Origin of the sequence: Halorubrum sp. SP3, from assembly GCF_005435195.1 — an archaeon.
GTDB classification, from domain to species: Archaea; Halobacteriota; Halobacteria; order Halobacteriales; family Haloferacaceae; genus Halorubrum; species Halorubrum sodomense.
Map to the genome: position 1 here is coordinate 23,201 of NZ_SGTU01000012.1, position 55,148 is coordinate 78,348.

The window sequence follows — 55,148 nt, forward strand, 5'->3', positions numbered from 1 at the left end:
GTCCGTGACCACACACGGATCGCGGTGCTGTGCGGTGGCGCGTGCCTGCGAGCGGTGCGGGCGACCGGAGGGAGCCCCAAGCGAGCGACGAGGCTGGGGAGGTGTGAGGCGCTGTGCGGTGCGGTCGGGTGGGACTCGAAGGGGCAGCCGTGAGGCGGGCGCAGACGACGCAAGCACCGCAGGGAGCGAACGAAGTGAGCGACCGAGGAGCACAGCGAGTGTGCGCCCGCCTCACGGCTGGGGCTTCGATGTTGTTCGTGTCGATCAGTTATTTATTACAACCACTGTCGTATCTCCTCCCGACTGAGGCTTTGGCGGTGTTCGCCGCCGATCCGCAACCGACAATTTATAACAGATCGACTCGCGCTCCCGCGACCAGTTATAGGAAAATCGTCACCGCGGCGAAGACGACCACCGTCCCCGCAACGCCGACTCCCACCGCCTTCGCGTTGAGCCGGACCGCCTTCTTGCGGTCCGCGGCGAGCGCCTCCTCGTTTTGGATCTCGTTCGCCCCGTCGCCCACGTCGAAGACGCCCATGCCGGCGAAGCCGATACAGAAGCGCTCGCGGTACTGTAACGCCCCCATCGCGGCGCCGTACAGCGGGAGCACGGAGGCGATCAGCGCCCACCGCGGCCACGCGAGCGCGACGACCGCCGCGACGTAGGCCGCGGCCGCCACCAGCGACCCGACGCCGAGGAGGAGCCGCCGTCGCTGTTGGGTCGGTCCGATGTTACACATGCCCGGTTGGTACTCCATACCACCGGAACGGGCGGGAGAAGCAAAGCCTCAACGGATCGGGGTCGAGGCGGACGGGAAGCGGGGACGGCCGCAACGATGGTTTATTACCGGCCGGCCTGAAGTCCGAGGCGAACACAGATGGGGGACCGCGACGAGGGTCGGCAGGCGCGGGACCTGCGCCGGTACGAGACGATCCTGGAGTCGCTCGACGACGCCGTCTACGCGATTCGATCCGACGGGACGATCGTCTACGTCAACGAGCGGTACGCGGAGATGAAAGGCGTCGACCGCGAGGAACTCCTCGGAACGGACATCTACGACTGGGTGAGCGAGGAGACCGCGGAGCGGGCGCGCCGGGAGCGCGCGGCGATGCGCGAGGAGGGCCGCGACGCCGGCGTGATCGAGTACGAGTTCGAGACCGAACACGGCGACTCGTTCCCCGCGGAGATGCGGTTCGGCCGGACCGACCGCACCGGCCAAACCGACCGCACCGGCCAAACCGACCGAACCGGCCAAACCGACCGCACCGGCCAAACCGACCGAACCGGCCAAACCGACCGCACCGGCCGGGCCGACCTCGACGATCGAGATGAGCTCGGCCGGGTGGGCGTCATCCGGGACATCACCGAGCGGAAGCGCCGAGAGCGGGAGTTGGAGCGGCAGAACGAGCGGCTCGACGAGTTCGCGAGCATCGTCTCGCACGACCTCCGGAACCCGCTGGACGTGGCGCGGGGGCACCTCGACCTCGCCCGCGAGGAGGGCGACGCCGAACACCTCGACGCGGTCGCGCGGGCCCACGCCCGCATGGCGACGCTCATCGACGACCTCCTGACGCTGGCGCGCGAGGGCGTCGACGTCGAGTCGCTCGAACCGGTCGACCTCGGCGCGGTCACCGAGGAGTGCTGGACGGGCGTCGACACCGCGGACGCGGCCCTGCGCGCGGAGGCGACGACGGCGGTCCGCGCCGACCGGAGCCGGCTCAAACAGCTGCTCGAGAACCTCCTGCGGAACGCCGTCTCGCACGGGGGCTCGGCGGTCACCGTCACCGTCGGTGACCTCGAGGACGGGTTCTACGTCGCGGACGACGGCCCGGGGATTCCCGAGGACGAACGCGAGGAGGTCCTCGAAGCCGGCCACACGACGGACCCGGACGGGACGGGATTCGGCCTCGCCATCGTCGAACGCGTCGCCGAGGCGCACGGGTGGGACGTGAGCGTCACCGCGGGATCCGACGGCGGGGCGCGCTTCGAGTTCACCGGCGTCCACGTCGAGTGATCGGCGGCGAGGCGGCGGCCACCGATGCGACTCGCGCGCCGCGGTGGAAACCGTGAAATGGCCGGCGGGCGAGGGGTCCGTGTGAAACGGATCCAGCTCGGCAACACCGTCTTCGAGGGCGCGAACGACGTCTACCTCCTCGACGGCGAGGCGACCGCGCTCGTCGACACCGGCGTCGCGCTCCCGGCGGTACGCGAGGAGTTGGTCGACGGTCTCGCGGAGCACGGGCTCTCGTTCCGCGATGTCGACGCGATCGCGCTCACCCACTGGCACCCGGACCACGCGGGTCTCGCCGGCGAGATTCAGACCGCGGGCGGCGCCGAGGTGTACGTCCACGAGGCCGACGCGGCACTCGTCGACGGGACCGAGACGCCGCTGTTCGCCGACCGCGACCTCCAGCGCGAGACGTTCGAGCGGTGGGGGATGCCCGACGCCGACCGGGAGCGCCTGAGCGGCTTCTTCGACGCGGTCAGCGCGGACCTCTCGGGGCGACCGGCGGACGTGACGACGGTTTCCGACGGCGACGCGATCAGGGCCGGCGGCGTCGGGCTCGAGGTCCTCCACCTCCCCGGCCACACCGCGGGGCTCTCCGGGTTCGCGTTCGACCCGCGAACGGTGCCGGGCCACGACCCCGTGGCGGGGGACGACGCGACGGAGGAGGCCTTCACCGGCGACGCGCTCCTCCCGAAGTACACCCCGAACGTCGGCGGCGCGGACGTGCGCGTCGAGGGGGCGCTCGCCGCCTACGCCGAGAGCCTCGCGCGGATCGTCGCCCGCGACTTCGACGCCGCCCACCCCGGCCACCGCCGACGGATCGACGACCCGAGCCGACGCGCGGCGGCGATCCTCGACCACCACCGCCACCGGACCCGCCGGGTGATCGAGGTCCTCGACGGGTCGGGGCCCGCGACCGCGTGGGAGGTCTCCGCCGCGCTGTTCGGCTCGCTGGAGGAGATCCACGTCCTCCACGGCCCCGGGGAGGCGTTCTCGCACCTCGACCACCTCGCGGCCGCCGGCGTCGTCGAGCGCGACGGGACCGCGTACCGCCTCGTCGACCCCGACCCCGACGTCGGCGCGCTGTTCCCGACCACGCCGCTCGACGACCTCGTGGACGGAAGCGAGGGCGCGTAGCGGGCGCCCCGACCGAGCGCGCGGGCAGCCCGCCGCTCGCCGAAAGCTATTCGTGGCGGCCGGCGTATTCGGGGACGTGAAGCGGGACGCCCTCGTCGCGGTCGTCGTCGCCCTCCTCGCCCTCGTCGCGCTCGGCGTCGCGGCAGCGACGCTGAACACCGCCGTCGACACCGGTAGCGGCGGGTTCGGCGGAGGCGCCGGGGACGCCCCGAGCGTCGGAGAGGGGAGCGGGACCCCCGGGATCCTCACCTCGTCGGGCGAGGCGGGTACGGTGTCGGTCTCGGGGATCTGCCTCCCGTTCCTCAGGGAGCCACCGGCCGTCGCGGCGCTCGTCTTCGGGGTGCTACTGATCGCCGCCGTGACGTACCGCGACACCGCGTCGCCGTTCGTGAGCGTTACCGTTGCCGGCGTGATGGGCACGCCGGTCGCCTTCCTCTTTTGGGTGCTGTCGACGTGCGGTTCGGGCGCGGGAGCCGTCTCGGCCGCGCTCGGCCTCGGCGGGAACGGAACCGGGCTGTTGCCGGCCGGCGCCGTCGGCGGTAGCGGACTCGGCAGCGGGGAGGGCGCGGCGTCGGCACCGCAGATCCTGTTCGCGGTCGTCATCGCCGTCGCGGTCGTCGCGAGCGTCGCCGCCCTCCTCCTCGCCGGCGGCGACGACGAAGGGACCGGGGGCGACGGGAGCGGCCGGCCCGATCCACCGGCCGAGGAGCCGCCGGACCTCGACGCGATCGGGCGGACGGCCGGCGAGGCCGCGGACCGGATCGAGTCGTCTGAGGCGGACAACGAGGTGTACCGCGCGTGGCGCGACATGACCGACGCGCTCGACGTCGACCGCCCGGCCTCGTCGACGCCGGCTGAGTTCGCGACCGCCGCGGTCGACGCCGGGGTCGACGAGGCGCCGGTGACCGCGCTCACCGAGGTGTTCGAGCGCGTGCGGTACGGCGGCGAGGACGCGACGGACGACCGCGAGCGCCGCGCCGTCGAGGCGCTGCGCGAGATCGAAGAACGGCACGGGGGGGAGTCGTGAGCCGCAGTCGGGTCGCCGCCGCGGGCGCCGCGTCCGACGGGGGTGACCGGTAGTGCGCCCCCTCGCCGTCGCGGGGGTGCTAGCGGTCGCCGTCGGCCTGCTCGCGGCGCTCGACCGCGGCGTGGCGTCGGCGATCTCCCCCACGTCGACCGTCGTCACGCTGATCGGCGTCCTCGGCGTGGTTCAGGGCATTCGGTACGCGAACGCGCGCCGAGAGCGACGGCGGGTCCCGGCGGATCCCGGAGACCCGGAGCGCCGCGCGCCGGCCGCGGTGCCCGGCGCGGCCCTCGACGAGCGAATCGCTCGGGCCGCCAGCCCGGCGCCCGGCGGCTATCGGGACCGCCGGGACCTCCGCGACCGGATCCGAGAGGTCTCGGTCACCGCCGTCGCCCGCGACCGCAACTGCTCTCGGGAGGCGGCGGCGGCGGCCGTCGACGACGGGACGTGGACCGACGACGGCGCCGCCGCCGCCTTCTTCGACACGCGGACCGCGTACCCGCTGCGCGTCCGCCTGTCCGCCGGGGTCCGGGGGCGGTCGAACTACTGGTACGGGCTCCGGGCCGTGATCGACGAGATCGAACGGATCGAGTCGCGGGGTGACGCGTGAGCGATCCGCGGGGAGCAGCCGTCGCGTCCGATTCGGACGCGTCGGATCGAAACGGGGAGAGCGACCCGAGCGCGGACGACGCGACCGGACGGGAGAGCGACGCGACCGGACGGGAGAGCGACGCGACCGGACGGGAGAGCGACGCGACCGGACCGGAAGGCGACGCGGACGCGACGGAGTCCGTTGACGCGGCCGCGGCGGAGTCCGCCGGCGCCCCGACCGATCGGGAGTCTCGACGGGAGATCGAGACGGATCGCTGGCTGGGGATCGCGGGCGCGGCGCTGGCGCTCGTCGGCCTCGGCGTGCTCGTTCGGCAGTCGTCGCTGGTGCTCGCGGGCGCCGTCGGCGTCGGCTACGCCGTCTACGCCCGGGCCGGCGACGCGCCGACGCCGACGCTGGCGGTGACGCGGTCGGTGAGCGACGAGACGCCGGCGCCGGGCGACGAGGTGCGCGTCACCGTCCGCGCGGAGAACGTCGGAGAGGGTGCGCTCCCGGACCTCCGGCTCGTCGACGGCGTCCCGCCGGGGCTGGCGGTCGTCGACGGGCCGGCCCGAGTCGGGACCGCGTTGCGGCCGGGAACGGCGGTGACGTTCGAATACACCGTGCGCGCCGCCCGCGGCGATCACGAGTGGGAAGCGATGACCGCGATCACGCGCGACGCGGCCGGTGCGCGCGAGCGCACGACGGCCTTCGACGCGCCGACGGCGATCGCCTGTACCCCGGAGCTGTCCGCCGGCGGGGACCTCCCGCTTCGCGGGCTGACGACCGTCCACCACGGGAGGGTGCCGACCGACGTGGGCGGGGCCGGCGTCGAGTTCCACGCGACCCGGGAGTACCGCCGGGGCGACCCGCTCAAGCGGATCGACTGGAACCGGCGGGCGCGGACGGGGGAGCTGTCGACCGTCGAACTGCGCGAGGAGCGCGCCGCCACCGTCGTGCTGCTCGTCGACGCCCGCGAGTCCGCGTACGCCGCCGCCGATCCCGACGCCGAGACGGCGGTAGAGGCGAGCGTCTCGGCCGCCGGACAGGCGTTCTCCGCGCTGCTCGACGGCGGCGACCGAGTCGGGATCGCGGCGCTGTCGCCGCTGGACTGCTGGCTCCCGCCGGGGAGCGGAACCGTCCACGCGGCCCGCGGGCGCGAGACGCTGGCCACCGACCCGGCGCTGGCCCCGACCCCGAGCGACGAGCGGTTCTACCGGTCGCTGTGGCTCCGGCGGTTCCGGCGGCGGATCCCCGCCGACGCGCAGGTGCTGTTCTTCACCCCGCTCGTCGACGACACCGCGGCGTCGCTCGCCCGTCGGATCGACGCGCACGGTCACCTCGTGACGGTGCTCTCGCCGGATCCGACGACGACCGAGACCGCCGGCCAGCGGCTGACGACCTTCGAGCGCCGCCAGCGGTTACGGGCGCTTCGGTCGGCGGGGATCCGCGCGCTGGAGTGGGGCGACGACTCCTTCCCGGTGGCGGTCGCGGCCGCGACGAGGCGGTGGTCGCGATGAGCGACGCGGTTCGAGACGGGGAACGCGGAGCGAGCGGAGAGAGCCGCGACGACGCCGGCGCCGACTCCCACGAGATCGACGCGCGGCCGCCGACGGTCGCGATCGCCGCGAGCCTCGCGGCGGCGGGGGTCGCGGCGACCGCAGCCTCGGTCGCGAGCCCGACCGGCGGCGCGCTGCTCGGCGTCGCCGCGCTCGGGTTCCTCGGGGGCTCGCTCCGGGGATCGGCCCGAGTCCTGACGTGGGGCGCGGCCGTCGGCGTGGTCGGACTCGCGCTCGCGGGGTACCGGGGCGCTCCCCCCGAGGCGCTGCTCGTCGCCGCCGTCGGCCTCGCGGTCGCGTGGGACGTCGCCGACCACGGCGTCGGCCTCGGAGAGCAGGTCGGTCGGGGCGCCCGAGCGCGGCGGAACGTCGCGGTCCACGCGGGGTCGGGCCTGCTCGTCGGCGCGCTCGCGGCCGGCCTCGTCTACGGGGTGACGCTCGCGGTCGGCGGCGGCCAGCCGGTGGCCGCGCTCGCGCTGCTCCTGGCGGGCGGCATCGCGCTGATCTCGGCGCTGCGGTGACGGCGGGCGAACTCGCGGGGCGCTCGCGGCCGCGCGCGCCGGCGGAGCTAAACCCTTATCAGCGCGCGGCCGGCAGGTACGCTCGTATGAGCGACCTCCCGGACGACTTCGACTGTACGCTCACCAACTGGGAGTACATCTACGGGCTCTGCCGCAACGTCTCCGACGCGGTGAAGCGGGCCGACTTCGAGCCGGACGTGGTCGTCGCCCTGGCCCGCGGCGGCTGGTTCGCGGGGCGGTGCGTCTGCGACTTCCTCGGGCTCAACGACCTCACCAGCCTCAAGATGGAACACTACGTGGGGACCGCCGAGAAGAGCGGCGAGCCACAGATCCGCTACCCGATGCCCGAGGGGAGCGTGGAGGGGAAGGACGTACTCATCATCGACGACATCGCCGACACCGGCGGCTCGATCCGCCGCGCCGAGGAGTACGTCGAGGAGCGGGACGCCGCAGAGATCCGCACCGCGACGCTCCAGCTGCTCGGCACTTCGGAGTTCCAGCCCGACTTCGTTGGCGAGCGGCTCGAACAGTGGACGTGGGTCGTCTACCCGTGGAACTTCCTCGAGGACATGGTCGACCTCACGGAGGGCGCGATGGAGCGAGCCGACGAGTCGGCGTTCTCGCGGGAGGACCTGCGCCACTACCTCGAGGAGTACCACGGCATCGGCCGGATCGAGATGGAGGTCGCCCAGCCCGACCGCCTCGACGAGGTTATCGAGGAGATGGTTCGGCGGGACGTGGCCGAACGGGCGGGCGATGACGCCTGGGCGCTTGCCGAGTAGCGGGTCCGAGCGATGGACGCCGCAGACGACGGGGCCGATGGAGGCGCGGACGACGATGACGGCCGCGACGACGCCCTCGACGCCGTGCTCGCCGCGTACGACCTGAAAGACGAGCGGCGCACCGGCTGGCAGCTCCGCGGGGTCGACGACCCCGAGTCCGTCGCCGCCCACTCGTGGGGGGTCGCGTACCTCGTCGTCGCGCTCGGCGACCGGTTCCGCGGGGGCCTCCCGAGTGTCGACCTCGACCGCGCCCTCCGGCTGGCGGTCGTCCACGACGTCGCCGAGGCGGAGACGGGCGACGTGGCGACTCGGGCCGCCGACGTCGCGGACCGCGGCGACGACGCGACCCGTCCCGACTCGACCGCGGACGCGGTCGACCGCGAGGCGAAGGTCGCCGCCGAGCGCGACGCGATCCGCGACCTCGCCGGCCCGCTCCCCGAACGCCTTCGAGACGCGTGGGAGGCGTACGAGGCCCGCGAGTCGCCGGAGGCGATTCTCGTCAAGGAGTGCGACCTGCTCGACACCTGCCTCCAAGCAGTTGTCTACGAACGAGGCGACCGGTACGACCCGGAGCGCGGCGACCCCGACGCGTTCCGCGAGTACGACGACCTCGACGAGTTCTTCGCGACGAGCGAGCCCCGGCTCCGGACCGAGACCGGCCGAGCGCTGTTCGCGGCGATCCGGGAGCGGTATCGGACCGCTCGGGACGGAGAGTGAGTTCAGTTCGACGCCCGCCACGCCGCCGCGGCCGCCTCGATCACCTCCAGCGCGTCTCGACTGCCGTTCGCGTCCCCCTTCTCGAACTCCTCCTCGGTCTGACCCATCTGGTTGGTCACGTGCGCGAAGCAGACGACCGGGCGGTCCCGGACCGCCGCGAACGCGTAGAGGGCCGCCGCCTCCATCTCGACCGCGAGGACCCCCTCGGACCGGGCGCGTTCGATCGCGGTCTCCGTCTCCCGGAATGGGGCATCCGTCGTCCACGTCGCCCCGGTGTACACCGGCCTGGACGCCGCCTCGCACGCGCGTTCGACCGGGTCCACAAGCTCCGGGTCGACGGAGGCGTAGCGGCCGGCCGACCGGTAGTGGTGGCTCGTCCCCTCGTCGCGGAGCGCGCGCTCGACGAGCACGAAGTACGGCGGGTCGTCTTTCGGCACGATCCGTCCCGAGGAGGTGACGCTCACGAGGAACTCGCAGCCGGCGGCGAACAGCTGCTCCGCGACGAGGACGGCGAACGACGCCCCGACGGCGCGGCCGACGATCCCGAACTCCTCGCCGTCTCGTTCGAACCGGTAGAGGTCCGTGTGGTAGCCGGGCCACGTCTCGTCTCGCTCCGCCGCTCCGGTCGCCGTCAGGTGGCGTACGACGTCGCCGTCCGGGTCGAGGACGCAGATCTCGGGGACCGGGCGCTCCGGGAGATCCTTCTGTCGCCGGGCGTTCTTCAGGAGGGCATCCGGATCGAAGACGGACGGCTCGTCGAACGCCTTCGCCTCGAAGAGCGGCGACGCGTCCGAGTCGGACGGGTCGGTCATATGAGTCGTGTTCGCCGAACCGACGAAAGGGGGTTACGGTCGCTCGACGACTCCGTGCCCTCGAACGGAAGCGGTTCCGTCGGCGCCTGAGGAGTTCGTCGGCGCCCGAGGGTCCCGCTTCCCGTCGCCGAACTAATCCGCGGCCCGTTCGGCCCGACGGGTCTCTTCGACCTCCAGCGGGTCGCCCGTCGACGTCGCGGTGACGAGTCGCAGGTACTGTCCCGCGCTCGTGAGCAGCTTGTTCTCCGCCTTCCGGAGGTGTTCCTCGTACGTCGAGCGGGCGACCGCCGTCTGATCGGCGAGCTCGCGCAGCGAGGTCTGGCGCGGCTGGGTGTAGTAGCCGCGCTCCAAGGCCAACTGGAGCGCCGCCAACTGTCGGTCGGTGAGGTCCTCGAACAGCTGGTTCGCCGGCGCCAGCATGCTGTGCGGGATCTGGGTCTCCGAGATCTCGGTCTTCGAGAGCAGCTCGATCTCCCTGTCGGCGCGCAGGTCGCCGAGCAGCGCTCGGATGTCGGCGCCGTCGAACGCGACCACCGTGTAATGCTCCCAGCCCTGCCGGTAGATGGTCGGCGACTGATACAGGCAGTTGTGCTTCTCGAAGCGATCGATAACGGACTCCTCAAGCGAGCAGAGACAGGACTGCGTGACGACGTGGTACCCGTCGTCGTCCGCGGACTCGTGGAGGACGGTTCCGATCTGATCTATCTCGTCGAGCAGCGCGTCCGTCGGCGTCGTCTCCGCGGTGATCTCGAGCACCTGACAGTCGCTCAGCGGCCACTCGCGGATGGTGAGATCCGGATGTCGCTCGGAGATCTCCCGGTACGGACACTCGTGTTTCACTCGGATCGAGGCCTCGTACAGGCTCATACGGAATTTTGGAACTAACACGCATTAACGGTGCCGGTCATGTCCGGCAGTGACCGTATCCCCTTCTCCCCGCTATACCGGTGTACGATGCAGGAGCTATCGCCGGACGCGCTCAGCGAACAGCTGCGAAACGACGACGAGGGGCCGCTCGTCCTCGACGTCCGTCACGAGGCGGAGTTCGAGGAGTGGCACATCCCGGGCAGCGTCAACGTCGACGTGTACGACGAACTGACCGAGGACCCCGACAGCGCCAAGCCGGCCCTCTCCGATCTCCCCGATGACGCGGAGATCGTGACCGTCTGCGCCGCGGGCGTCGTCTCACAGACGGCGACGGAGGTCCTCCGCGAGCTGGGCTACGACGCCGTGACGCTCGCGGACGGAATGAACGGCTGGAGCCGCGTCCACCGGCACGCGGAGGTCCCGGTCGACCTCGACGGGACGCTCGTCCAGGTCGCGCGTCCGGGGAAGGGATGCCTCTCGCACGTCCTCGTCTCGGCGGGTGAGGCCGCCGTCTTCGACCCGTCGCACTACCTCGACGAGTACGAGGCGATCCTCGACGAGCACGACGCCGATCTGGTCGGCGTCTTCGACACGCACGCCCACGCCGACCACGTCTCCGGCGCGGCGGAACTCGCCGACCGCTACGGCGTCTCCTACTACCTCCATCCGAAGGACGCGCTCGCCCTCGACGCGGCGCCGATCGAGGACGGGCAGACCGTGGCTGTCGGCAGGCTCGACGTCGAGGTCGTTCACACGCCCGGACACAGCGAGGGGAGCGTCTCGTTCGACGTCGGCGGCGCGGCGCTGCTCACCGGCGACACCCTCTTCCACGAGAGCGTCGGTCGCGTCGAACTCGGCGTCGAGGCCGGGATCGAGGACGCCGACGTCGAGGGGAACGCCGCGACGCTGTACGAGAGCCTCCGGCGGCTGCTGGACCGGCCGGACGACGCGGTCGTGCTCCCGGCGCACGACCCCGGCTCGCCCGAGCCGCCGGTGACCGCGACGCTCGGTGAGGTCGAGCGCCGGAACGCGGACCTCCGCCGCGACCGCGAGGCGTTCGTCGAGGAGCTCGCGTCGGACGTCCCGGACCACCCCCCGAACTTCGAGCGCGTCAAGCGCACGAACGTGGGACAGGAGTCGGTTCCGGCGGACGAGCTGGCCGAGCTGGAGCTGGGGCCGAACAACTGCGCGGCCGAGTGACAATGAGCACGGCAACCGACATCAAACAGGGGATCCGCGAACACCGCTGGCAGTTCTCGCTCCACGTCCTGCTGGTGTTCGCCACCGGCCTGACCATCGGGTCCGAGCGCACCGTCGTCCCCGCGCTGGGGGAGGACGTACTCGGCGTCGAGTCGTTCCTCGTGATCGGCTCGTTCGTCGTCTCCTTCGGGATCGTGAAGTCGATCCTCAACCTCTACGCCGGGAAGTGGGGAGAGGAGTACGGCCGCAGACCAGTGCTCATCGCCGGGTGGGTCACGGCGCTCCCGCTGCCGGTCATCCTCATCTCCGCCCCGAGCTGGGGCTGGATCACCGTCGGGAACGTCCTGCTGGGGATCAACCAGGCGCTGACGTGGAGCATGGCGATCAACGCCAAGATCGACCTCGCGAGCCCCGACCAGCGCGGCCTCGCGGTCGGCATCGACGAGTCGTTCGGCTACACCGGCGTGGCCGTCGGCGCCTGGGTGACGGGCGTCATCGCCAGCCGGTGGGGCCTCCGGCCGGAGCCGTTCTACTTCCTCGCTGTCGTCGTGGTCCTGGCGTTCCTCGTCTCGGTGTTCCTGGTCAGAGAGACCGTCCAGTACGCGCAGGTCGAGGGGGGTGACGACGACCGCGACGCGAACCTCCCGTTCAACGAGGTCCTGAAGCGGGCGACCTACGGCGACCGGACGCTGTTCGCGGCGGCGCAGGCGGGCCACGTCGAGAACTTCGTCGACACGCTGTTCTGGATCGCCGTCCCGCTGTACCTGCTGAACCAGGGGCTCGACATCGCGGCGGTCGGGGCCGTGGTCGGCGTCCACAGCGCGATGTACTTCCTCCAGATCGGCACCGGCGGCCTCGCGGACCGGATCGGCCGGCGACCGCCGGTCATCGCCGGGATGTTCCTGGCCGGCGCGGGCGTCCTCGGAATGGTCCTCGTCGAGGGATACCTCGCGTGGGCCGCGCTGGCCGGCGTCTCCGGGTTCGGGATGGCGCTTTTATACCCGAACCTGATGACCGTCCCGAGCGACGCGGCCCACCCGACCTGGCGGTCGGCCGGAATGGGGGTCTACCGGATGTGGCGCGACTCGGGCTACGCCGTCGGCGCGATCCTGATCGGGCTCGCGATGGAGTTCGTCAACGCCGAGGCGGCGTTCTACCTGACCGCCGTCCTGATGTTCCTCTCCGGCGCGATCGTGGTCGTCTGGATGGAGGAGACCCACCCCGAGTTCGGGACCCACGAGCCGCCCGCTCCAGCGCCGGAGCCGCCGACCGAACCGGCCGCAGGGGACTAGCCGGCGGTGGACGGTGGCGTGACCGAGAGTGGGTTCGACGATCGTCGTTCCCACAATCGACGTTCGTAGGCCCTCTACCCCTCGATTTCGCGCGAGGATGGTAAAAGGGTTAACGGGGGAGGTCCTCTCACGAGGTGAGCTTTCACCACGCATGTCTGACACCGATCTCGTAATCATCGGCGGGGGGATAAGCGGGGCGTCGCTTCTGTACACGGTCGCGAAGTTCACCGACGTCGACGACATCACGCTGATCGAGAAGGAACGGGAGATCGCCGCGATCAACTCACACCGGACAAACAACTCCCAGACGCTCCACTTCGGGGACATCGAGACGAACTACACCCTGGAGAAGGCGGAGGAGGTCAAGGAGGGCGCCGAGCTGCTCGCGGGCTACCTCGAGGGGTCGGACCCCGACCGCGAGATGCACAGCAAGCGGAGCAAGATGGTCCTCGGCGTCGGCGACGAGGAGGTCGCCAAGTTAGAGGAGCGCTACCGCGAGAACGGGTTCGGCGACCTGTTCCCGAAGCTGCGCGAGATCGGCCGCGAGGAGATCGCCGAGCTGGAGCCGAAGGTCGTCGAGGGGCGCGACCCCGACACGGATCTGAAGGCGCTCCAGACGCCCGACGGCTACGTCGTCGACTACGGCGCGGTCGCGGAGTCGTTCGTCGACGCGGCCCGCGAGGAGGACGGCGTCTCCGTCCACCTCGGAACGACGGTGACGAACGTCGACGAGCGGGGCGACGGGTTCACGGTCGACACCGACGACGGCGAGTTCGACGCCGAGGCGGTCGTCGTCGCGGCCGGGTCGCACAGCCTCCAGTTCGCCAAGGAGATGGGGTACGGCGAGGGGATGTCGCTGCTGCCGGTCGCGGGGAGCTTCTTCCTCGCGGACGACCTGCTGAACGGGAAGGTGTACACGCTCCAGATGAAGAAGCTCCCGTTCGCGGCGGTCCACGGCGACGCCGACGTCCACGACGGGAGCGTCACCCGGTTCGGCCCGACCGCGAAGCTCGTGCCCGCGCTGGAGCGCGGCCACCTCTCGACCGTGAGCGACTTTGTCGACGTGTTCGGGTTCAACCCCGACTCCGTGCTGAGCTACGTCAACATCCTCTCTGACCGCATCCTCTTCCCGTACGTCGTGCGCAACCTCGTGTACGACCTCCCGGTGGTCGGCAAGCGCGCCTTCCTGCCGGACGTCCAGAAGGTCGTTCCGAGCGTCGACCTCGACGACATCGACCGCGCGAAGGGGTACGGCGGCGTTCGCCCCCAGATCGTCGACACCGAGAACAAGGAGCTGGACATGGGCGAAGCGAAGATCGTCGAGGACGGCATCCTGTTCAACATCACCCCCTCGCCCGGCGCGTCGACCGCGCTGAAGAACGCGATGACGGACGTCGAGACCGTGCTCGGCTTCTTCGAGGACGAGTACGAGTTCGACGAGGCCGCCTTCCGCGACGCGACTATCGAGAACTTCCCGCGGCCCGACGGGGAGGGTGACGCCACCGCCGACGCGGACGACCGCGTCCCCGCCGAGGCCGACGACTGATCCGTCCGGGGACCGGCCGGTCCTTCGCCGCCATCCGTCCGAGTAACGAACACGGCTCTAGGCGCGCGCTTCCTCCGTGACCTCTCGCACGAACGCCTCCCTGAGCACGCGGATCGCCCGCCGCTTCGTCCCGTCGGGAACGAACACGAAGGGGATCGGCACGTCGAACGCGCGGTCGCCGTACAGCCCCCAGTCGGCGACCGACCGCGTCGTCCCGCCGTACGCGATGGGGATGTCCTCCAGCTCGTCGGGGTCGTAGGCGGGGACGTACGAGCGGTCGATCCACACCTCGTGGACCGGCACGTCGAGGGCGTCGGCGAGGAGTCGCTCCAGGCGGTCGTCGCCGGCGGTGAGCCAGTCGGTGAACGCGTCGAGCGGGTCGCCGTCCACCGGGAGGTCGTCGTCGAGGTCGCCGCCGACCCGGTCGGCGAGCGCGATCCGGTGTTTCCAGCAGGTGGCGGGGAAGCGCCGCCCGCGGAAGCGGTCGTACATCGACGCGAGCGTCGAGTCGGGGTTCTCGCGGGCGGCGACCCGGAGCCGTTCGAGCACCGCGTTGTCGTCGAGCTCGCGGTCTAGGATGCCGTCGACCGTGACGGGGCTCTCTCCGGTCTTGCGCTCGTACTCGCCCAGAAGCGCCTGAAGCAGCCGGTTCGCGTACACCGACTTGTGGTGCTGGGTGACCCACATGTATAACGCGATCCGCCCTTCGAGGTAGTTGCCGATGGTCGACAGCGCCTTCTCCGAGAGCGCGAGACCCGCCTCGGGGTGGGCGGTGTACGCGTCGACCATGCGCTCGACGTCGAAGCTCAACACGCCCGCGCCCGTCATCTCGTTGTCGCGGGTGATGTAGTCCAGCCGGTCCACGTCGATGGGGGAGTGGAGCAGCTGCGCGCCGACCCCGTACTGCCACGGCTCGCCGCGCTCGTACGCGAGGCTGTAGCCGAGCACGTACGCGCACACCTCGAAGGGGTCCACGTCGAACGCGCGGAGCGCGTCGCCGTACTCCTCGACGATGATCACGCAGCCGAGCAGCTCGTGCGGGTTCGCCGAGCGGAGCGGGGCGCCGCCGACGCCGGCCGCGTCGAAAGCGTCGACCAGGCCGGTCTCCGCGACGCGCTCCCGAAGGGCCCCCTCGTCGAGGAACCCCTCGGAGAGGTGCGAGAAGGGCGGGTGGCCCACGTCGTGGAGCAGGCAGGCGCACTCCAGCGTGCGCTGTATCTCCTCGAGTTCGTCGACCGCGGCGTCCCGGGTGAAGTACGACTGTCGGCGGAGGTTCTCGAAGACGGTCCGCCCGAGGTGGTAGACGCCGAGCGAGTGCTCGAACCGGGTGTGGTTGGCGCCCGGGTAGACGAGGTGGGTCGCAGAGAGCTGTCGGACGTACCGCAGCCGCTGGAACGGCCGCGTGTCGACGACGCCCTCGACGAGCGCGTCCGGCAGCTGGATGTAGCCGTGGACGGAGTCTTTGATCTGGGTCGTGGGCATCGATTGTGGGCACCACAGCCTCCCGCGTCCTGCCTCTTTCGGTCGTCGCTCGGCGCCGTGATCCCTCGGCCCCGGGAACGCCGCGATTCCCACCGCATAAATGCGAGCGCACCGAGCCACGCGTATGGAATCGGACGCCGCCGACGGAACGGACGCGCGGTCGGGCGCCACCGACGGAGCCGACCCCTCGCTCGTCGATCGCTGGACCGCGCTCGATCGCGGCTGGCAGGCGCTCGCGTTGGGGCTCGGGATCGTCGCCGCGCACCTCGTCGGACAGGCGCTGTGACGGGAATCGCGGCGGCGATCCGGGCGTACCTGCCCGGCCTCGCGCTGCTCGCGGGCGGCGCCGTCGCGGCGACGGTCGTCGCGGGCGCCGTTCCCGGGATCCAACCGCTCGTCGTCGCCGTCGCGATCGGCGTCGGCGTCGGGAACTCGGTCGGAATCCCCGAGGTCGCGGAGCCGGGCGTCGGCGCCGACAAGCTGTTCTTGGAGACCGGGATCGTGCTGCTCGGCGCGGCGGTCGCGGTCGAGGAGTTCCTGGCCGCCGGCCCGACCGTCCTCGGTCTCGTGGTGGCGTTCGTCGCGGGCGGACTCCTGTTCGCGGAGGTCGTCGCGCGCGTCCTCTTCCGGATCGAATCGCCCACCTCCTCGCTGCTCGCGGCCGGCGCGAGCATCTGCGGCGTCTCCGCGGTCGTCGCGATCGGGAGGGTGCTGGACGCCCGCGGGGCCTCGATCACCTTCGCGGCCGCGACGATCCTCCTGTTCGACGCGGTGACCCTCGTCGCGTTCCCGCTGGCGGGCGAGTGGCTCGGCCTCACCGGCCGGCAGTTCGGCGTCTGGGCGGGCGTGAGCATGTTCTCGACCGGCCCCGTCGCGGCCGCGGGGTTCGCCTACTCCCCCGAGGCGGGCCAGTGGGCGACCGTGACGAAGCTGGCGCGCAACTCGCTGCTCGGCGGCGTCGCGGTCGCGTACTCGGTCGCGTACACGGCTCGCTCCGCGGCGGATCCGGGCGTGCGACGGCTGTGGGCGGAGTTCCCGAAGTTCCTCCTCGGCTTCCTCGCCGTCGCGGCGGTCGCCAACAGCGGACTGCTCTCGCCGGCCGCGCTGGCGTCGATCGGGCGGGTGTCGGACGCGCTGTTCGCGCTCGCGTTCGTCGGCCTCGGGCTCTCGATCCGGATCGACGACATGCGCGCGGTGGGCCCCGCGCCCGTCGGCGCGGTGTTGGTTCACTTGCTCGTCGTGAGCGCGGTCGCGCTCGCGGCCGTGCGCTGGCTGCTGTGAGCGGACCGAGGCCCCGAGCGACGGGGTTCGGTCCGTATAAGTGGCGAGCGGGCGCACTCCCGGTATGGGAACTATCGGCTTCATCGGCGGCAGCGGCATCTACGACGCGCTCCCCCTGAACGACGTGCGCGAGGTCGAGTACGACACGCCCTACGGCGCGCCGAGCGACGCGGTGACGATCGGTGAGTTCGCAGACACGGGCCGCGAGGTGGCGTTCCTCCCGCGCCACGGCTCGGACCACGGCGCCTCGCCGACGGACCTCCCGTACCGCGCCAACATGTACGCCCTCAAGAAGGCCGGCGTCACCCACGTGTTCGCGTCGAACGCGGTGGGGAGCCTGAAGGAGGAGCTCGAGCCGGGGACGCTCGTCGTCCCGGACCAGATCTACGACCGGACGAAGGGCCGCGAGCTCTCCTTCTACGGCGACGGGGTCGTCGTCCACCAGCCGTTCGCGGACCCCTATAGTCCAGAACTCGTCGACCACCTCACCGAGGCCGCGGAGTCCGCGGTGGGCGCCGACGGGGACGCCGCCGACACGAAGGTCGTGAAGGGCGGTACCTACGTCTGTATCGAGGGGCCGCAGTACTCGACGCGCGCGGAGTCGGAGTTCTACAAGCGCCAGGGCTGGGACCTCGTCGGCATGACCGCGATCCCGGAGGCGAAGCTGGCCCGCGAGGCCGAGATCGCGTACGCGACGATCGCCGGCGTCACCGACTACGACGTCTGGAAGGCGGACAGCGAGGTGACGCTCGAAGAGGTCCTCGAAAACGCCGAGAAGAACCAGACGGCGATCAAGGCCGCCGTCGAGGAGGCCGTACGGTCGCTCCCCGAGGATCTGGAGTGCGACGCGCACACGTCGCTGGAGGGCACCGTCAACACGCCGACGGAGGCGATTCCGGAAGAAACCAAAGAACGCGTCGAGCCGCTGCTGGGCGATTATTTATAAATAGACGAGGCGGTGGCGCGCGCCTGCGAGCGGCCGCCCTCGGCGGCCGCGAGACAGCACGCGCGAGGGACGCCGCGAACGCCCGCAGGGCGTGAGCGGCGAGGCTGGGGAGGTGTGAGGCTGCGGTGCTGTGTGGTTGGGTGGGACTCAAAGGGGCAGCCGCGCTCGACGAACCCCAGCGACGCAAGGACCGCAGGGAGGGAACGAAGTGACTGACCGAGGACCGCAGCGAGCTGTGGGAGTCGAGCGCGGCTGGGGCTTTGGAGATGTTCTCCGGCGATCAGCTATCAGCCATTTATAAGCGAGCGGCTGGGGCTTCAGAAGAGTTCACAGAACGTCCGGTGTTATCTACGGATAGGAGAACGGCGAGGGTTCTGGAGACAGCTATCCTCTTAAACGCGTATCAGTCCGCGATCGCTTCCGACTCGCCGGCCATCGCCGCCGGGTCCTTCACCCACAGGTCGCCGAAGAAGTCGTCCTGCTGGAGCCGGACCGAGCCGCGGTGGGCCATGAACAGCAGCGCGAGGTACGTCATGAACGGGCGCCCGCCGGCGGATTCTATCTCCGCGAACAGCACCTCGGTGCGCCCGCGGTCGAAGCGGGTCCGGAGGGCGTTGTCGATCTCCACGATGACCTCCTCGATGTCCTCGTCGTGGGTGCGGTCGGTCGCCTCGCCCGCGGTCGGCTCCCCGTCCTCCCGGAACTCGTCGCCGTCGCGGTAGTCGAGCGTCTGCGTGCCGCGGGCGTGGCCGTGCGGCGACTCCGAGGTGTCGTACTCCCGGGAGTCCTTCCACCACGAGCCGCGCTCGGCCTCGCGCAGCTCGCGGACCAGCTCGTCGAGCGTCTCCGGCGACCCGCGAGTGTTCTTGCGGTCGAGCCGGCGGTCCATCTCCGCTTCGAGTTTGTCGACGGGATCGAAGCCGTCGGCGGCCGGGTCGGGCTCGCCGCCCTCCATCGCGACCTCCCACGGCTCCGGCTCGGGCTCCTCGTCCTCGTCGTCGTCGGCTAACATTCCGTCGCTCTTCATCCGGAGCAGGACGCTGGCGTAGAACAGCGCCCGCCCGGTCGTCCGGAGGTCCGTCTCGTCGAGCTTCTCCAAGAACGCGTCCGTCACCTGGACGATGTCGATGTCCCACGGCTCGATCTCGCCCTCCTCGGCGAGCTGGACGAGGAGTTCGACGGGCTCGACCTCGTCGTCGTCGGTCCCGTCCGGGGGAGACGCGTCCACGTCGGGGGCGGATCCGTCGGTCCCGTCCGGGGAGGATTCGGCTGCCGACTCGGAGCCGTCCGCCGAATCGGGACCGTCCGCGTCGGGCCCGTCGTCAGCGAACGGATCCGCGCCGTCGCGCTCGCTCGTCAGGTCGAGGTCCGGGACGCCGCCGTCGGCGTCCGAGCCCGGCGCGCCGTCGCTTCCCTCCTCAGTCATCCGCGCTCACCCCCTCCTCGTCGGCGTCGTCGCCGAACTGCATCCCGGTCACCGCCGAGAGGTTGTCGCCCTGCATCGTGACGCCGATGGCGCGGTCCGAGCGCTCCAACAGCGCCGAGCGGTGGCCGACGACGACGAACTGGGCCTCCTCGGCCAGCTCCTCGATCATCTCGCCGACGCGCTCGGCGTTGACCGCGTCGAGGAACGCGTCGATCTCGTCGAGCGCGTAGAACGGCGCCGGGTTGTGGCGCTGGACGGCGAAGATGAACGAGAGGGCGGTGAGCGACTTCTCGCCGCCGCTCATCGCGTCGAGGCGCTGGACCGGCTTGTCCGCGGGCTGGGCCTTCATCGTCAGCCCCTCCTCGAAGGGCTCTTCGGGGTTCTCCAAGACGAGTTCGCCGCTGCCGGCCGAGAGTCGCGCGAAAATGTCCTCGAAGTGATCGTTGATCGACTCGAACGTCTCCATGAACGTCTCCTTCTTCGCGGCCTCGTACCCCTCGATGCGCTCCTCGATGGCGTCGCGCTCCTCGACGAGCACGTCCCGGCGCTCCTGGATCTCGGACAGCGCCTCCTGTACCTCCTCGTACTCGTCGATCGCGAGCATGTTCACGGGCTCTAGCGCCTCCATCTCGGCCTCCAGCTCCTCGATCCGCGACTCCACCTCGTCGAGGTCGGGGATCTCGTCGGCGTCGTAGGCGCCGACCTGCGACTCCAGCTCGTCGATCTCCCACTCCAGGCGGTCGCGGCGGTCGGTGAGGTCCGACAGGTCCGACTCCACCTCGGCGACGAGCGACCGCTGCTCGTCGCGCTGTTGGGTCGCCTCGCGGATCTCCTCGCGGAGCTCCTCGCGGTCGCTTTTCAGCTCGGTGAGTTCCGCCTCTAGGTCGGCGATCGCCTCCTGCTTCTCGTCGAGTTCCGCCTCCTTCTCCTCGATCGCGGCCTCGTGCTCGGCGATCGCCGCCTCCGCCTCCGCCTTCGCGTTCTGCGCCTCCTCGACGTCGTCGTGGAGGTCGTCCAGGGCGTCCTCGGCGTACCCCTTCTCCAACTCCAGCTCGTTGATCCGGCTGTCGAACGAGTCCATCCGGTCCTCCAGATCGTCGATCTCGGCGCGGACCTCGTCGGCGCGCTCGGAGAGCTCCGGGATCTTCGAGTCCGCGAGCTCGGCCTCGATGTCGTCGATCTCCCCGGCGAGCTCGTCGATCTCGGCGTCGGTCGCCGCGAGCTCCTCGTCCAACGCCGTCATCTGCTCGTCGACCGACTCGCGTTCCGCCTCCAGCTCCTCCAGCTCCGCCTCCAGCTCCTCGATCCGGGCTTCCGCGTCCGCGAGGTCGTCCTCTGCGCGCTCGACGTCCGCCTCCAGCGACCGGACGCGCTCGGCCGCGTCGGCCTTCCGGTCGCGCGCGTCCTCGATGTCGTCGTCGAGCGCGTCGATCTCCGCCTGAACCGACTGCCGCTCGTCTTCGAGGTCCGATATCTCCGTCGCGAGCCGCTCGAGCTTGCCGCCGCCGGACTTCGTGAACGAGTAGCGGGAACCGCCGCCCGAGCCGCCGGTCATCGCGCCCGACTTCTCGACGAGGTCGCCGTCGAGCGTCACCATCCGGAAGTCACCCATCAGCTCGCGGGCGGTCGACATGTCCTCGACGACGAGCGTCGAGCCGAGCACGTACGAGAAGATCGACTCGTACTCCGCGTCGTAGTCGACGAGGTTGCGCGCGAAGTCGACGACGCCGGGGAGCGAGGGCTTCCGCGGCAGGCTCCGGTCGTCCATCTTCGAGATGGGGAGGAACGTCGCCCGGCCCGCGTTGCGCCGCTTGAGGTAGTCGATACAGGTCGAGCCGACGCCGTCGTCGTCGACGACGACGTTCGCCAGGCGGCCCCCCGCGGCGGTCTCGCAGGCCTCGGCGTACTCGGCCGCGACCGACCCCAGCTCTCCGACCGCGCCGTGGACGCCGTCGATGCCGCCGTTCTTCACCTCGGTGACCGCCCGGGGCCAGGAGGCGTCGCCGCGCTCGTCGGCGGCCGCCTCCAACTTGGCGTACTCGTTCTGCTTCTCGCGGAGCGTCTCCTCGATCTCCTCGAGGCGTTCCTCCGTCTCGGCCTTCTCCGAGAAGAGGTCGGCGACCGCGTCCTCGATGGTCTCCCGGTTCTTCTCGGCCTTGTCGAGCTCGCCTTTCAGCTCGGAGATCCGCGCCTTGTGCTCCGGGATCGACTCCCGGGCGTCCTCCAGCTCCTCGCGGGCCTCGCTCACCGCGTTCGAGCGCCGGCGGGCCTCGTCGAGCAGCCGGTCCTTCTCGCGTTGCGTCTCGTTTTTCTCCTCGCGGAGCGACTCGACCGCCTCCTTCTTCTCCGACAGCTCGGCTTTCAGCTCGTCGAACTCGGTGTCGGCGCCCTCGATCTCGGCCTCGACGTCGGCCAGCTCGGAGCGCTTCGTCGCGAGCTCCGATTTCACCGACGCCTTCTCCACTTTCGTCTCGCGGATCTCGCCGTCCAACTCCTCGATTTTCTCCTCCTTCCGGTCGATCTGGACGAACGCCTGCCGGCGGTCGTTCTCGGCCGACTCGGCGCGCGACTCGGCCGACTCGATCTTGTCCTCCAGCCGCGAGACCTCGCCTTTGATCTCCTCTATCTCCGAGCGGATCGCGATCTGTTCGTCTTCTCCCTTCGTCTCGATCTCGTGGTTGAGGTCCGCTAAGTCCTCCTCTAAGCGCGTGAGCCTTCCCTGTCTGGCGTCGAGCTCTTCGCGGCGGTCAGCGAGGTCCGCCTCCGCCTCGTCGACGTCGTCCTCGACGCCCGCGAGCGCGTCGCGCTTCTCCTCGAGCTCGGAGGCCTTCCGGAACCCCCGGTACTCCTCGAGCTCGTCGCGGAGCTCCCGGTACTGGAGGGCGGTCTCGCGCTCGTCCGCGAGCTGATCGAGCCGGTCCTCCTTCTCGCCGATGCGGAGGTCGGCCTCGCCGATCCGGTCTTCGACGGTATCGAGCTCCTCGTAGGCGGCCGCCTTCTTCTCGTCGAACTCCGCGACGCCGGCGATCTCGTCGACGATCCCCCGGCGCTGGTAGGGAGTCATGTTGATGATCTCGGTGACGTCGCCCTGCATCACCACGTTGTACCCCTCCGGGGTGACGCCCGCCGCCGCGAGCAGATCCTGGACGTCCGAGAGGTTCACCGAGCGCCCGTTGAGGTAGTAGTACGAGTAGTAGTTGTCCTCGGTCTCCTTCACGCGGCGCTTGATCGTGATCTCGGAGACGTCGCCGACGTTCTCCGTGCCGGCGGCGGAGACCACCTGCGACCGGTCAAGAGTCCCGTCCTCGTTGGAGAGCACGACCGTGACGGAGGCCTCGTTCGGCCCGTCCGCGGCCTCGCCGTCGTCGTGGCCGGGGTTGTAGATGAGGTCGGTGAGCTTCTTGGCGCGGATCCCGCGGGTGCGGGCGAGTCCGAGCGCGAACAACACCCCGTCGATGATGTTTGACTTCCCGGAGCCGTTCGGTCCCGTGACGACGGTGAAGTCCTCGTAGAAGGGGATCCTCGTCGTCCGCCCGAAGCTCTTGAACCCGTCCAGAACGACTTCAGTGATGTGCATTAGGTCGGACGACCGCTCACGCGACGATGATGTCGCTGTCGCTCGACTCGCCGTCGTCGTCGTCGGTCTCGTCGGTCGACGCGTCCGCGTCGGGCGTCGTCGCGGACTGCTCGGGCACGACGACATCGTCTCCCTCACCCGCGTCGTCCGCGGTCGTCTCGTCCTCGCCGGCCGCGTCGGCCGATCCCTCGACGGATTCGAAGACGTCGACGTGGTCGTCGGAGTGGGTCGTCCGCTCGCCGCCGGACACCGCTTGCGTCGCGGCGTCGCCAGCCGCAGGCTCCTCGGTCGCGGGCTCCTCCGTCTCCGACGCCGCTGCGCCCGCCTCGGAACCCGCAGCCTGCTCGGCCGCGTTCGGCTCGGCCGCGTCCGCCTCGACCGCGACCGACCGCTCGTCTTCCAGCTGTCGGACGCGCTCTTTCATTTCGACGAGCTCCTCGGTGAGCCCGTTGACAGCCGCCTGTAGCTCCGCGACCTGCCGTTCGAGGTCCTCGACGCGGTTGCTCATATACACACGTCTGCTCGCGCGACGCGTATAAATCTGCGTCAGACACACGTGTGACCAAATAGCATGGATCGGCGCCGATCCGCGGAACGTTTCGGTGCCGTGAAACGTGTCAGACAACGGGGGAAGATACTTGTACTGACCGGAGGAATCACTCGGGTATGAGCAAGATCACCTTCCGGGCGGACGACGACCTCGTCGACCGGCTGGAAGCGTGTGACGCCTCCAAGAGCGAGGTGATGCGGGAGGCGCTCCGGACGCACCTCGACGAGGTCGACGGGGCGGAGGACGCGTCCGACGCGTCGACGGCGAGCGTCGACGACGCACTCGCGGACCGCGTCGACGAACTGATCGCGGACCGGCTCGATGCCGCGCTCGACGAGCGGCTCGGCCCGGCGGGCGGTGCGACGGCGCCGACACGTGCGCCCGGAAACGCCGGCGACATCAACGTAAACGTCACGCTCGACGCTCCGACGGGCGAATCCGTCGAATCGGACGAGGACGTTCGTGTGACGCGTGAGACGAGCGGGGAGACGGAACCGGACGGGCGTAAGACGAAGGGGGGGCGGAGCGGACAGACGAGCGAAACCGATCCGGGCGCGCGAAGGCGCGAAAACGCCTGTGACGGATGCGGAGAGATCGTACCCGGAGACCACGTCTACTGCCCAAATTGTGGAGAAAAGCAGTCGCACAGAGCGTTCTGCGAGTGCGGTGACGAGCTCCGAACCGACTGGGCGTTCTGCCCCGGCTGCGGGCGTCGGACCCCGGCGGCGGACGTTTTGAAAGACAGATAGGGTCCGTGACCGCACGTATACGCTCGAAATCGGGTTTTTTAGCAGTATGTCTTACAATCAGCGGTAGTTTTATATTATTGGGCTCGATGAGTTCAGTTGCGTAAGACGGTCGTCTTACAGCGGGCGTCCGATGTGGGGTGCCGCCCCGCATCCGGGCGGTTCCGGGCTGTAAGACACACGCGTCGCGTGTTCGCCGTCTTACCGGGGGAATACCAATGGAGCGTGTGACACTACGAATCCCGAAACAGCAGATCGACGAGGTCGAACAGATGGTGGAAACGGGCGAGTTCCCGAACCGGAGCGAGGCGATCCGGTCGGCCGTCCGCGACATGTTGAACGAGCAGGACGGCGAGCGCGACGAGCGCGGCCGCAACCGCAACTGGGCGAAGGTGTAAACTGATGCAAGATCTCGTTCAGGACGCACTCGACAACGCGGAAGCGGAGCAGCGCGACATGGACGACGTCGACATGGGAGACGACGAGTTCGGGGACCCCCGGATCGTCATCGTCGGTGCCGGCGGCGCCGGGAACAACACCGTCAACCGACTGTACAACATCGGCGTCGACGGCGCCGACACCGTCGCCATCAACACGGACAAACAGCACCTCAAGATGATCGAGGCCGACACCAAGATCCTCGTGGGCAAGTCGCTCACGCAGGGGCTCGGTGCCGGCGGCGACCCCAAGATGGGCGAACGCGCCACCGAGATGGCCCAGGGGACGATCAAGGAGGTGCTCGGCGACGCGGACCTCGTCTTCGTCACCGCCGGGATGGGCGGCGGCACGGGAACCGGCGCGGCGCCGGTCATCTCGAAGATCGCCAAAGAGCAGGGCGCCATCGTCGTCGGGATGGTGTCGACGCCGTTCAACGTCGAGCGCGCTCGCACCGTGAAGGCCGAGGAGGGGCTAGAGACGCTCCGCAACGAGGCCGACTCGATCATCGTCCTCGACAACAACCGACTGCTCGATTACGTCCCGAACCTGCCGATCGGGAAGGCGTTCTCCGTGATGGACCAGATCATCGCGGAGACGGTGAAGGGGATCTCGGAGACGATCACGCAGCCGAGCCTCATCAACCTCGACTACGCCGACATGTCGACGATCATGAATCAGGGCGGCGTCGCGGTCATGCTCGTCGGCGAGACCCAGGACAAGAACAAGACCCAAGAGGTGGTGAACGACGCGATGAACCACCCGCTGCTCGACGTGGACTACCGCGGCGCCTCGGGCGGGCTCGTCCACATCACGGGCGGCCCAGACCTCACGCTGAAGGAGGCCGAGGGAATCGCGAACAACATCACCGAGCGGCTGGAGGCGAGCGCCAACGTGATCTGGGGCGCCCGCATTCAGGAGGAGTACAAGGGGAAGGTGCGCGTCATGGCGATCATGACGGGCGTCCAGAGCGCGCAGGTGCTCGGCCCCTCCACCCAAAAGCAGGCTGACAAGTCCCGGGCCGCGGTCGACGCCGACGACCTCGGCGACTCGCGCTCCCGGGCGGCCGAGACGAACGGGACCTCGGGGACCGCGGGCGCCGCGGACAACAGGGGCGAGCCGGCGGTCTCGGGCGGTACCGAACGCGACGCGTGGGAGTCCGACGGCGGCAGCGACCCGATCGAGAAGAACAACGGGCTCGACGTCATCCGCTGAGTCGAACCCCGGAACGGCCGACCGGCATTTTTCGAGACCGGTTGCGAACGAGGGTGCCGTCCCGTCAGACCGCTTCGATCGATTCCAGCAGGCGGCACTTCCGACAGACGTCTCGGCTCGTCTGCGAGCCGCAGCGCTCGCACTCGCGGAGCGCGGAGCTTCCCCCGTCGTTTTCGCCCGTTTCGTCGCCCGGGCCGCCCGCTCCGGCGTCGCCGCGGTAGGCGTCGGCCGCGAGCGCGGACAGCTCCTCGTAGCCGGCCATGATCGAGTGGCGCGCGCCCGGATGGTTCTCCTCCAACTCGTGGATCGTCGACTGGATCTCGCCGCGGTACGCCTCCTCGGCGTGGGGGCACTCCGCCATATGCGTGGGGAGGTCGCGGACGTGACAGTACAGCGCGATCTCCTTTTCCGGCACGTCGCGGAGCGGCTTGGCGCGCGGGACGAACGCGTCGGTGGCCTCGCGCTCGTCGAAGGGACCGAGCGAGGCGTCGAAGTGTTTCGCCACCTGTCGGACGTCGCCCTCGAGGAAGTTCATCATCGCGGTCTGCGCCTCGTCGTCGAGGTTGTGGCCGGTGAGCAGCTTGTCGGCGTCGAACTCGGCGGCGTAGTTCTCGAGCAGATCGCGGCGGAAGACGCCGCAGTACGCGCAGGCGGCCATGTCCTCGGGGTCGTCCTCGACGACGTCGTCCATCCGCACGTCGAACTCCTCCTCGTAGGAGACCAGTTCGTGACGCAGCGAGAGGTCGTCGGCCAGCTCGATCGTGGCGTCGACGCTCGCGTCGCGGTACCCCTCGATCCCCTCGTGGATCGTCAGGGCGAGCATCTCGACGCGGGGGTCCTTCCCGAACACGTCGTCGAGGATCTGCGTCAGGGCGACGCTGTCTTTCCCGCCGGAGAGCCCGATCACCCAGCGGTCGGGGTCGTCGGGGGTCGCGTCCGGATCGAGGAGACCATCCTCGCGGATCCGACGCTTCACGCGCTTCTCGACCGACTTCCGGAGGTGATCGCCACAGAGGTGCGCCCCGGAGTAGGCGGCGTGGTGAATCGCGTCGGCTCCGCACTTGTCGCACTCCATCGGTGTCCGGTTGCGGTCGCGCGGGGATACCCGTTTCGGGCCGACTACGTGAGGGGAGTATCGGCGGCGGATGGGAGCGACCTCGATTCGAACGCTCCCGAGGTGACGGCTATCGGTGAATAAACGGTTGCTGGCGGATCGACGGCGAACGCGGTCGAAGACCGGCTGCTCGTTTATAGATATCACCCGGCAGATCGGCTGTGAACGCCTCCAAAGCTCCAGCCGCTCGGCGATACGTGACCAACTTTGGATCGACGGCGAACAGCTCCAAAGCCCCAGCCGTGAGGACTCGCGCGGCTTGTTGCGCGCCTCGCTCAGTCGCTCGCGTTGCTCGCTCCTTCGCTGCGGTGCTTACTGCGCCGTGCTTCGTCCTCACGGCTACCCCTTTGAGTCCCGCCCGACCGCGACCGCACCGCAGCCCCACGCCTCCCCAGCCTCGTTAGTCGCCCTCGCTCCGCTTCGGGCGACTAACTCCCTCGCGCGTGCCGTCTCGCGGTCGCCGGGGACGACCACTCGCGGGCACGCGCCACGGTGTCCGTGTAACCGAGCGTTAGACGTCGACAACTCCGGGCGGGTTGTCGCCGGTTCCGACACCGGTTTGTCGGCGGGCCGTCCCGGATCGCCGTGAGCGATTCCCCGACCGGGGTCGACCGCGACCCCGAGCCGCGACCCCTGCGCGAGGACCCGCCGGCGGAGAGCGGGCGGACCCGCCTCTGGCGGCTCGGATTCAACCTTCTGCCCGCGTACCGGGGTACCGGGGCGCGCGTCGACCACATCGCGGCCGACTGGCGCTACGTCAGGATCCGGGTGCCGTTCAACTGGCGTACCCGAAACGCGGTCGGGACGATCTTCGGCGGCAGCATCTACGGCGCGATCGACCCGGTGTACATGACGATGCTCCGCCGGATCCTCGGGGACGGCTTCACGGTCTGGGACAAGTCGGCCGCGCTGGAGTTCATCGAGCCCGGCCGCGAGGCGCTGTACGCGGAGTTCGACCTGCCGACCGCGGAGACGGAGGCGATCCGCGACGCGCTCGGGCCGGGAGAGTCGACCGACCGCGAGTACCTCGTCTCGCTCGTCGACGAGGAAGGGGCGGTCCACGCGGCCTGCGAGAAGACGCTGTACGTGCGCCGCGACGCGTGAGCGGGGCGGCCGCTGAGCGGAAGGCCCCTACGCCGTTTTGCCCGCGACGAGCGCCTCCTCGACCGTCTCGACGAAGCGGTCGGGGTGTTCGACGTGCGGGAGCAGCCGCGCGCGGTCGAAGACGACGAGGCGGGCGTCGGCCGCGTCGGCGAGGTCGCGCCCGTCGGTGAGCGGGCTCACGGTCGCCTCCCGGCCCCAGACGATGGTCGGGGGGACGTCGAGGTCCGCGAGCGCGGTCGCCAGGTCGACCTCGCTGTTGAGGCTCCCCGAGACGAACGAGGCGGGCGCGAACCGCGCGTTCTCGGCGTGAGTGGTGCGCCACTCGTAGTCGGTCCACTCCGCGCTCGGATTCCCGGGGTCGTCGTAGCCGTGGTCGGCGTTGAAGTACCGGATCGACGGCTTCGACGAGATGACGTTGAACAGCGCCTGCCCGACGAGGGGCGCGCGGAGCAGCTCGCGGAGCCACCCCTTGGCCGGGCTCGGTCCCGCGGTCGCGGTCGGACAGACGGCGACGAACCCGCGCAGCTCGACGCCGCCGTCCGCGTCGCCGTCGTCGACCGCCGCGACCGCGTACGCCGCCGACAGCGAGGAGGCGACGACGGCCGGCTCGTCGAACTCGGTGAGGAAGTCGTGGACGAAGTCCTCGTACAGGGCGGCGGAGTACCGGAGCGGCGGCCGGTCCGAGCGGCCGTACCCCGGGAAGTCGGGCGCGATCACGTGGTAGTCGGCCGCCAGGTCGTCGAACACCGCGCGCCACTCCCCGGAGGAGGCGGCGGCGTTGATCCCGTGGAGCAACACGAGGTCCGGGTCGTCCGGGTCGCCCGCCTCGGTGTACGCGACGTCCATCCCGCGCCAACGGAAGACGCCGTCGTCGCCGTCGAGCGGGGACTCCAGTTCGCCCTCGTACCGGAGACCGGTGTTGAGCGCCGCGAGCGCGCCGACGCCGAGGACGGCGCTGCCGAGGAGGTTCCTGAGCTTCATGGAAAACTGTTGGTTCGCTGGCGACTTATACTCGTGGGACGCGGCGGCGCGGTCGAGTCCGGCGGCGCGGTCGAACTCGTGGGTGCGGTCGAACCCGTGGGTGCGGTCGAACCCGGCGGCGCCGCGACCCCGGGCGGTGACCGACGCGTCAGTCGTCGGGCTCGCCGTCCGCGACCTCGTCGACGCAGTCGGCGATCGGTCCCACGATCGCCTCCGCGACCGCGTACGGGTCCGTCTCGCGGTCGCGGACGCGCTCCGCGAGCCGGTCGATCCCGCCGCGACGCTCGATTTCGGCGGTCGCGAGCGCGCCCACGTCGGCCCGCACGAGCGTTCGGATCTCCTCGGCGTACCGACGGCGGTGGGTCGCTTCGATCTCGCCGGACTCGCGGAGGTACGTCGCGTGCGCGTCGAACGCCTCGATCAGTGCCTCGACGCCCTCGCCGGTGTTCGCGACGGTCTCTAACACGTCCGGCGTCCACGACGCGTCTGTGTCCGAGCCGTCGTCGGCGGACCCGGCGGCCGCGGAACCATCCGCGTCGCGACCGCCGTCCCGGTGGTCCGCCGTGGATCCGCCGGCACCGGCCGAGGCCGTCGAGGTCGGCCCGTGGTGACCGGCGCCGCGGCCCGTCGTCCCGCCGTCCCGCCGGTGAACCATCTCCTTCAGTTCGGCGACCGTCCGCTGTGCGCCGTCCATGTCGGCCTTGTTCACGACGAAGACGTCGCCGATCTCCAGGATGCCGGCCTTCAGCGTCTGTACGTCGTCGCCGGAGCCGGGCTGGACCAGCACCGCGACCGTGTCGGCGGTGCGGACCACGTCGACCTCGTTCTGTCCGGCGCCGACGGTCTCCAGGACGACGACGTCCTTCCCGAAGGCGTCGAGCGCCTTCGCGGCGTCCGCGGTCGCGGTCGAGAGGCCGCCGAGCTGGCCGCGCGCGCTCATCGACCGGAAGAACACCTCCATGTCACCGACGTTCGACCCCATCCGGATCCGGTCGCCGAGGACCGCACCGCCGGTGTACGGCGAGGAGGGGTCGACCGCGATCACCCCGACCGTGTCGCCGCGGTCGCGGTAGGCGGCGGCCAGCTTGTCGACCAGCGTCGACTTCCCGGCGCCCGGCGAGCCCGTGATGCCGATCACGTCCGCGCCGCCGGTGTGCTCGTGAAGGGCGGAGACGACCGCGCGGTACCCCGGCGTTCGGTTCTCGATCTTGGTGATGACGCGGGCGAGCGCGCGGTGGCTCCCCGAGAGGAGGTCCTCGACGAGCGCGGCGTCCGCGTCGGAGAGCGACGGCGCGTCCGCGAACGCGGGTGCGTCCGGCCCGGCCATCTACGCGCGCTCCGGGACGTTGTTCCGGATGAACTCGATCGTCTCCTCCATCGGCGTCCCGGGGCCGAACACCTCGGCGACGCCCAGCTCCTTCAGCTCGTCCTCGTCCTCGTCCGGGATGATCCCGCCGACGAGGACGAGGGTGTCGTCGAACGCGTCGTACTCCTTGAGCCCCTCGATCACCTTCGGGACGAGCGTGTTGTGCGCGCCCGAGAGGATCGAGATGCCGAGGACGTCGACGTCCTCCTGGACCGCCGCCTGGACGATGTCCTCCGGCGCCCGGTGGAGCCCGGAGTAGACGACCTCGAAGCCGGCGTCGCGGAACGCCCGCGCGATCACGTGTGCGCCCCGATCGTGGCCGTCGAGCCCGACCTTCGCGACCAGACACCGGACGGCCCGTTCCTGCTGTTCGGCGCTCATACCTCATGCTGGGTCGCGTGCGGGTTTGATTCTAACGGACGATGGGGAAGGTTCGGGCGAGGGGGGCAGGGTCGTCCGAGCCGGATCCGCGACCGACGCGTTGAACGCGCGGGCGACCGTACCCCGCCCAATGACCGATAACGCCGATGGCGACTCCGCCACGGCCGCGAGCGACCGCGACGACCGACTCCCGGCCGAGGCGCGGATCGGCCGCGCCGCGCTCCGGGTCGCCGACCTCGACGAGACGACCGCGTTCTACCGGGACGTGGTCGGCCTCGCAGTCCTCGACCGCGACGCCGAGCGCGCGACGCTCGGGGCGGGCGAGACGCCGCTGTTACTCCTGGAGCGCGACGCCGACCGCCCCGCCCGGAGCCGGACCGACGCCGGGCTCTTTCACACCGCGTTCCGGGTTCCCTCGCGGGCCGCGCTCGGCGAGGCGCTGGGGCGCGTGCGGGAGCGGTGGCGGCTCGACGGCGCCTCCGACCACCTCGTCAGCGAAGCGCTGTACCTCGACGACCCGGAGGGGAACGGCGTGGAGATATACCGCGACCGGCCCCGCGAGGAGTGGCCCGTCGACGACGGCGGAACGGTACGAATGGCGACCGACCCGCTCGAAGTCGAGGGGGTCGCCGCCGCGGCGACCGGGAACGGCGCTGACTCCGCCGCCCTCGTCGACCGCGCCCCGACCGGCACCGACGTGGGGCACATCCACCTGGAAGTGACCTCGCTGTCGGCGTTCGAGGCCGTCTACGTCGACGGCCTCGGTTTCGAGGTGGGGATGAGCGGCCCGGACGTGCGGTTCGTCGCGGCCGGCGGCTACCACCACCACCTCGGCGCGAACACGTGGCGGGGGCGGACGACCCCCGCCGCCGGGCGCGGGCTCGCGTGGTTCGAGGTGGTCGTGCCCGACGCGGCCGCGCTGGACGCGGTCCGGGACCGACTCGACGCGGTCGCGGAGGAGGGGCGCGTCGAGCTCGCCGTCGAGGAGCGCGAGGGCGGGATCGCCGTCACCGACGCCGACGGCATCGAGGTCCGCGTTCGGAGGGAGTAGCCGAGCGGCTCGTACGCGATCGCGGGCCGAGCCGCCTCACCGCCCGCTTACCCGACGATCGTTCGGAGCGTCGACTCGGTCAGGAACGTGGTGATGGAGACGGCGGCCGGGATGACGAGTATGTTGAACACCGCCGTCCCGATGAGCGCTCCCGCGCCGACGCCGAAGTCGTCGAGGACGACCACCGAGATAATGATGATCGCGAGCTCTGGGAACGACGTCGCGGCCGCGACGATGAGCCCGCCCTGAACCGCCTGCGAGACGCCGAAGCGGTCGCTGATCTTCGAGGTCGTCGACTCGATGACGTTCGCGCCCTTCCAGGTCAGCAGGAACCCGATCGCGCCCAAGGCGATCCAGACGGCGAGCGACTGGGCTCCGACGAGCTCCTACAGTACGGTCACTGGGGCCGGAGTCGATTAGCGCTCCCGAAGGCGTCGAGACGAAAGCCGGTCCGCCCGCGCCGGGGCGAACCGCGAGCCGCGCTCAGTAGATCAGCTCGTCGTCGTTCTCGATCATGTACAGCGTCCGCGCCGCGACGTTGACCGCGTGGTCCGCGATCCGTTCGAGGTCGCGCACCGCGAGCAGCGCCTGCGACACGTCGTCGAGGGAGGCTTCGAGCGCCTCGCCGTCCGTCGGCGCCGCGCCGTCTCGGGCCGCGTTGCGGGCGCGGTCGGCCTCCAGCAGCTCGCGGACGACCGCCTCGCTCGCCTCCCGACAGCGCTCGTCGAACGCGTCGTCGCTCGCCGCGATCTCGCGACAGGCGTCCGGGTCGCGGGCCGCGTAGGCGGCGACCGCGTCGGCAACCATCTCCCGGGCGCCATCGCCGAGGTCGCGTACGTCGACCGCGGGGTGAACGCCGCCCTCCGGGCCGCCGTACGCCGCGAGGTTCGTCGCGAGGTCGGCGACGCGTTCGAGGTCGGTGATGATCTTGAAGGAGGCGGCGACGAGCCGGAGGTCGCCGGCCACCGGCTGCTGGAGCGCGAGCAGCTCCGTACACTCGTCTTCGAGGGCGAGGTACGTCTCGTTGACCTCGTGGTCGCTCTCGATCACCGAGCGGGCGAGCTCGTCGTCGCCCGAGACCGCCGCCTCGACCGCGTCGTCGAGCCGGCCGCAGACGGTCTCGCCCATCGCGACCACGCCGTCCCGGAGCTCGTCGAGCCGCTCCTGGTAGTTCTCGCGGGGCATCTACCCGAACTTCCCCGTGATGTAGTCCTCGACGCGCTGCTCTTCGGGATCCTCGAATATCTTGGTGGTGTCGTCGTACTCGACGAGCCGGCCACCGGTGAGGAACACCGCGGTCCGGTCGGAGATACGGGCCGCCTGCTGCATGTTGTGCGTGACGATGATGACGGTGTACTCCTCGGCCAGGTCGTCGATGAGGTCCTCGATCTTCGAGGCCGCGACGGGGTCGAGCGCCGAGGTCGGCTCGTCCATCAGGATGACTTCCGGATCGGGCGCGATGGCGCGGGCGATACAGAGCCGCTGTTGTTGCCCGCCGGAGAGGTCGAGTCCCGAGGAGTCGAGCTGGTCTTTCACCTCGTCCCAGAGGGCGGCCGCCTTCAGCGACTCCTCGACGCGTTCGTCGACGTCGCCCTCGTAGCCCTGGATCTTCAGGCCGTACGCGACGTTGTCGCGGATCGACTTCGGAAACGGGTTCGGCTTCTGGAACACGATCCCGATCTTCCGTCGGAGCGCGACCGGGTCTACGTCGTCGTCGTACACGTTCTTACCGCCGAACTCGACGTCGCCCTCGACTCGGCACACCTCGATCATGTCGTTCATCCGGTTGATACACCGGAGGAACGTCGACTTCCCGCAGCCCGAGGGGCCGATCAGTGCGGTCACGTCGTGTTCGAATATCTCCATCGAGACGCCGTCTAACGCCTGTTCGTCGCCGTAGTAGACGTTCAGGTCACGCGTCTCGATGACCGTGTCACGTGCGTCGAGCGGGGCGTCCCGCGACGCTTCGTCGCCGGTCTCGATGGTCGTCTGGATCTTCGGGGAACTGTCTGATTCGCTCATTGGTTAGGTCTCACGTCCGTACTTGTTTCGGATAACGATTGCCGTCGCGTTCATCAGCAGCATCAGGGTGAGCAACACGACGGCCGCCGCCGGGACGACCCCGTGTCGGAACTCCGGCTTCGCGTTGGCCGACGCGGCGAAGATCTGTAGCGGGAGCGCCGTCGCGCTGGAGAACAGCCCGCTCGGCGGACTGTAGGTCGTCGTGGCGACCGCGATGATGACGAGCGGCGCGGTCTCGCCGATCGCCCGCGCCAACGCGAGGATCGTTCCGGTGAGGGTCCCCGGAATGGCCTCGGGCAGGACGACCTCGCGGAGCGTCTGCCACCGGCTCGCGCCCATGCCGTACGAGCCCTGCCGGAGGTCGTCGGGGACGGAGCGCAGCGCCTCCTGCGTCGAGACGATGACGATGGGGAGGATGAGCAGTCCGAGCGTCCCCGACGCCGAGACGACGATGCCGGTCCCGAACCCGAGCGTCCGCCGGAACAGCGCGAGCCCCAGCAGCCCGTACACGACCGAGGGGACGCCGGCGAGGTTCGAGATGTTCACCTCCAACAGCGTCGCGAGCCGGCCGCGGAATCCGGAGTTCGGCGCGTATTCCTCGAGGTAGATGGCCGCGCCGATCCCGACCGGGAACGCGAGGACCGCCATGAACCCGACGATGATGATCGAGCCGACGATCTGCGGATAGACGCCGGCGTTGCTCGCGGTCAGCCCGTCCCACGACTCCAGAACAAGGGTCGGCGTGAGGAACGTGTCCGGGGTCTCGATCCCGAACCGCTCGACGAGCGCCGCTCCGAGCAGCGCGCCGCCGAGGAGGACGAACGGCCCGGCGAGGCCGACACGTCCCGCGGGATTGGTTCGGACGGACCGCCGGACGACGTAGCCCGTGGGGACGACGAACGCCGAGAAGAGGACGACCAGGAGGGACGCGTTGGCCCCGGTCGCGATCGACGCCCCGGCGACGGCGAGCCCGCCCGCGGCGACGGCTCCCCCGGCGACGGCACCGGTGCGACGGCCGCGGCGCGAGGCGGTCAGCGTCCCGACGAGGAGCGCCGCGGGGACGGTGACGAGGCCGAAGTACATGATCCACTCCGCCGCGATCCCGAGCGGCCCGCTGATCGGGCCGTCCACCACGGCCGCGACGCCGATGCCGACGAGGATCGAGACGAGGATGAGCGGTCCGGTGTACGCCTGACCCTCGGTCGTCCGGTCGTACGCCAAGACGAGCATCGGGGGGAGCGAGGCGAAGACGCCGTAGATGAACACGTCGTAGGGGCTGAGCGCGTCGACGACGGCGTACGTGACGGCGCTCAAGAGGAGCCCCCCGAACACCGCCGCGAACGCCACCGCGTTGGCCGTCCGCACCGCCGGTCTCCGACGGGCGTACAGCGTGAACGCGGCCGTCGGCGCCACGAGGGTGCCGAGGTAGACGAGGAACCACGCGGGCGACGCGGTCCCCGGCCGGAACGCGTCGACCGAGATGTACGCGAACAACACGAGCAGCGAGACGATCCCGACGAGCGTCGCCGCGACGAGCGCGACCTCGAAGAGCTGTCCCTTCAGCTGCTGGAGCCGGAGCGCCGCGCTTCGGCCGAGTTGGTCGCCGGTGGAGTCTTCGGTCGCCATTCAGTACTCCTCCCGGAAGCGCCGTCTGACCAGTTCGGCGAGGACGTTCATGATCAGCGTGATCGCGAACAGCGTCATTCCGAGCGCGAACATCGCCTCGTAGGTGGGGCCGCTCCCGTAGGAGTCGGCGCCGGCGATCTGGACCATCGCCGCCGTGATGGTCTGACTCGACTCCGCGAGGTTGCGGAGGACGTTCGGGAAGTACGGCATCTGCGGGCTCATTCCCATCGCCATCGTGACCGCCATCGTCTCGCCGATGGCCCGCGAGATCGCGAGAACGTACGACGCGACGATACCGGAGGTCGCCGAGGGGACGACGATCCGCGTCGAGACGTCGAACTTCGTCGACCCGAGCCCGTAGCCGCCCTGTCTGAGGCTGTCGGGGACCGCGCTCAGCGCGTCCTCGCTGATCGACGAGACCATCGGGATGATCATGATCCCGACGACGACGCTCGCGGACAGCGCGTTGAACGTGCCGAGCGAGGGCATGACGAGCGTGAACTCCGAGACGGTCAGTGTGAACTCGGGAAGAAGCGGGACCGCCTCCGGGATGAGGGGAACGTCGGGCACGGTCGTCGCCAACCCCTCGGAGATGATCGTCTGTGAGAAGGGAAGAAACCCGTCTATCAGCGGCGTCACGTACACGAGCGCCATGTAACCGTAGATCACGGTGGGCACGCCGGCGAGGATCTCTAAGGCCGGTTTCAGTATCGATCGGGCCGTATCGCTCGCGTACTCGCTGAGGTATACCGCCGCCGCCAAGCCGATTGGGAGCGCGATCAACGCCGAGAAGATGGTAACGATAAGAGTTCCACTTATCAGCGGGAGCACGCCGTACGAGTTCGCGATGACCGGGCTCCAGTTCGTTCCGGTGAAGAACGCGATCGGCGATATCTGCGACCAGAACGAGAGCGCCCGTCCCGACAGCGCGAGGATGATCCCGACGGTTACGAGTATCGTCAAGCCGGCGCTCGCCGCTATCAGGCGGCCGTAGAGCCGTTCCTTACGGACGACGAACCCGCTCCGTTGGAGCGACCCGACCCCGCTGTCCGATTCGTTGCTCATTCAGATTGGTAAAACGTGAGGTGTGTAATCAGCGTTCCCCTTCGGGCGTTACGCGCTGTACTCGTACTCGCCGGCGATCGCCTCCTCGAGGTTGGCGAGGTTGCTGTCGACCATGTCCTGGCTGGCCGGCACGTAGCCGATGTCCTCGGCGACGTAGTCTTTGGCGGCCTCGTTGATGTAGAACTCGATGAACGCCTGGAGGTGGTTCTTCTCCTGGATCTTGCCCATGTGGCCGTAGCTGAACAGCGGCCGAGCGAGCGGGTAACTCCCGCTCTGTGCGGCTTGGAGGCTGGGCTCGACCGGGTCGCTGCCGCCCTCGCTGAGACTGAGCGCCTTGACCGTGTCCGGGTTGTTCGTGTAGTACGCGAAGGGGAGGTAGCCGAGCGCGTATCGGTTCCCGGAGACGCCCTGCGCGATCAGGTCGTCCTCCTCGGTGCCCTCGAAGTCGCTGCGGATGTCCTGGTCCGCCTCGGTCTCTCCGATGACCGCCTCGATGAAGTAGTCGTACGTCCCCGACGTACTCGCCGGCCCGTAGAGGTCGAACGGCTCGTCCGGCCAGTCCGAGTTGACGTCGGACCACAGTTCAGGCGCGGTGTCCGGCGACCAGATGGTCCGGAGCTCCTCCAGCGAGATCGAGTCGATCCAATCGGCCTCGTTGTTGACGACGACGGTGAGCGCGTCCTGCGCGAGGAAGAACTCGACCGGCTCGATGCCGTTGTCGCGACAGCGCTGGAGCTCGTTCTCGGTGATCGGCCGGCTCGCGTTGTTCATGTCGCTGTCGCCGGGGATGAACACGTTGTTGAACCCGCCCCCGCTGCCGTCCCGGGTGAGGTTGAAGCTCACCTCGGAGTGCTGTTCGGCGAACTGGCGAGTGACCTCCTGAGCGACCGGATAGACGGTACTGCTCCCGGAGATCCGGATGTCTCCGGAGAGGGTCTCGCCGCCGGAGCCGTTTCCGGAGCCGCCGTTTCCGGAGGTACAGCCCGCGAGCCCGAGCGCCCCGGCACCGGCGATTGCCGCGAGCGATTTGCGCCGCGTGATCCCCGCTGTGTCCGCGTCGTGGCTAGAAGCCATCACCGAACGGTGGTCGTCGTTCGATTAAGTAGTATACTATGAGTGGTACGGGGCGACCCGTACGACCCGGTACGGCTATGTGAAGATATATACTCTATATAGCGATCCGGAAAATCGCGATTTGGGATCGAAGACGGCTCCGGGGAGTCGGAGTCGAGAGGCGACGACGCCGAACCGAGACGGAAACCGAGACGTGGTTTTAAGTCCTCGTACCGGGAGAAGCCGGACGAATGACGCCTCCTACGACCGACGGGCCGCCGGCGCCGACGACCTCCCGAGAGGAGGCGTGGGTGGCTCACGCCGCGCTGCTCAACGCCGCGCGGAGCGCGACCGACGAGGACCTCTCGTACCGCCGTCCGATCGAGTCGATCGAGCGCGGCGCGGCGCTCGACGACGAGGGAGTCGCCCTGCTCCGCGACGCGCTCGTCGACTACCTCGGCGACGCGCCCGTCCGCGACCGCGCCCCCGGACGGGCGCTGTTGCGGCGGACCGACGACGCGGCGGGCCAGCGGTCGCGACGCGCGTAGTCTCGACGGCCACGCGAAAGCCGGCCGCCGCCCGCTACGAGCCCGCCGCCACCGCCTCGATCAGCAGTTCCGCGACGTCGACGATCTCCACCTCGTCCTCGAAGTCGCCCGTCTTCCGGCCGTCCTCGAACATCGTCGTACACATCGGGCAGGCGACGACGAACTTCTCGATCGCGGCGCCCGCGTCGGTGTCCTCGACCGCCTCGCGGAGGCGCTCCTCGCTCGGCTTGACGTCCTCCTCGTGTTCGGTCCAGAGCCCGCCGCCCCCGCCGCCACAGCAGAAGGAGTCCTCGCGCGAGCGCGGCATCTCGTGGAGGTCGGCGCCGGTCGCGCGGATCAGCTCTCGCGGCGCCTCGTACTCGTCGTTGTACCGGCCGAGATGGCAGGGGTCGTGGTAGGTGACGGTGTAGTCCAGCTCGTCGCCGGAGAGGCCGAGCCGACCGTCCTCGACCAGCTCCTCGACCACCTGCGTCCAGTGGAACACGTCGATCTCTCCCGCCGGGTTCCACGGCTCCTCGCGGTCGAACGGCATCATCGGGTCGTCCGCGAACTCCGCGAAGTCGACCTCGGGGTACTCGTTTTTGATGGTGTTGTACGAGTGCGGGTCGGTACAGACGACGTTCTCGAACTCGCAGTCCGCGAACGTCTCGACGTGGTGGCCCGCCAGTTCGAGGTAGAGGAACTCCTCGCCGATCCGACGGATGTCGTTGCCGTCGGTCTTCTCGTCGTCGAAGAGGACGCCGAACGACACGTCGGCCTCGTCGAACAGGCGGGCGAGCGCCCGGGCGACCTTCTTGTTCCGGTCGTCGAAGCTCGGGTAGTCGCCCACGTACCAGAGGTATTCGACCTCGGTCTCGCGGGCGTCTTGGACCTCGACGCCGTCGTCGAGGTCGTCCGTCCAGTCGCCCCGCGCCGACTGCGGCTCGCCGAAGGTGTTCCCCTTCTGCATCACGTCCTGAAACACGTCCTGGAGGTTCGAGTCGACCGCCCCCTCGTCGACGAGCTGGCGGTTCAGCTTCGTGAACGAGGTGAGGTGTTCGATGTCGACCGGACAGGCGTCCATACACGCCATACAGGACATACACGACTCCATCGACTCGGCGTCGACCACGCCGCCCTCGTCGGCGACGATGGGGACTGTACCACCATCTGCGCTCGCGACGCCGCCGTCCGTCGCCATCGCTTCGCCCCCGCTCCCCGCCACCGGATCGTCGCTCACCGACTCGCGATACGCCTTCAGGTCGAGGATGACGTTCCGCGGGTCGAGGTTGCGACCGACCGTGTCGGCGGGGCAGGCGTCGGTACACCGCCCGCACTTCGTGCAGGCGTCGCCGTCCATCAGCTCCTTCCACGTGAAGTCGTCGAGCGACTCCGCGTTGGTGTGATCGAGGTCGGCGGGGACGTTCGGGAGCCGCGCGCCCGCCTTCTCGTCGCGGGCGACGACGTTGGCGAACGAGGAGATCATGTGGAACGGCTTCGCGTACGGGATCCACGCGACGAACGCGAACGCGAGCAGCGAGTGGCTCCACCAGAGGACGCCGTATATCGCCTCGGCGCCCGCGGCCGTGAGCCCGGCCGCCTCCAGCCCGGTCGCGAGCGCCATCCCGACGAAGCTCACGGTCTCGGTCGCGCGCTGCGCCTGGCCGACCATGCTCACGCCCTCGACGAGGAAGCCGCCGACGCCGAGCAGGAACAGCGTCCAGACGAACGCGTCGTCCTCGAGGGAGGTGTGTTTTCCCCACAGTCGGTCCTCGCGGGTCTTGTAGCGGCGGTAGGCGGCCATGCCGACGCCGACGACGAACAGCAGGCCGAACGCGTCGACGGCGAACTGGTAGGCGAGGTAGAACTCGCCGACCCAGAACGACTCGCCCGTCAGCGGGCGGTACAGGTCGATGTCGATCCCGAGGATGGTCGTCGCGACGAGTAAGACGAGAAACCCCCACAGGACGAACGTGTGCATCACGCCCGTGTACAGGTCGCCGTCGAACTGGTTCTCGTTCGCGAGGACCGTCTTCGTCGCCGCGACGACCCGACCGGGGAGGTTCGACAGTCGATCCCGCGGGTCAGCGCTCCCGCGCGCGTACGCCGCGAACCGGGCGTAAACGCCGTAGAGGAAGACGAGGACCGCGACGGCGGCGAGCCAGTAGAACGCCGCCTTCCCCACCGGACCGATAGTCCAGAAGGTCTCGCGGGTGGCCGCCTGTAGGGGAATCATGATCGATCACCGGGATACGGTCGGGTTAAAACTTGCCACAACGCGGCGGTCGTCGCTCGGCGTTCACGCGGTTCCGGGCCCGACGACGGCGCAGCGCCCGCGAAGCGCGCCTGCCGCGGAGCGTCAGGCGAGCCGCAGGACCGCGGCCGCGAACATCGACGCGGCGAGCGCCAGCGCCGGGGCGTCGACGCGGCGGAAGGCCAGCCGCGGGAGCGTCGGGTTCCACGCGAAACACCGGGCGACGAGCGCCGTGCCGAGCCGGTCCGCTCGGGAGAACGCTCGCGAGAGCCCGCCGACCGCGACGAGCCGCATCCGCTCGCGCCGGGGGCGCTCCGCGCCGAGCCGCGCGCGGACCGCCGCCCGCGTCGCCGCGAGGTCGCGTTTCAACAGTGGGAGGAATCGGAAGACGAGCGCGACGCCGACGCCGAGGAAGACGCCCGGTCGACCCGGGACCGTCCGCTGGACCGCCGCGCGCGACTCCCGGACCGGGGTCGACCGCACGTAGGCGGCCGCGACGACGAGCAGCAGGAGGACGCGGTAGCTCGCGAGCCCCGTCACGGCGGCGCGCTCGACCCGAAACCACGGCGCGCCGAGCGTCGCGCCCGCGACGAGGGGAGCGAAGAGGAGGACCGGGAACGCGACCCGATAGCCCCACAGGTCCCGCGGCCCGCCGTCGGCGGCAAGCAGGCAGCCGACCGCGACGAGCGTGAGGAGGGCGAGCCCGCGCGGCGTGGTGTACGCGTACGCGACGGCCGCGAAGGCGACCTGAACGAGCAGTTTCGACCGGGGGTCGAGCCGGTGGGCGAGCGAGTCGCCGGGGACGAACGAGAGGGTCATTCGGTCTGGGTACCGATGCCGCCGCCCTCGGGCACCCGCACGTCCAGCCCGGGGAGCGACTCGACCGCCTCCTCGGGCGGCGCGTCGACCGCGATCCGCCCGTCCGCGAGTCCGACGATCCGGTCTGCGAGCGCGGCCACGTCGCGGAGGTCGTGGGTGACGACGACGACGCTCGTCCCCTCGCGGTGAAGCGCCCGGAGCCGCGCCACGACCGACCGCCGGGCGGGCTCGTCGAGGCCGGTGAACGGCTCGTCGAGGACCAGGTGGTCGGGCTCCATCGCGAGCGCCCCCGCTATCGCGACGCGCTCGCGCTCGCCGCCCGACAGCGAGTCGATCCGCTCGCGCTCCCGGCCCGCCATGTTCACGGCCGCGAGCGCCTCGTCGACCCGCCGGTCGATCTCGTCGTGCGAGAGCCCGAGGTTCTCCGGCCCGAACGCGACGTCCGCGCCGACGGTGGCGGCGACCAGCTGGTCGCGCGGGTCCTGGAACACCATCCCGACCGCCGAGCGCGCGGCGACGAGGTCCTCCTCGACCGGCGTCCCGTTCACCGAGACGTGCCCGGCGTCCGGCTCGACGAGCCCGTTGAACGTCCGGACCAGGGTGGTCTTCCCCGAGCCGTTCGCGCCCGCGACGACGAGGAACTCGCCGTCGGGGACGGCGAGGGAGACCTCGTCGACCGCGGCGGTTGCGCCCTCGCTCTCGGCGTTGTCTTCGCCCCGCCCGTACCGACACGTGACGCCGTCGAGGTCGATCACGGTCCCGCCCCGCGTGCGCTCACGGTCGCCTCACGCCGCGGCGATCGCGTCGGACCTGACGACGCCGACGGCGGCGGCGATCTTCAGGGCCTCGGCCGGGAGGAACGCGACGGCGCCGACGGCGATCGCCTCGACCGGGCCGAGCGAGAGGACGATCGCCAGGCCGGCGACGCCGAACCCGTAGATGACGACGGTGCCGAGGACCATCGCGCCGACGAGCGACGGGAGGCCGACGGAACGGAGGTCGCGCAGCGCCGCGCCGCGGTGGACGACCGCGCCGACGACCGCCGCGGCGATCGGGTACGACCAGAGGTAGCCGGCCGTCTGCCCGACGAGCGCGCCGACGCCGGCCGACCCGCCCTCGAAGACGGGCGCGCCGAGCGCCCCGGCCGCGAGGTAGAGCACGAGCGACGCGCCGCCCCACACCGGACCGAGGAAGATCCCCGCGAGGAAGACGCCGAGCACCTGAAGGGTCACGTCCACCGGCGAGACCGGGTTCGGGAACGTGACGTACGCGAACGCGCCGACGAGCGCCGCGAACAGCGCGGCGCGCGCGAGGTTCGTCGCCGCCTCGTCGCCGACGAGGTCGACGGACTCCGTGTTCGTTGCCATGGCTGAACGGACTCGTAAACCCACTTGAACGTAGCGGTTTACGAGTGCGGCGCGGGCGAGGGGCGGCTCCGGGAGACCCGCCCCGAGGCGCGACGGACCACCGATCCGAGCATCAAGAGTGCCCCTCGATAATCCCCGGATAATAACGTTCATCCCTACCCGGCGTCCACGACGCGAGTATGCCCAAGATAAGCGTCGAGATCCCGGCGGAACTGCTCGCCGACCTCGACGAACACGTCGGCGACGACGGGAAGTTCGTGAACCGCAGCGACGCGGTGCGCGCGTCGATCCGCAAGAACCTCGACCTCCTCGACAAGATCGACGCCCGCCACGACCGCCTCGACGGCGGTTCCTCGTCGACCGCGGCCGGGGCGGCGGAGGAGACCGATGAGTAGCCGGACCGCGGGCGGCGAGAACAGTCCCTTCCGGGCCGACCCGCTTGACCGGTCGGCGGTCGCGGCGGTGGCGCTGATCACCTTGTTCACGGTCGCGCTCGCGACCGCACAGGTCACCGCCGCGAAGGTGCTCGCGCTGCCGCTGCCGTTCGCGCTCCCGATCGTCGGGACGGAGATCCTGCTGCCGGGCGCCGCGCTCGCGTACGCGCTCACGTTCCTCGCGTCGGACTGCTACGCCGAGCTGTACGGGCGGCGAGCGACGCAGGTCGTCGTCAACGTCGCGTTCCTCGCGAACTTCCTCGTGTTAGCGTTGGTGTGGTCGACGCTCGCGGCGCCCGGCGTCGACCCCGAGGTGTCGAGCGCCTTCCAGACCGCGCTCGGGCCGGCGGCGAACATCGTCGCCGGCAGCCTGCTGGCGTACGTCGTCAGCCAGAACTGGGACGTGTTCGTCTTCCACGCGATCCGGGACCGCACGGGCGAGGGGATGCTGTGGCTCCGCAACATCGGCTCGACCGCCACGAGTCAGGCGATAGACACCGCCATCTTCGTCGGCGTCGCCTTCTACGCCGCGCCGCTCCTGCTCGGCGTCGGGAACCCGCTCCCGGGAAGCGTGCTGCTCGCGCTCGGAGTGGGCCAGTACCTGCTGAAGCTCGCGATCGCCGTCCTCGACACGCCGGTCGTCTACCTCGTCGTCGGCGCGGTCCGGGACTGACCGGGCCGACCGCGTTCAGGTTCGTCCGTCCCGCTCTCACAGCGCTCAGGCGACCGCCAGCGCTCGTCCCGGGCTGTCGGGGAGGTCGACCGGAACCCGTTCGAAGGAGTCGCCCGCGTCGCGGGTGACGAAGAGCCCCCGGTTCGAGAGCGCCCAGACCTCCCCGGGTGATCGCCCGGCCGCCAACACCGCCCGGTACGTCCCCTCGCCCGTCGGGACCCCGCGGTCGTCGAGGCGCTCGAACGCGCCCGCGTCGCCTCCCGGCCCCGTCGTCGCAACCTCACCCTCCGCATCGCGACGATAGCGGTACAGGTACGCCTCGCCGCGGCGGTGGGCGGCGGTCGCGCTCGCGGCCGCGCTGACCAGGGCGGTGTTCGGGTCGCCGGGGTCGACCGCGAGCCCCCAGACGTAGCCGTGATCGAGGCCGGCGTCGCGGACGCGCCACGAGTCGCCGCGGTCGCCGCTCTCCGCGAAGCCGTCGCCGGCGGCGGCGTAGACGCGGTCGGGCGCGTCCGGGTGCGTCGCCATCGCGTGAGTGTCGCGGCGCGACCCCGGCGGGCGGTCGGTCCATGTCTCGCCGCCGTCGGGCGTCACGGCGAGCGCGCCCGCCTCGATGCCGAAGAGCCACCGCTCCGGGTCGGCCGGAGAGGGCTCGATCCACCGCACGTGATGCGTGTCGGGCCGCGGCGGGAACGACCACTCGCGCGCCGACGGGAGGTCGGGCAGCCCGCCGACCCGCTCCGCCGTCTCCCCGCCGTCCGCGGAGCGGTACGCTCGCGAGGGCTCCGTGCCGATCCAGACGATCCCGGAGTCGTGCGGGCTCGTCGCGACCGCGGTCACCGCGTCCGGTCCGGAGCCCTCGGGTCCCAGCATCGAGTCGGCGGTGCGGGCGAACCGGTTCCCGCCGTCGACGGAGCGGAACAGCCCCGCGTCGAACGTCCCCGCGAGGACGCGCGGGGCCGAGTCCCCGAGCGTCCCCGCCTCGTCGGCGGGACCCGGACTCGCGACGGAGAGGCACTCGACCCGCTGGCCGGACAGGCGCGTCTCGACCGAGCCGGTCTCGGGGTCGACGATCCGGAGCCCGTCGTCGTAGGCCGCGTAGATTCGCATGGGTCGAAGTTCGGACAGGAGGCTCAAAAGCGTACGCCGGTTCGGCGGGGGTCTCGGGACAGCGGCACGCCGAGCCCCCGGCGCGTCGGCGAACGGGGTTCCACGAGCGCAAGAGACTTACCGCCTCCCCCCGTGCGAACTGTACGCATGGATCTTCGCGTCCAGGGAGACGTTCCCCCCGATCCGTTCCTCGGCGCCGCGGACCTCTTCGAGACCGAACACTCCGTGGAGGCGCCGGTCCGCGTGGTGGTCCGCGAGGACCCCGACGAGCGGACCTGGGCCGGCCACTACGACGACCACCACGTCCTGAACGTCTCCCGACGGGCCGCCACCAGCGCGATGGCGCGCGAGCTGGCGATCCACGAGTTCGCGCACATGGCGCGCTACGAGGAGGGCCACCCCTCACACCTCCAGTCGACGGAGGAGGCGCTGTACCTGGGCCTCTCCGGCGAGGAGGTCGAGCGCCGGAAGCTCGCGCACTGCTACCAGATCGCGAACCACATGAAGGACATCTACGCCGACGACATCACGCTCTCGGTGGCGCCCGCGGACAAGCTCCTCGGGTTCCTCGAGTCGACGCTGGCGGCCGCGGTCGCGGACCGGCCCGACGTGTCGCGCACCGGATCGCCGCCGGTGACGGCCGGCGCCGACCCCGAGATCACGGCCGTCAACGCCGCGTTCGCGCTCGCACTGATCGAGCGACACGACATCGCCGGCCCTGACCACCGCATCTACGACCTCGCGCGCGCCGCCGGCAGCGACACCGACGCCGTCGACGTCGACGCGTTCAAAGGGCGATTCCTCGACCTCGGCCACGACCCCTCCGAGAGCGACTACCGGAAGGCGCTCGTCGCGGCCGCCCGCGCGTACGCCGTCTGAGACCGGAACGCGGCTCACGGACACGAACCGGCTCACGGACACGAACCGGCTCACGGACACGAACCGGCTCACGGACACACGAACGGTCGGGCTGCGGAGCGGCTCGCGGGCGGCCGAACTACCCGATTGCGACTATCCGGTAGGAATCACGCGGTGGCGCGTGCCTCCGAGCGCCCAGCGGGCGCGAGGAGCACGCGCGAGGGAGTCGCTGGCGCCGGCGGCGCCAGCGACGAGGCTGGGGAGGCGTGAGGTGCCGTGCGGTGCGGGGCCCGAAGGGTCCGTAGCCGATCCGCCGTCAGAATTTATGAACGATCGCTCCGCCTCAAAAACGTCGTGTTCCGCGTCCTATTCCACGTCGTTCCGGGCCGGGGCGCCGTCGCCGTCCGCCTCGACGGAGCCGCCCTCGTCGGTCGAATCGACCGACTCCACCGGAGCGCTCGAGTCGTCCGCCGCGCCGACGCCGTCGAGGACGGTGACGCGAGCGGACATGATCCGGGTGTTGTCGACGCGCTCGATGCGGATCCGGATCTGGTCGAACTCGATCTCCTCCCCCTCCTCGACGAGGCGCCCGGCGCGGTTGAACACGAAGCCGGCGAGCGTCTCGAACTCCTCGCCCTCGGGGAGGTCGATCCCGAGGATCTCGTTGACCTCGTCGATGTTCACCTCGCCTTGAACGACGGCGACGTTGTCGTCGACGAACTCCACCGGCGCCTCCTCGTCGCCCTCTAAGATTTCGCCGACGATCTCCTCGACCATGTCTTCGAGGGTGATGATCCCCTCGGTGGTGCCGAACTCGTCGATCACCGTCACCATCTGGAGGCGGTTGTCCTGCATCTCCGCGAGCAGCTCGTCGGCGTTCTTCGACTCGGGGACGTGGAGGGTGGGCTTGACCACCCGCTCTAAGGAGGGCGTCCCCTCGGAGTAGCGGAGTTCGCGGACCAGGTCGCGCACGGTGACCACCCCGATGATGTTGTCGAGGTTCCCCTCGTAGACGGGGACGCGCTCGTGGTCGGCCTGGATACACGTCTCGATCGCCTCCTCGACGGAGTCCTCCTTCGCGACCGCCGTGACGTCCAGTCGCGGGGTCATCACCTCCTTGGCGATGGTGTTGTTGAACCGGAAGATGCGGTCGAGCATCTCCCGCTCCTCCTCTTCGATGACCCCTTCGCGCTCGCCCGTCTCGATGATGTTCTGGATCTCGTCGCGGGTGACGTACGTCGACTCGATCGCCGCCGAGCCGCCGATGACCGCGTTGACGCCCTTCACGATGTAATCGAAGAGGACGACGAGCGGGTACAGCGCGTACTCGGAGGCCTTCAGCGGGCGAGCGATCCGGAGCGCCCACGACTCGGTGTGCTCGACGGCGTACGACTTGGGCGCGCTCTCCCCGAAGATCAGCACGAGCGTCGTGATGCCGAACGTCGTCGCCAGCACCGACTGGCCGCGGGAGAGGTAGATCCCGAACAGCGCGGTGGCGATGGAGGTCATCGCCACGTTGACGATGTTGTTGCCGACGAGGATCGTCACCAGCAGGCGGTGGGGGTTCTGTTTCATGTCGCTGATCGTCTTCGCGCCCGTCACCCCCTCGTCGACGAGGCTGTCGATGCGGTGTTGCGGCAGCGAGAACATCGCGATCTCGGACGAGGAGAAGAACGCCGAGAGCCCGACTAAAAGCAGGATCGCGACGACGCCGAGGAGGGTGATGACCCTGTCACCCGGCATCGGTACCTGGAGGACGTCGACCAGCGGCGCAGTAGACGACAAGCCCATGTTCGTTTGTCTTCCGTCGGCCCGCGATTAAAGCGTTCCCTTCGAGTACCCGCGGCGCGTCCCTTCGCGGTCGCCGAGCGGCGCGTTCCGACGGTCGCCCGGACGCGCCGCGTTCGAGGGTGCCGCTGCCGACACGATTACCCGTCTCGCGGGCGAATCGGGACGTATGAGCGAGCCACAGATCACCCTGTACCGGCTTCAGGCGTGCCCGTACTGCGAGCGCGTGGTCCGGACGCTGAACGAACTGGACCTCGAGTACCGCTCCCGGTACGTCGAACCGATGCACTCCGAGCGCAACGTCGTCAAGCGCGTCTCCGGCGCCCGGAGCGTGCCGGCGATCGTCGACCGGGAGACCGGCGTCACCATGTCCGAGAGCGCGAACATCGTCGAGTACCTGAAGGGAACGTACGGCGACGCGGCGACCGACGGGGGCCGCGCAGTCGACGCCGAGGGAGGTGCCTGAGATGCCCGACTTCGACGTCGTCTCCCTGCCCGAGACCGACCACGTCGCCGAGGGCGACACGGCGCCAGACTTCACCCGCCCCCTGGTGAACGGAGAGTACTGGGAGGACCGCGCGCTGGCCGACGTCGTCGACGGGCCGACGCTCCTGCTGTTCCACCCGATGGACGGCGCCTTCCAGGGGACGTACCTCTACAACACGGTCGACGACCACGGGTGGAGCGACGACGTCGACGTGCTCGGCGTCTCGATCTCGACGCCGTACGCCCACAAGCGCCTGCTCGCCGACCGCGGCGACGGCGTCCGGATCTTCTCCGACCCGTGCGCGGACGTGATCGAGGAGTACGGCCTCGCACAGGACATCGACGGGATGACCGGGATCACGGAGAGCCGTCCGGCCGTGTTCCTCCTCGACGCCGACCGCACCGTCGAACACGCGTGGGTCGCGAGCGAACACCCCGAGTTCCCCGACGCCGAGGCGATCGACGACGCGGTCGCGGACCTCGTCGACTGAGCGGAGTCGGGCTCACCGATTGACGCGCACACACTCGTCACCCTTTTTCAACTCGGCGCCGAACGAACGCGCGTGACCGCCGACACGAGCGACGACCGGCCGGACCGATCCGACGAGCTGCGCGCGGCGGCCGCCGCCGTCGAGCGCGGCGACCCCGTGGTCTATCCGACCGAGACGGTGTACGGGCTCGGCGCCGACGCGCTCGATTCCGACGCCGTCGAACGCGTCTTCGACCTGAAGGGCCGCGACCGGTCGAACCCCCTCTCGCTCGGCGTCGCGAGCGTCGACGCCGCGCTCCGCTACACTCGACCGACGGAGCTGACCGTCGCCTTCGCCCGCGCGTTCCTCCCGGGGCCGGTGACCGTCGTCGTCGAGCGCGGCGACCGGGTGCCGGACGCGCTCACCGCCGGCCGCGACCGCGTCGGGATCCGCGTGCCGGACCACGACCTCGCGCGGGCGCTCCTGAGCGAGACCGGTCCGCTCACCGCGACGAGCGCCAACGTCTCCGGCACCGGCAGCGTCACGGACCCGAGCGAACTCAGCGACCGGATCCGCGAGGGAGTCGCCGCCGTGATCGACGGCGGGGAGGCGCCCGGCACGGAGAGCACGGTCGTCGACCCCGACTCGGGGACTATCCACCGGCGCGGCGCGATGGCCGGCGCCATCGAGGCGTGGCTTGCGGACCCGCCGGTGGACGGGTAGGAGGGCTCGAAAAGACCGGTCGCGGGGTTAAACGGAGAGGTCGCCCTTCGCTTTGATCACGTCGAGGTCCTCGGCGTCGACCGTCTCGACGTCGAGCCAGTGGGGGACGTACTCGCGTTTGTCGTAGGCCTCGCGCTCGTCTTCGGTGCCGACCGTACACCAGAGCTGCGGTTCGTCCGGGCCGTGCCAGCCGCCCTGAACGTTGATGCCGAAACAGACCAGCTCCTCGCCGTCGTGCTCGATCACCGCGTCCTTCCGTATGTCGGGGTCGCCGCGGATAATGAGGTGTTGCATGTGCCGGGGTTCGCGTGTTCCGGGCTTAATCGCTTCGATACCGCGGATCGGATCGCGGCGGCGCCCTCACCAGCCCGCGTCTAAGTCCTCGACGAGCGCGCCGAGGATCTCTCGCGTCGTCGCGGCGACGATCGGTTCGAGCGCGTCGGGGTCGCTGTTCGTCGGATCGCCGAGTCCGCCCAGTTCGGTCACCTCGTCGAAGTACTCGTAGCTCCGGGTCCGAGGCATCTCCGCGGCCTCCTGCGGCTCCTTCTGCTCCGTCCGGACGAGGTCCGGGCGGTACAGCTCCACGAAGCTCGTCTCGTGGTCGCCGGCGTGACCCCACCCCTCGCCGTACGCCTCCTCGAGGTCCTCCTCCGCGAAGTCGGTCCAGTGGACGAAATGGACCGTGAGATCGGTGTCGCGGCCGAGCCGGTCGGCGGCGATCGACAGGGGCTCCCGGTTCCCGCCGTGGCAGTTCACGATCAGCAGTCGGTCGACGCCGTGTTCGGCGACCGACTCGCCGATCTCGCGGACCACGTCGACGTACGTCTCCGTCGAGAGGGTGACGGTCCCCGGGAACCGCATGTGGTGTTCCGACTGGCCGTACGGCAGCGTCGGGAGCCGCAACAGGTCGAGGTCGAACTCGTCGGCCGCGTCGACCAGCTCGGCGGTGAGGTGGTCCGCGCGGAGCGTGTCGGTCGACACCGGGAGGTGCGGGCCGTGCTGCTCGGTGCTACCGGTCGGGAGGACCGCGAAGTCGGCGCCGTCGATCGCGTCTCCGGCGTCCTCCCAGGTCATGCCGAACAGGTCGGCGTCCGTCTCTGGCATGGCGGGGCGTCCGGCGGCGGGCGAGGAAAAGCTCGGGGTAGCGGCGAGGCGGAGGAGACCGCCGGGGAGGGGGCGGAGGCCGGACCGGAAGCCGGCTCAGGAGGAGTAGTAGTACTCGCCGTCGCGCTTCTGCTGGCTGTCGAGCTGCGACCCCGGCTTGTTGATCCGAGGGCGCCCGGTGCGCTCGTCGCGCCGGAAGGTGATCTCGAGGTCGGCGAGGAACTCGTTCATCCCGTCGCGCATGTCCTGCGGCGGCGCGGCGCGCCCGCGCTCGGCCGGCTCGCCGTCGAACACCATCAGGCGGTCCGCGAGGAGGTCGATCATGTAGATGTCGTGGTCGATCACCATCACCGTCGCGTCGTGGTTCTCGGCGTACCGGCGGATCGCGGTCGTCGCCCGCACGCGCTGTTCCACGTCGAGGTGCGCGGAGGGCTCGTCGAGCAGGTAGAGGTCGGCGTCGTCGGAGAGGCACGCCGCGATGGCGACGCGCTGGCGCTCTCCGCCCGAGAGGTCCGAGAGGTTCTGTTCCATCACGCGCTCCAGCTGGAGGGGCTGGGCGATCTCCGTGTTCCAGTACGAGGTGCCGAACTCGTCGGTGATCGAAGAGAGGAACGCGTCGACCCGCATGTGCTGGTCGATGTCGATGTACTGCGGCTTGTAGGAGATGTCGAGCGCGAAGTCGAGCGCGCCCTCGTCCGGCTCCAGGTCACCCGTGAACAGCTGCGCGAGCGTGGACTTCCCGATCCCGTTCGGACCGACGACGCCGAGCACCTCGGAGCGGTTGATCTCGCCGCCCTCGACGTGGAGCTCGAACTCGCCGTCGCCGTAGGACTTCCGGAGGTCGGGGTACTCGATCAGCGTCTGGCTCCGCGAGGCGACCCGCGGCGCGTGCTCCTCGAAGGTGATCGCCGACGGCCGGATCCGCATGTTCTCGTTGTCGAGGTACCCCTTCAGGTACTCGTTGATGCCCTTCCGGACGGACTTCGGGTCGGTGATGACCCCGTAGGCGCCCGGCTCCCCGTACGCGACGTGGAGGGTGTCCGCCAGCAGGTCGAGGATGGCGAGGTCGTGTTCGACGACGAGCATCGACCGGTCGGCGGCGTCGTCGTCAGCGAGCTCGCGGATGAGCCGCGCGACGGTCATCCGCTGGCCGATGTCGAGGTACGGCGTGATCTCGTCGAGGAAGTAGAAGTCGGCGTCGCGGGCGAGGCACGCCGCGATGGCGACGCGCTGGAGCTCGCCGCCGGAGATGGAGTCGATGTTCTGGTCCATCACCGGCCGGATGTTGAGCCGGTCGACGAGGTCGTCGAGCGCGCCGCGCTCGTCCGTCCGCTCCAGCAGCTCGCGGGTGTTACCGTCGAACTGGTTCGGGATCTGGTCGACGTACTGGGGCTTGCGCGCGACGGTCACGTCGCCCGCCTTCAGCGATTCGAGGTAGTTCTGGAGGCCGGTGCCGCGGAAGCGATCGAGGACGCGCTCCCAGTCGCCGTCGGCGGTGTGGTCACCGAGGTTCGGGACCGTCTCGCCGGCGAGCGCGTGGACCGCGGTCGATTTCCCGATCCCGTTCGGCCCGAGGATGCCGGTGACGCTGCCCGGCTCCGGCGTCGGGAGGCCGTACAGCGAGAAGGCGTTGTCGCCGTAGCGGTGGACCGGGTCGTCGTCGAGTTCGGAGGGGAGGTTGATGATCTCGATCGCGTCGAAGGGACAGGAGTTGACACAGATGCCACACGTCTCGCCCAAGCAGATCTCCTCGGAGATGTGGATCTGGTCGGGGTCGCCCTCCTCGGCGTCCTCCCCCCGCTCCGTGATACACTCCTTGCCCGTCCGGTTCGGCGGGCAATCCTTCATACACTCGTAGTTACAGCGGTCGGGCTGGCACCGCTCGAGGTCCACGACCGCGATGCTGTCGTCGGCCATCTCAGACCCCCAGGTCGACGGCGGACGTCAGCAGGACGGTGTAGCTGATAAACCAGAGGGTGAACGTGAGGAACGCCACGTAGAGGTTGTCCTTGATCCCGAGGTCACCGACGCCGATCGCCTTGTACACCGGGTACTGGACGATGACGAACGCGCCCAGCACGAACACCGCGGTGGTGCTCGCGGCGGACGCCGGATCGGTGCCGACGTAGACGGCCGAGACGACGCCGGCCGCGATCCCGGCGAGACAGCAGATTGTCGTGACGACCACGCCGCGCGCGTGGTCGGACAGGCCCGAGTCGTCGCTCATGCGTTCGGATCCGCGAGCGCCCGTGAAAAGCCGTTCGTTCCGGCCGTCGGGTGCGAGGGGGGACCGCCTCGGAGAGCCGGCACCCCTCGTCGATCCGACGCGACGAACGTCGCCGTCGGAGCGCGCGCGAGCGAAATCGCTGACTGACTAGTCAGTCCAGCGGGGTAAAAGGAGATTTTTTTGCCGCCTTTGGGCGGATTTCGTCGTCAGATGCGGAATATACATCCGGTAAACGGCGTTCTAGCGGGAATACTCCATCAACATTTATGAGCGTGTGCGGTTTCGATTCGTAACGATGGAAGCAACCCAAACGGAGGGCCTCGACGACCTCCCGCCGAGCGCCAAACTGGTCTTCAAGGTGCTCGAGTACAACGGACCGCTGACCCAGAAGGGGATCGTCCAGGAGTCGATGCTGTCGGCACGCACCGTCCGATACGCGCTCGAACGGCTCGAGGGGATCGACGTCGTCGACGAGGACGTCTACTTCGCGGACGCCAGGCAGAACCTCTACAAGCTCACGGAGCCGGCACAGGAGTTCACGGCCGACGAGAGCGAAGCCTCCTGTACCGCCGACTGAGGCTCGGCCGCCGGTCGTCCGGACGGCTTCCGCTTTCGGCCGCCCGTACCGACGACGCCGAGCGCCGCCTATCCGTCACTCGGGGCGCTCCGCCCCGTCTCCGCGAGCACCGCGGGCCGCCGTCACGACCGTGAGGCCGACGGCGACCGACAGCGCCGACGTGGCCGCCAGCACGAACGCCAACAGGAGGAACCAGACGTCCGGTCCGAACAGGGGGTACTCGCGCGTGTCGATCACCGGCCCGAGCAGCTCCAGGGTCCTGACGAGGTACAACAGGACCGCGAGCAGCGCGCCGACCGCCGCCCCGATCCGAACGTTGCGGTAAAACGACAGCGACTCCAACAGGACCAGCATCGGGGGTTTCGAACGCTCGTCGCTCACGGAGACGCGTACGGCCGGCGACCGCAAAGAGCCATCGGAACGCGACGCGCGGAACGACATCTATCACGATCGAAACGGACGTACGAGGGCCTGACAGCGTCAGTGACAGCCGTCAAGTGGAGCGACGGAGAAGGAGGACGTATGCCCAGAGTCGTGCTGTCGGCGTTCCCGATGATAGACCCGGAGACGTACCGCGAGGTCCTGGCCGACGCGATCGACGAGCCGGTCGACGTCGAGGTCGCGGAGCTGGGGTCGACCGAGCGGCTGATCGAGGCGGCGACCGGCGCCGACGCGGTCGTCACCGACATCAACACGCCCGTCACCGAGGAAGCCCTCGACGCCACGGACCTCCGGGTCGTCGTTCGCTCGGCCGTCGGCGTCGACAACGTCGACGTCGCGGCGGCCGCGGAGCGCGGCGTCACCGTCACTCGCGTCCCCGACTACTGTACCGACGAGGTGGCGACCCACTCCGTCTCGCTGCTCTTCGTCTGCCTCCGCTCGTTGAAACCGTACGACGACGCCGTCGCCGGCGGCGGGTGGAGCTGGGAGACCGGTCGCCCGATCCGACGCGTGAGCGCGTCGACGATCGGACTGCTCTCGTTCGGCCCCATCGCGCGGCGCGCGGCCGAGCAGCTCTCGGGGTTCGACGCCGACCTCGTCGCGTACGATCCCTTCGTCGACGGCGACGAAATGGCCGAATACGGTGTCGAGAAGGTCGGCTTCGAGACGCTGTTCGACCGCGCCGACCACGTCGGCGTCTACGCGCCCCTGACGGACGCGACGCGGGGACTCGTGGACGCCGACGCGTTGGCGCGGCTGAGCGAGGACTCGGTCGTCGTCAACGTGAGCCGCGGCCCGGTCGTCGACGCCGACGCGCTGCTCGACGCGCTGGCGGCGGACGAGATAAAGGCCGCCGGCCTCGACGTCCTCGCCGAGGAGCCGCCCGAAGGCGACCCGCTCGTCTGCCGCGACGACACGGTCGTCACGCCGCACGCGGCGTGGTACAGCGAGGAGGCGAGAGACGACCTGAACCGAAGCGGCGCGGCCGACGTGGCGGCCGTTCTCAACGGCGAGACGCCGGACGGCCGGGTCGACCCGGACGCCGACTGGCTGTAGCGCGGCGGCGCGTCGCGGGACGACGAGACGGGCTACAGCCGGTCGAGCGCGTCGAAATCGTCGTCCCCGTCCAACTCGTCGTCCCCGTCCAACTCGTCGCCCTCTCCCGGGCCGTCCGAACCGTCGGAGACGAGGGGGTCGCCGTCACCGCCGCCCGGGTAGCTCGCGTCGAGTCCCGCCGCGAGGCCGGGGCCGAGGTCGTACGTGTCTCGGACCGTCTGCGCGAGGACGCCGTCGCGGTCGAAGACGACGTAGACGGCGACGAACTCGTGGTCCGCGGGGCGTAACACGAACACCTCTCGCGGGTCGTCGTCGTCTCGGGAATCGTTCACGCGGGCGACGAGCGGTTCGATCGGGAGCCGCCCCGTGCGGACCTCGTCGAAGGTGTCGCCGCCGGGCGCGTCGGCGAAGAGGTACAGCGCGCCGTTGGGGTCGCCGTCGTTCGAGCGGGTCGTGATCGAGCCGACGGGCTCGCCCTCGGCGCGGATCTGTCGCCACGTCTCGACGGCCGCCTCGAACATCCCTTCGACGGCGTCCGCGAAGCGGAACCGCGTCTCGCGGACGACCTCGACCTCGCGGAAGCGGGCGGAGCCGTCGGTCCACGCCAGCGTCGCGTCGACGACGAAGCCGGGGCGGAGCGCGTCGACGGCGTCCGCGAGGTCTCCCTCGTACCCCTCCGCGGTGGCGTAGAGGGGGTCGTATCGGTCCGCGGCGTCGGGATCGGTCGGGTCGACCGGCCCGTCCGCGAGTTCGACGAGG

General features: G+C 70.1%; 56 protein-coding genes and 1 pseudogene (1 of these 57 cut by a window edge). 28 read left to right on the top strand and 29 right to left on the bottom strand.

Annotated features, from left to right (window positions below; translation table 11 throughout):
* Positions 1 to 379 precede the first annotated feature (379 nt).
* A complete protein-coding gene (locus tag EXE42_RS10315) occupies positions 380 to 757 on the bottom strand; it encodes a hypothetical protein (RefSeq protein ID WP_137706459.1) in 378 nt (125 codons plus the stop codon).
* 120 nt (positions 758 to 877) lie between these two features.
* Here EXE42_RS10315 and EXE42_RS10320 point away from each other — a divergent pair, with 120 nt between their 5' ends.
* The 8 genes from EXE42_RS10320 to EXE42_RS10355 all read left to right on the top strand — a co-directional run bounded on the left by EXE42_RS10320 (position 878) and on the right by EXE42_RS10355 (position 8,337).
* Positions 878 to 2,014 carry an ATP-binding protein gene (locus EXE42_RS10320; RefSeq protein ID WP_137706460.1) on the top strand — a complete coding sequence of 379 codons (1,137 nt, stop codon included), beginning with the start codon at positions 878 to 880 and terminating at the stop codon, positions 2,012 to 2,014.
* Between the two features lie 81 nt (positions 2,015 to 2,095).
* Entirely contained in the window at positions 2,096 to 3,145 is a 1,050-nt protein-coding gene (locus EXE42_RS10325) for an MBL fold metallo-hydrolase (RefSeq protein ID WP_137706461.1), read from the top strand.
* A gap of 76 nt (positions 3,146 to 3,221) precedes the next feature.
* Positions 3,222 to 4,172 (top strand): DUF4129 domain-containing protein, encoded by a 951-nt coding sequence (locus tag EXE42_RS10330; protein WP_092920952.1) that lies wholly within the window; start codon positions 3,222 to 3,224, stop codon positions 4,170 to 4,172.
* Between the two features lie 52 nt (positions 4,173 to 4,224).
* Positions 4,225 to 4,779 carry a hypothetical protein gene (locus tag EXE42_RS10335; RefSeq protein ID WP_137693811.1) on the top strand — a complete coding sequence of 185 codons (555 nt, stop codon included), beginning with the start codon at positions 4,225 to 4,227 and terminating at the stop codon, positions 4,777 to 4,779.
* Entirely contained in the window at positions 4,776 to 6,278 is a 1,503-nt protein-coding gene (locus tag EXE42_RS10340; protein WP_137706462.1) for a DUF58 domain-containing protein, read from the top strand. The genes EXE42_RS10335 and EXE42_RS10340 overlap by 4 nt, the downstream gene beginning before the upstream one ends.
* Complete coding sequence (locus EXE42_RS10345) at positions 6,218 to 6,838, top strand: hypothetical protein (RefSeq protein WP_137706463.1); 621 nt, start codon at positions 6,218 to 6,220, stop codon at positions 6,836 to 6,838. Before EXE42_RS10340 ends, EXE42_RS10345 begins: the two co-directional genes overlap by 61 nt.
* 86 nt (positions 6,839 to 6,924) lie before the next feature.
* Complete coding sequence (locus EXE42_RS10350) at positions 6,925 to 7,620, top strand: phosphoribosyltransferase (RefSeq protein ID WP_137706464.1); 696 nt, start codon at positions 6,925 to 6,927, stop codon at positions 7,618 to 7,620.
* Positions 7,621 to 7,632: 12 nt separating this feature from the next.
* Positions 7,633 to 8,337, top strand: coding sequence for an HD family hydrolase (locus EXE42_RS10355; protein ID WP_137706465.1), 705 nt, complete (start codon positions 7,633 to 7,635; stop codon positions 8,335 to 8,337).
* 2 nt (positions 8,338 to 8,339) lie between these two features.
* Here the strand turns inward: EXE42_RS10355 and EXE42_RS10360 are convergent, their stop codons facing one another.
* Together EXE42_RS10360 and EXE42_RS10365 are read right to left on the bottom strand one after the other, a co-directional pair.
* On the bottom strand, positions 8,340 to 9,149 hold the full coding sequence (locus tag EXE42_RS10360) for a nucleoside phosphorylase (protein ID WP_137693807.1): 810 nt from the start codon (positions 9,147 to 9,149) through the stop codon (positions 8,340 to 8,342).
* Between the two features lie 132 nt (positions 9,150 to 9,281).
* Positions 9,282 to 10,016 (bottom strand): helix-turn-helix domain-containing protein, encoded by a 735-nt coding sequence (locus EXE42_RS10365; protein ID WP_092920945.1) that lies wholly within the window; start codon positions 10,014 to 10,016, stop codon positions 9,282 to 9,284.
* A gap of 87 nt (positions 10,017 to 10,103) precedes the next feature.
* Here EXE42_RS10365 and EXE42_RS10370 point away from each other — a divergent pair, with 87 nt between their 5' ends.
* The 3 genes from EXE42_RS10370 (at position 10,104) to EXE42_RS10380 (ending at position 14,054) form a co-directional block, all read left to right on the top strand.
* Positions 10,104 to 11,216, top strand: coding sequence for an MBL fold metallo-hydrolase (locus tag EXE42_RS10370; protein ID WP_092920944.1), 1,113 nt, complete (start codon positions 10,104 to 10,106; stop codon positions 11,214 to 11,216).
* 2 nt (positions 11,217 to 11,218) lie between these two features.
* Positions 11,219 to 12,508 (top strand): MFS transporter, encoded by a 1,290-nt coding sequence (locus tag EXE42_RS10375; RefSeq protein ID WP_137706466.1) that lies wholly within the window; start codon positions 11,219 to 11,221, stop codon positions 12,506 to 12,508.
* A gap of 151 nt (positions 12,509 to 12,659) precedes the next feature.
* Positions 12,660 to 14,054 (top strand): FAD-dependent oxidoreductase, encoded by a 1,395-nt coding sequence (locus EXE42_RS10380; protein ID WP_137706467.1) that lies wholly within the window; start codon positions 12,660 to 12,662, stop codon positions 14,052 to 14,054.
* A gap of 57 nt (positions 14,055 to 14,111) precedes the next feature.
* On the opposite strand, the gene EXE42_RS10385 is transcribed toward EXE42_RS10380, so the two are convergent.
* Positions 14,112 to 15,536: an HD domain-containing protein gene (locus EXE42_RS10385; RefSeq protein WP_137706468.1), complete on the bottom strand. Its 1,425-nt coding sequence runs from the start codon at positions 15,534 to 15,536 to the stop codon at positions 14,112 to 14,114.
* Positions 15,537 to 15,660: 124 nt separating this feature from the next.
* Between EXE42_RS10385 and EXE42_RS19330 the strand changes: the two genes are divergently transcribed.
* From EXE42_RS19330 to mtnP, 3 genes are all read left to right on the top strand, one after another.
* Positions 15,661 to 15,822, top strand: a complete 162-nt coding sequence (locus tag EXE42_RS19330) for a hypothetical protein (RefSeq protein WP_167603352.1) — start codon at positions 15,661 to 15,663, stop codon at positions 15,820 to 15,822.
* On the top strand, positions 15,819 to 16,817 hold the full coding sequence (locus EXE42_RS10390; protein WP_092920940.1) for a YeiH family protein: 999 nt from the start codon (positions 15,819 to 15,821) through the stop codon (positions 16,815 to 16,817). Before EXE42_RS19330 ends, EXE42_RS10390 begins: the two co-directional genes overlap by 4 nt.
* 64 nt (positions 16,818 to 16,881) lie before the next feature.
* A complete protein-coding gene (mtnP, locus tag EXE42_RS10395; RefSeq protein WP_092920939.1) occupies positions 16,882 to 17,763 on the top strand; it encodes an S-methyl-5'-thioadenosine phosphorylase in 882 nt (293 codons plus the stop codon).
* A gap of 403 nt (positions 17,764 to 18,166) precedes the next feature.
* On the opposite strand, the gene EXE42_RS10400 is transcribed toward mtnP, so the two are convergent.
* The 3 genes from EXE42_RS10400 to EXE42_RS10410 are packed head-to-tail and all read right to left on the bottom strand — an operon-like array spanning position 18,167 to position 23,274.
* A complete protein-coding gene (locus tag EXE42_RS10400) occupies positions 18,167 to 19,189 on the bottom strand; it encodes a ScpA family protein (RefSeq protein ID WP_092920938.1) in 1,023 nt (340 codons plus the stop codon).
* On the bottom strand, positions 19,182 to 22,766 hold the full coding sequence (gene smc, locus EXE42_RS10405) for a chromosome segregation protein SMC (protein WP_137693802.1): 3,585 nt from the start codon (positions 22,764 to 22,766) through the stop codon (positions 19,182 to 19,184). Before smc ends, EXE42_RS10400 begins: the two co-directional genes overlap by 8 nt.
* 16 nt (positions 22,767 to 22,782) lie before the next feature.
* Positions 22,783 to 23,274 carry a hypothetical protein gene (locus EXE42_RS10410; protein WP_092920936.1) on the bottom strand — a complete coding sequence of 164 codons (492 nt, stop codon included), beginning with the start codon at positions 23,272 to 23,274 and terminating at the stop codon, positions 22,783 to 22,785.
* A 158-nt stretch (positions 23,275 to 23,432) separates the two neighbouring features.
* Here EXE42_RS10410 and EXE42_RS10415 point away from each other — a divergent pair, with 158 nt between their 5' ends.
* The 3 genes from EXE42_RS10415 (at position 23,433) to ftsZ (ending at position 25,712) form a co-directional block, all read left to right on the top strand.
* Entirely contained in the window at positions 23,433 to 24,065 is a 633-nt protein-coding gene (locus EXE42_RS10415; RefSeq protein ID WP_137706469.1) for a zinc ribbon domain-containing protein, read from the top strand.
* Between the two features lie 215 nt (positions 24,066 to 24,280).
* The gene (locus EXE42_RS10420) at positions 24,281 to 24,460 is read left to right on the top strand and encodes a ribbon-helix-helix domain-containing protein (protein WP_004595187.1); all 180 of its coding nucleotides are present in this window, start codon (positions 24,281 to 24,283) and stop codon (positions 24,458 to 24,460) included.
* A 4-nt stretch (positions 24,461 to 24,464) separates the two neighbouring features.
* Entirely contained in the window at positions 24,465 to 25,712 is a 1,248-nt protein-coding gene (ftsZ, locus tag EXE42_RS10425; RefSeq protein WP_092920934.1) for a cell division protein FtsZ, read from the top strand.
* A gap of 64 nt (positions 25,713 to 25,776) precedes the next feature.
* Here ftsZ and EXE42_RS10430 read toward each other — a convergent pair whose 3' ends face one another.
* Positions 25,777 to 26,787, bottom strand: a complete 1,011-nt coding sequence (locus EXE42_RS10430; RefSeq protein ID WP_137706470.1) for a TIGR00269 family protein — start codon at positions 26,785 to 26,787, stop codon at positions 25,777 to 25,779.
* A 624-nt stretch (positions 26,788 to 27,411) separates the two neighbouring features.
* Here EXE42_RS10430 and EXE42_RS10435 point away from each other — a divergent pair.
* Complete coding sequence (locus tag EXE42_RS10435) at positions 27,412 to 27,930, top strand: DUF4442 domain-containing protein (RefSeq protein WP_137706471.1); 519 nt, start codon at positions 27,412 to 27,414, stop codon at positions 27,928 to 27,930.
* Between the two features lie 27 nt (positions 27,931 to 27,957).
* On the opposite strand, the gene EXE42_RS10440 is transcribed toward EXE42_RS10435, so the two are convergent.
* The 3 genes from EXE42_RS10440 to EXE42_RS10450 form a co-directional block, all read right to left on the bottom strand.
* Positions 27,958 to 28,911: an alpha/beta fold hydrolase gene (locus tag EXE42_RS10440; RefSeq protein WP_137706472.1), complete on the bottom strand. Its 954-nt coding sequence runs from the start codon at positions 28,909 to 28,911 to the stop codon at positions 27,958 to 27,960.
* A 148-nt stretch (positions 28,912 to 29,059) separates the two neighbouring features.
* Positions 29,060 to 30,238, bottom strand: coding sequence for a methylmalonyl Co-A mutase-associated GTPase MeaB (gene meaB / locus EXE42_RS10445; protein WP_137706473.1), 1,179 nt, complete (start codon positions 30,236 to 30,238; stop codon positions 29,060 to 29,062).
* Positions 30,239 to 30,658, bottom strand: coding sequence for a cobalamin B12-binding domain-containing protein (locus EXE42_RS10450; RefSeq protein WP_004595202.1), 420 nt, complete (start codon positions 30,656 to 30,658; stop codon positions 30,239 to 30,241).
* A 130-nt stretch (positions 30,659 to 30,788) separates the two neighbouring features.
* On the opposite strand from EXE42_RS10450, the gene EXE42_RS10455 reads away from it, so the two are divergent.
* On the top strand, positions 30,789 to 31,709 hold the full coding sequence (locus tag EXE42_RS10455) for a VOC family protein (protein ID WP_137706474.1): 921 nt from the start codon (positions 30,789 to 30,791) through the stop codon (positions 31,707 to 31,709).
* A gap of 68 nt (positions 31,710 to 31,777) precedes the next feature.
* On the opposite strand, the pseudogene EXE42_RS10460 reads toward EXE42_RS10455, so the two are convergent.
* The 6 genes and pseudogenes from EXE42_RS10460 to EXE42_RS10485 form a co-directional block, all read right to left on the bottom strand.
* Positions 31,778 to 32,062 (bottom strand): annotated as a pseudogene (locus tag EXE42_RS10460) (sodium:calcium antiporter); the annotation flags it as partial.
* A 130-nt stretch (positions 32,063 to 32,192) separates the two neighbouring features.
* Entirely contained in the window at positions 32,193 to 32,894 is a 702-nt protein-coding gene (gene phoU, locus EXE42_RS10465) for a phosphate signaling complex protein PhoU (RefSeq protein WP_092920928.1), read from the bottom strand.
* Positions 32,895 to 33,731, bottom strand: a complete 837-nt coding sequence (gene pstB / locus EXE42_RS10470) for a phosphate ABC transporter ATP-binding protein PstB (protein WP_092920927.1) — start codon at positions 33,729 to 33,731, stop codon at positions 32,895 to 32,897.
* Between the two features lie 3 nt (positions 33,732 to 33,734).
* Entirely contained in the window at positions 33,735 to 35,357 is a 1,623-nt protein-coding gene (pstA, locus tag EXE42_RS10475; RefSeq protein ID WP_092920926.1) for a phosphate ABC transporter permease PstA, read from the bottom strand.
* Positions 35,358 to 36,422 (bottom strand): phosphate ABC transporter permease subunit PstC, encoded by a 1,065-nt coding sequence (gene pstC, locus EXE42_RS10480; protein ID WP_137706475.1) that lies wholly within the window; start codon positions 36,420 to 36,422, stop codon positions 35,358 to 35,360.
* Positions 36,423 to 36,470: 48 nt separating this feature from the next.
* Entirely contained in the window at positions 36,471 to 37,496 is a 1,026-nt protein-coding gene (locus EXE42_RS10485; protein WP_137693799.1) for a PstS family phosphate ABC transporter substrate-binding protein, read from the bottom strand.
* Positions 37,497 to 37,726: 230 nt separating this feature from the next.
* Here EXE42_RS10485 and EXE42_RS10490 point away from each other — a divergent pair, with 230 nt between their 5' ends.
* Positions 37,727 to 38,023, top strand: coding sequence for a hypothetical protein (locus EXE42_RS10490; protein ID WP_092920923.1), 297 nt, complete (start codon positions 37,727 to 37,729; stop codon positions 38,021 to 38,023).
* 34 nt (positions 38,024 to 38,057) lie between these two features.
* Here the strand turns inward: EXE42_RS10490 and EXE42_RS10495 are convergent, their stop codons facing one another.
* The 4 genes from EXE42_RS10495 to EXE42_RS10510 form a co-directional block, all read right to left on the bottom strand.
* Entirely contained in the window at positions 38,058 to 40,238 is a 2,181-nt protein-coding gene (locus EXE42_RS10495) for a (Fe-S)-binding protein (protein WP_137693798.1), read from the bottom strand.
* Between the two features lie 123 nt (positions 40,239 to 40,361).
* Positions 40,362 to 41,075: an energy-coupling factor transporter transmembrane protein EcfT gene (locus EXE42_RS10500; RefSeq protein ID WP_137693797.1), complete on the bottom strand. Its 714-nt coding sequence runs from the start codon at positions 41,073 to 41,075 to the stop codon at positions 40,362 to 40,364.
* Positions 41,072 to 41,830, bottom strand: a complete 759-nt coding sequence (locus tag EXE42_RS10505; RefSeq protein ID WP_092920920.1) for an energy-coupling factor ABC transporter ATP-binding protein — start codon at positions 41,828 to 41,830, stop codon at positions 41,072 to 41,074. The genes EXE42_RS10500 and EXE42_RS10505 overlap by 4 nt, the downstream gene beginning before the upstream one ends.
* Before the next feature lie 30 nt (positions 41,831 to 41,860).
* The gene (locus EXE42_RS10510; RefSeq protein WP_092920919.1) at positions 41,861 to 42,442 is read right to left on the bottom strand and encodes a biotin transporter BioY; all 582 of its coding nucleotides are present in this window, start codon (positions 42,440 to 42,442) and stop codon (positions 41,861 to 41,863) included.
* Between the two features lie 179 nt (positions 42,443 to 42,621).
* On the opposite strand from EXE42_RS10510, the gene EXE42_RS10515 reads away from it, so the two are divergent.
* Both EXE42_RS10515 and EXE42_RS10520 read left to right on the top strand, forming a co-directional pair.
* Entirely contained in the window at positions 42,622 to 42,837 is a 216-nt protein-coding gene (locus EXE42_RS10515) for a ribbon-helix-helix domain-containing protein (RefSeq protein ID WP_137706476.1), read from the top strand.
* Positions 42,830 to 43,549, top strand: a complete 720-nt coding sequence (locus tag EXE42_RS10520) for a queuosine precursor transporter (protein WP_137706477.1) — start codon at positions 42,830 to 42,832, stop codon at positions 43,547 to 43,549. Before EXE42_RS10515 ends, EXE42_RS10520 begins: the two co-directional genes overlap by 8 nt.
* A gap of 45 nt (positions 43,550 to 43,594) precedes the next feature.
* Here the strand turns inward: EXE42_RS10520 and EXE42_RS10525 are convergent, their stop codons facing one another.
* Positions 43,595 to 44,659, bottom strand: coding sequence for a hypothetical protein (locus EXE42_RS10525; protein ID WP_092920916.1), 1,065 nt, complete (start codon positions 44,657 to 44,659; stop codon positions 43,595 to 43,597).
* A 147-nt stretch (positions 44,660 to 44,806) separates the two neighbouring features.
* Here EXE42_RS10525 and EXE42_RS10530 point away from each other — a divergent pair, with 147 nt between their 5' ends.
* The gene (locus EXE42_RS10530; protein WP_092920915.1) at positions 44,807 to 45,538 is read left to right on the top strand and encodes a DUF5781 family protein; all 732 of its coding nucleotides are present in this window, start codon (positions 44,807 to 44,809) and stop codon (positions 45,536 to 45,538) included.
* A gap of 345 nt (positions 45,539 to 45,883) precedes the next feature.
* On the opposite strand, the gene EXE42_RS10535 is transcribed toward EXE42_RS10530, so the two are convergent.
* Entirely contained in the window at positions 45,884 to 47,308 is a 1,425-nt protein-coding gene (locus tag EXE42_RS10535) for a hemolysin family protein (protein WP_092920914.1), read from the bottom strand.
* Between the two features lie 166 nt (positions 47,309 to 47,474).
* Between EXE42_RS10535 and EXE42_RS10540 the strand changes: the two genes are divergently transcribed.
* From EXE42_RS10540 to EXE42_RS10550, 3 genes are all read left to right on the top strand, one after another.
* On the top strand, positions 47,475 to 47,771 hold the full coding sequence (locus EXE42_RS10540) for a glutathione S-transferase N-terminal domain-containing protein (protein WP_137706478.1): 297 nt from the start codon (positions 47,475 to 47,477) through the stop codon (positions 47,769 to 47,771).
* Position 47,772: 1 nt separating this feature from the next.
* Complete coding sequence (locus EXE42_RS10545) at positions 47,773 to 48,282, top strand: redoxin domain-containing protein (RefSeq protein ID WP_137706479.1); 510 nt, start codon at positions 47,773 to 47,775, stop codon at positions 48,280 to 48,282.
* A 72-nt stretch (positions 48,283 to 48,354) separates the two neighbouring features.
* A complete protein-coding gene (locus EXE42_RS10550) occupies positions 48,355 to 48,984 on the top strand; it encodes an L-threonylcarbamoyladenylate synthase (RefSeq protein WP_199240749.1) in 630 nt (209 codons plus the stop codon).
* A gap of 27 nt (positions 48,985 to 49,011) precedes the next feature.
* On the opposite strand, the gene EXE42_RS10555 is transcribed toward EXE42_RS10550, so the two are convergent.
* The 4 genes from EXE42_RS10555 to EXE42_RS10570 form a co-directional block, all read right to left on the bottom strand.
* Positions 49,012 to 49,278 carry an HAH_0734 family protein gene (locus EXE42_RS10555; protein ID WP_092920910.1) on the bottom strand — a complete coding sequence of 89 codons (267 nt, stop codon included), beginning with the start codon at positions 49,276 to 49,278 and terminating at the stop codon, positions 49,012 to 49,014.
* A gap of 66 nt (positions 49,279 to 49,344) precedes the next feature.
* Positions 49,345 to 50,088, bottom strand: a complete 744-nt coding sequence (locus tag EXE42_RS10560) for a creatininase family protein (RefSeq protein ID WP_137706480.1) — start codon at positions 50,086 to 50,088, stop codon at positions 49,345 to 49,347.
* Positions 50,089 to 50,184: 96 nt separating this feature from the next.
* Positions 50,185 to 52,005 (bottom strand): ribosome biogenesis/translation initiation ATPase RLI, encoded by a 1,821-nt coding sequence (locus EXE42_RS10565; RefSeq protein WP_137706481.1) that lies wholly within the window; start codon positions 52,003 to 52,005, stop codon positions 50,185 to 50,187.
* A gap of 1 nt (position 52,006) precedes the next feature.
* Positions 52,007 to 52,315: a hypothetical protein gene (locus tag EXE42_RS10570; RefSeq protein WP_092920907.1), complete on the bottom strand. Its 309-nt coding sequence runs from the start codon at positions 52,313 to 52,315 to the stop codon at positions 52,007 to 52,009.
* 295 nt (positions 52,316 to 52,610) lie between these two features.
* Here EXE42_RS10570 and EXE42_RS10575 point away from each other — a divergent pair, with 295 nt between their 5' ends.
* On the top strand, positions 52,611 to 52,892 hold the full coding sequence (locus EXE42_RS10575) for a helix-turn-helix domain-containing protein (protein ID WP_092920906.1): 282 nt from the start codon (positions 52,611 to 52,613) through the stop codon (positions 52,890 to 52,892).
* Between the two features lie 75 nt (positions 52,893 to 52,967).
* On the opposite strand, the gene EXE42_RS10580 is transcribed toward EXE42_RS10575, so the two are convergent.
* Entirely contained in the window at positions 52,968 to 53,246 is a 279-nt protein-coding gene (locus EXE42_RS10580; RefSeq protein WP_092921351.1) for a hypothetical protein, read from the bottom strand.
* Between the two features lie 168 nt (positions 53,247 to 53,414).
* On the opposite strand from EXE42_RS10580, the gene EXE42_RS10585 reads away from it, so the two are divergent.
* A complete protein-coding gene (locus tag EXE42_RS10585) occupies positions 53,415 to 54,389 on the top strand; it encodes a C-terminal binding protein (RefSeq protein ID WP_137693790.1) in 975 nt (324 codons plus the stop codon).
* A 32-nt stretch (positions 54,390 to 54,421) separates the two neighbouring features.
* On the opposite strand, the gene EXE42_RS10590 is transcribed toward EXE42_RS10585, so the two are convergent.
* Positions 54,422 to 55,148: the 3' portion of a DUF6663 family protein gene (locus tag EXE42_RS10590; protein WP_137693789.1), read on the bottom strand. Its footprint extends 194 nt past the window's final position; 727 of the gene's 921 nt are visible here — the last part of the coding sequence; its start codon lies beyond the right edge, outside the window — the gene reads right to left on this strand; the stop codon is at positions 54,422 to 54,424.

Coding starts and splice junctions, on each gene's coding strand:
- EXE42_RS10455 (WP_137706474.1), top strand. CDS start 30,789: ATGACCGATAACGCCGATGGCGACTCCGCCACGGCCGCGAGCGACCGC.
- meaB (WP_137706473.1), bottom strand. CDS start 30,238: ATGGCCGGGCCGGACGCACCCGCGTTCGCGGACGCGCCGTCGCTCTCC.
- EXE42_RS10380 (WP_137706467.1), top strand. CDS start 12,660: ATGTCTGACACCGATCTCGTAATCATCGGCGGGGGGATAAGCGGGGCG.
- EXE42_RS10525 (WP_092920916.1), bottom strand. CDS start 44,659: ATGCGAATCTACGCGGCCTACGACGACGGGCTCCGGATCGTCGACCCC.
- EXE42_RS10510 (WP_092920919.1), bottom strand. CDS start 42,442: ATGGCAACGAACACGGAGTCCGTCGACCTCGTCGGCGACGAGGCGGCG.
- ftsZ (WP_092920934.1), top strand. CDS start 24,465: ATGCAAGATCTCGTTCAGGACGCACTCGACAACGCGGAAGCGGAGCAG.
- pstB (WP_092920927.1), bottom strand. CDS start 33,731: ATGAGCGAATCAGACAGTTCCCCGAAGATCCAGACGACCATCGAGACC.
- EXE42_RS10530 (WP_092920915.1), top strand. CDS start 44,807: ATGGATCTTCGCGTCCAGGGAGACGTTCCCCCCGATCCGTTCCTCGGC.
- EXE42_RS10575 (WP_092920906.1), top strand. CDS start 52,611: ATGGAAGCAACCCAAACGGAGGGCCTCGACGACCTCCCGCCGAGCGCC.
- EXE42_RS10490 (WP_092920923.1), top strand. CDS start 37,727: ATGACGCCTCCTACGACCGACGGGCCGCCGGCGCCGACGACCTCCCGA.
- EXE42_RS10350 (WP_137706464.1), top strand. CDS start 6,925: ATGAGCGACCTCCCGGACGACTTCGACTGTACGCTCACCAACTGGGAG.
- smc (WP_137693802.1), bottom strand. CDS start 22,766: ATGCACATCACTGAAGTCGTTCTGGACGGGTTCAAGAGCTTCGGGCGG.
- EXE42_RS10495 (WP_137693798.1), bottom strand. CDS start 40,238: ATGATTCCCCTACAGGCGGCCACCCGCGAGACCTTCTGGACTATCGGT.
- EXE42_RS10585 (WP_137693790.1), top strand. CDS start 53,415: ATGCCCAGAGTCGTGCTGTCGGCGTTCCCGATGATAGACCCGGAGACG.
- EXE42_RS10580 (WP_092921351.1), bottom strand. CDS start 53,246: ATGCTGGTCCTGTTGGAGTCGCTGTCGTTTTACCGCAACGTTCGGATC.
- EXE42_RS10400 (WP_092920938.1), bottom strand. CDS start 19,189: ATGACTGAGGAGGGAAGCGACGGCGCGCCGGGCTCGGACGCCGACGGC.
- pstA (WP_092920926.1), bottom strand. CDS start 35,357: ATGGCGACCGAAGACTCCACCGGCGACCAACTCGGCCGAAGCGCGGCG.
- EXE42_RS10555 (WP_092920910.1), bottom strand. CDS start 49,278: ATGCAACACCTCATTATCCGCGGCGACCCCGACATACGGAAGGACGCG.
- EXE42_RS10545 (WP_137706479.1), top strand. CDS start 47,773: ATGCCCGACTTCGACGTCGTCTCCCTGCCCGAGACCGACCACGTCGCC.
- EXE42_RS10500 (WP_137693797.1), bottom strand. CDS start 41,075: ATGACCCTCTCGTTCGTCCCCGGCGACTCGCTCGCCCACCGGCTCGAC.
- EXE42_RS10385 (WP_137706468.1), bottom strand. CDS start 15,536: ATGCCCACGACCCAGATCAAAGACTCCGTCCACGGCTACATCCAGCTG.
- EXE42_RS10560 (WP_137706480.1), bottom strand. CDS start 50,088: ATGCCAGAGACGGACGCCGACCTGTTCGGCATGACCTGGGAGGACGCC.
- EXE42_RS10565 (WP_137706481.1), bottom strand. CDS start 52,005: ATGGCCGACGACAGCATCGCGGTCGTGGACCTCGAGCGGTGCCAGCCC.
- EXE42_RS10415 (WP_137706469.1), top strand. CDS start 23,433: ATGAGCAAGATCACCTTCCGGGCGGACGACGACCTCGTCGACCGGCTG.
- EXE42_RS10315 (WP_137706459.1), bottom strand. CDS start 757: ATGGAGTACCAACCGGGCATGTGTAACATCGGACCGACCCAACAGCGA.
- EXE42_RS10360 (WP_137693807.1), bottom strand. CDS start 9,149: ATGACCGACCCGTCCGACTCGGACGCGTCGCCGCTCTTCGAGGCGAAG.
- pstC (WP_137706475.1), bottom strand. CDS start 36,422: ATGAGCAACGAATCGGACAGCGGGGTCGGGTCGCTCCAACGGAGCGGG.
- EXE42_RS10540 (WP_137706478.1), top strand. CDS start 47,475: ATGAGCGAGCCACAGATCACCCTGTACCGGCTTCAGGCGTGCCCGTAC.
- EXE42_RS10420 (WP_004595187.1), top strand. CDS start 24,281: ATGGAGCGTGTGACACTACGAATCCCGAAACAGCAGATCGACGAGGTC.
- EXE42_RS10450 (WP_004595202.1), bottom strand. CDS start 30,658: ATGAGCGCCGAACAGCAGGAACGGGCCGTCCGGTGTCTGGTCGCGAAG.
- EXE42_RS10410 (WP_092920936.1), bottom strand. CDS start 23,274: ATGAGCAACCGCGTCGAGGACCTCGAACGGCAGGTCGCGGAGCTACAG.
- EXE42_RS10370 (WP_092920944.1), top strand. CDS start 10,104: ATGCAGGAGCTATCGCCGGACGCGCTCAGCGAACAGCTGCGAAACGAC.
- phoU (WP_092920928.1), bottom strand. CDS start 32,894: ATGCCCCGCGAGAACTACCAGGAGCGGCTCGACGAGCTCCGGGACGGC.
- EXE42_RS10320 (WP_137706460.1), top strand. CDS start 878: ATGGGGGACCGCGACGAGGGTCGGCAGGCGCGGGACCTGCGCCGGTAC.
- EXE42_RS10355 (WP_137706465.1), top strand. CDS start 7,633: ATGGACGCCGCAGACGACGGGGCCGATGGAGGCGCGGACGACGATGAC.
- EXE42_RS19330 (WP_167603352.1), top strand. CDS start 15,661: ATGGAATCGGACGCCGCCGACGGAACGGACGCGCGGTCGGGCGCCACC.
- EXE42_RS10515 (WP_137706476.1), top strand. CDS start 42,622: ATGCCCAAGATAAGCGTCGAGATCCCGGCGGAACTGCTCGCCGACCTC.
- mtnP (WP_092920939.1), top strand. CDS start 16,882: ATGGGAACTATCGGCTTCATCGGCGGCAGCGGCATCTACGACGCGCTC.
- EXE42_RS10535 (WP_092920914.1), bottom strand. CDS start 47,308: ATGGGCTTGTCGTCTACTGCGCCGCTGGTCGACGTCCTCCAGGTACCG.
- EXE42_RS10375 (WP_137706466.1), top strand. CDS start 11,219: ATGAGCACGGCAACCGACATCAAACAGGGGATCCGCGAACACCGCTGG.
- EXE42_RS10520 (WP_137706477.1), top strand. CDS start 42,830: ATGAGTAGCCGGACCGCGGGCGGCGAGAACAGTCCCTTCCGGGCCGAC.
- EXE42_RS10430 (WP_137706470.1), bottom strand. CDS start 26,787: ATGGAGTGCGACAAGTGCGGAGCCGACGCGATTCACCACGCCGCCTAC.
- EXE42_RS10365 (WP_092920945.1), bottom strand. CDS start 10,016: ATGAGCCTGTACGAGGCCTCGATCCGAGTGAAACACGAGTGTCCGTAC.
- EXE42_RS10570 (WP_092920907.1), bottom strand. CDS start 52,315: ATGAGCGACGACTCGGGCCTGTCCGACCACGCGCGCGGCGTGGTCGTC.
- EXE42_RS10440 (WP_137706472.1), bottom strand. CDS start 28,911: ATGAAGCTCAGGAACCTCCTCGGCAGCGCCGTCCTCGGCGTCGGCGCG.
- EXE42_RS10485 (WP_137693799.1), bottom strand. CDS start 37,496: ATGGCTTCTAGCCACGACGCGGACACAGCGGGGATCACGCGGCGCAAA.